Source organism: Mucilaginibacter galii (assembly GCF_014635825.1).
Taxonomy (GTDB): Bacteria; Bacteroidota; Bacteroidia; order Sphingobacteriales; family Sphingobacteriaceae; genus Mucilaginibacter; species Mucilaginibacter galii.
The window spans coordinates 1-44,038 of the sequence record NZ_BMDO01000018.1; the positions used below are offsets into that span (position 1 = coordinate 1).

General features: G+C 44.9%; 23 protein-coding genes. 13 read left to right on the forward strand and 10 right to left on the reverse strand.

Annotated features, from left to right (window positions below):
• Window positions 1-545 precede the first annotated feature (545 nt).
• On the reverse strand, window positions 546-1,421 hold the full coding sequence (gene galU / locus IEV61_RS20200; protein WP_188418908.1) for a UTP--glucose-1-phosphate uridylyltransferase GalU: 876 nt from the start codon (window positions 1,419-1,421) through the stop codon (window positions 546-548).
• 1 nt (window position 1,422) lies between these two features.
• On the reverse strand, window positions 1,423-2,418 hold the full coding sequence (locus IEV61_RS20205; protein ID WP_188418910.1) for a mevalonate kinase family protein: 996 nt from the start codon (window positions 2,416-2,418) through the stop codon (window positions 1,423-1,425).
• Between the two features lie 391 nt (window positions 2,419-2,809).
• Between IEV61_RS20205 and IEV61_RS20210 the strand changes: the two genes are divergently transcribed.
• The 12 genes from IEV61_RS20210 to IEV61_RS20265 all read left to right on the forward strand — a co-directional run bounded on the left by IEV61_RS20210 (window position 2,810) and on the right by IEV61_RS20265 (window position 29,334).
• Complete coding sequence (locus IEV61_RS20210; RefSeq protein ID WP_188418912.1) at window positions 2,810-3,886, forward strand: SGNH/GDSL hydrolase family protein; 1,077 nt, start codon at window positions 2,810-2,812, stop codon at window positions 3,884-3,886.
• A 136-nt stretch (window positions 3,887-4,022) separates the two neighbouring features.
• Window positions 4,023-4,292, forward strand: coding sequence for a hypothetical protein (locus IEV61_RS20215; protein ID WP_188418915.1), 270 nt, complete (start codon window positions 4,023-4,025; stop codon window positions 4,290-4,292).
• 172 nt (window positions 4,293-4,464) lie between these two features.
• The gene (locus IEV61_RS20220; protein WP_188418917.1) at window positions 4,465-7,854 is read left to right on the forward strand and encodes a DEAD/DEAH box helicase; all 3,390 of its coding nucleotides are present in this window, start codon (window positions 4,465-4,467) and stop codon (window positions 7,852-7,854) included.
• Between the two features lie 266 nt (window positions 7,855-8,120).
• Window positions 8,121-12,506, forward strand: coding sequence for a hybrid sensor histidine kinase/response regulator transcription factor (locus tag IEV61_RS20225; protein ID WP_188418919.1), 4,386 nt, complete (start codon window positions 8,121-8,123; stop codon window positions 12,504-12,506).
• Window positions 12,507-12,817: 311 nt separating this feature from the next.
• Window positions 12,818-15,010, forward strand: coding sequence for a fasciclin domain-containing protein (locus tag IEV61_RS20230; RefSeq protein WP_188418921.1), 2,193 nt, complete (start codon window positions 12,818-12,820; stop codon window positions 15,008-15,010).
• 89 nt (window positions 15,011-15,099) lie between these two features.
• Window positions 15,100-18,351 carry a SusC/RagA family TonB-linked outer membrane protein gene (locus IEV61_RS20235; protein WP_188418922.1) on the forward strand — a complete coding sequence of 1,084 codons (3,252 nt, stop codon included), beginning with the start codon at window positions 15,100-15,102 and terminating at the stop codon, window positions 18,349-18,351.
• 21 nt (window positions 18,352-18,372) lie between these two features.
• Entirely contained in the window at window positions 18,373-19,851 is a 1,479-nt protein-coding gene (locus IEV61_RS20240; protein ID WP_188418924.1) for a RagB/SusD family nutrient uptake outer membrane protein, read from the forward strand.
• A 21-nt stretch (window positions 19,852-19,872) separates the two neighbouring features.
• Window positions 19,873-21,627, forward strand: coding sequence for a fasciclin domain-containing protein (locus IEV61_RS20245; protein WP_188418926.1), 1,755 nt, complete (start codon window positions 19,873-19,875; stop codon window positions 21,625-21,627).
• A gap of 21 nt (window positions 21,628-21,648) precedes the next feature.
• Window positions 21,649-23,079 (forward strand): fasciclin domain-containing protein, encoded by a 1,431-nt coding sequence (locus tag IEV61_RS20250; protein ID WP_188418928.1) that lies wholly within the window; start codon window positions 21,649-21,651, stop codon window positions 23,077-23,079.
• A gap of 37 nt (window positions 23,080-23,116) precedes the next feature.
• Window positions 23,117-26,296 carry a SusC/RagA family TonB-linked outer membrane protein gene (locus IEV61_RS20255; protein WP_188418930.1) on the forward strand — a complete coding sequence of 1,060 codons (3,180 nt, stop codon included), beginning with the start codon at window positions 23,117-23,119 and terminating at the stop codon, window positions 26,294-26,296.
• Window positions 26,297-26,311: 15 nt separating this feature from the next.
• Window positions 26,312-28,003, forward strand: a complete 1,692-nt coding sequence (locus tag IEV61_RS20260) for a RagB/SusD family nutrient uptake outer membrane protein (protein ID WP_188418933.1) — start codon at window positions 26,312-26,314, stop codon at window positions 28,001-28,003.
• Window positions 28,004-28,041: 38 nt separating this feature from the next.
• Window positions 28,042-29,334 (forward strand): pectate lyase family protein, encoded by a 1,293-nt coding sequence (locus IEV61_RS20265; RefSeq protein WP_229747231.1) that lies wholly within the window; start codon window positions 28,042-28,044, stop codon window positions 29,332-29,334.
• Window positions 29,335-29,535: 201 nt separating this feature from the next.
• On the opposite strand, the gene IEV61_RS20270 is transcribed toward IEV61_RS20265, so the two are convergent.
• The 8 genes from IEV61_RS20270 to IEV61_RS20305 all read right to left on the reverse strand — a co-directional run bounded on the left by IEV61_RS20270 (window position 29,536) and on the right by IEV61_RS20305 (window position 40,676).
• A complete protein-coding gene (locus tag IEV61_RS20270) occupies window positions 29,536-31,287 on the reverse strand; it encodes a HAMP domain-containing sensor histidine kinase (RefSeq protein WP_188418935.1) in 1,752 nt (583 codons plus the stop codon).
• The gene (locus IEV61_RS20275; RefSeq protein WP_188418937.1) at window positions 31,284-32,417 is read right to left on the reverse strand and encodes a sensor protein KdpD; all 1,134 of its coding nucleotides are present in this window, start codon (window positions 32,415-32,417) and stop codon (window positions 31,284-31,286) included. The genes IEV61_RS20270 and IEV61_RS20275 overlap by 4 nt, the downstream gene beginning before the upstream one ends.
• Before the next feature lie 118 nt (window positions 32,418-32,535).
• Window positions 32,536-33,534, reverse strand: coding sequence for a porin (locus tag IEV61_RS20280; RefSeq protein WP_188418948.1), 999 nt, complete (start codon window positions 33,532-33,534; stop codon window positions 32,536-32,538).
• A 286-nt stretch (window positions 33,535-33,820) separates the two neighbouring features.
• Window positions 33,821-34,381 (reverse strand): K(+)-transporting ATPase subunit C, encoded by a 561-nt coding sequence (locus tag IEV61_RS20285; protein WP_188418938.1) that lies wholly within the window; start codon window positions 34,379-34,381, stop codon window positions 33,821-33,823.
• 192 nt (window positions 34,382-34,573) lie between these two features.
• Window positions 34,574-36,607 (reverse strand): potassium-transporting ATPase subunit KdpB, encoded by a 2,034-nt coding sequence (gene kdpB / locus IEV61_RS20290; RefSeq protein WP_188418940.1) that lies wholly within the window; start codon window positions 36,605-36,607, stop codon window positions 34,574-34,576.
• Window positions 36,608-36,718: 111 nt separating this feature from the next.
• Complete coding sequence (gene kdpA / locus IEV61_RS20295; RefSeq protein ID WP_188418942.1) at window positions 36,719-38,437, reverse strand: potassium-transporting ATPase subunit KdpA; 1,719 nt, start codon at window positions 38,435-38,437, stop codon at window positions 36,719-36,721.
• 12 nt (window positions 38,438-38,449) lie between these two features.
• Window positions 38,450-38,527 carry a potassium-transporting ATPase subunit F gene (locus IEV61_RS20830; RefSeq protein WP_188418949.1) on the reverse strand — a complete coding sequence of 26 codons (78 nt, stop codon included), beginning with the start codon at window positions 38,525-38,527 and terminating at the stop codon, window positions 38,450-38,452.
• A gap of 817 nt (window positions 38,528-39,344) precedes the next feature.
• Entirely contained in the window at window positions 39,345-40,676 is a 1,332-nt protein-coding gene (locus IEV61_RS20305; protein WP_188418943.1) for a sigma-54-dependent transcriptional regulator, read from the reverse strand.
• A 269-nt stretch (window positions 40,677-40,945) separates the two neighbouring features.
• Here IEV61_RS20305 and galA point away from each other — a divergent pair, with 269 nt between their 5' ends.
• Window positions 40,946-43,798, forward strand: a complete 2,853-nt coding sequence (galA, locus tag IEV61_RS20310) for a beta-galactosidase GalA (RefSeq protein ID WP_229747232.1) — start codon at window positions 40,946-40,948, stop codon at window positions 43,796-43,798.
• The last annotated feature ends 240 nt before the right edge of the window (window positions 43,799-44,038 follow it).

The window sequence follows — 44,038 nt, forward strand, 5'->3', positions numbered from 1 at the left end:
CTATTACAACTGGGAAAGGCCACATCAAGGTATAGGCGGTAAAAAACCTATCGAAATGACCACCCTAAACAACATATCTTAAATCATCTGTTTGTCCTCGAATTACTAAACCCTTACAATTGCGAGGAGCGATAGCGACGCGGCAATCTCTTTACGCTTAGTGACCGTGCGTCTGAGATTGCCACGCTATCGCTCGCAATGACATGTTGGTTGATAGACGCGCGGCAACGTCGCCGTTTAAAATTTAAGCAAGGCCGCTATACATAGAAAGAGAGCGTGGGAATGACAGAAAAGCGGGCCAAGCGGAGGCCTGGCGCGGGGAAGCTTTTTTCTGTCTTGATTTTTTTGTTACTTTTTGTATCAAGACAAAAAGTAATGGGCCTCTGCGGCCAAGAGCAGACGAAAAACGTTCATCAGCACATAACAAAGTTCAAAACGCACTGAAACTAATAGCTCGAACAGAATTTCTCACTATCGTTCGAAATGACATTTATTCTTAAAAAAGCGGCTGGTGTAATTCACCAGCCGCTTTGAAAAAGAAAGATCTAAAACTGATCCTTATGCGCTTCTACAATTTCCTTTAAAAAGGCGTAGAACGGCTTGGCAAATTCCTTACGGCGCAGGGCAAACTCTACGTTGGTTTTCAGAAAATCCAGCTTGTTGCCAATGTCGTAACGCTTACCTTCAATGGTGTGGGCATACATGCTTTCGCTTTTCAGCAGGTTAAGCATGGCATCGGTCAACTGTACTTCGTTGTTTTTACCCGGAGGGGTTTTTTCTAAGGCAGTGTAAATTTCGGGTGTTAAAATGTACCGACCGGCTATGGCCAGGTTAGAAGGGGCTTTGTCGATGTCGGGTTTTTCGATGAGGGTATTCAGGTTCATCAGCGTATCCGACAGCATATCGCCCCCAACAATGCCATAGCGCGACACTTTATCGTGCGGTACGGTTTCTACAGCTATAACCGTACTCTGGTATTGCTCGTAAATATCAATTAACTGCTGCGTAACCGGGATGACCGAGTTGATAATAGTATCGCCCAGTAAAACGGCAAAAGGCTCTTTCCCGGTATGGTGGCGGGCATAATAAATGGCATCGCCCAAACCATTGATCTCTTTTTGGCGGATGAAGTGGATATTGGCCATGTCAGACAGGTGCATGATCTCGTCATACATCTTGTCTTCTTTTTCCAGCAAACGCTCTTCCAGCTCGGGGTGGCGGTCAAAGTGATCTTCAATAGAGCGCTTGCCTTTGCCCGATATGATCAAAATATCTTCAATCCCCGAATCAACTGCTTCCTGTACCACGTACTGTATCGTAGGCGTGTCAATAATAGGGAGCATTTCTTTTGGAGAAGCCTTGGTGGCGGGCAAAAACCGGGTGCCTAAACCGGCGGCCGGTATTACTGCTTTTTTTACCATGTTATATAATGTAGGGTTTAATAACGCGTGCGTTAATTTTTTTCAAACTGTAAACTAATCTCTTCAGCATTTCATCATCCTGGTAAATGCCAATAATGGCACCACCCGAACCGGTAAACGATGCCGATGCACCGCAGTTGCGGGCCGTATTAACAAGTTCCATATTGCTATCGCTAATGCTCATGATCTTGCAACGGTTGTCGAAGTTGGCATTAATCAACTGACCTAATAGCTCGTGGTTGCCGGCTCTGATGGCCTCGGCACCCTGATCGGCCAGGTTGGCAATGGTTGTTAAGGTAGATATGGTGTGCTCGTCGCCTTTATCATACTTTGAACGGATCTCGTTAAGCACTTTGCCTGATACCTTACTTAAATTGGTTTTATAGGCCATGTAAAGCTTGGGCAGCAAGTTAGGGTCAAGCGGCGTATAAACACCGTAGCCGTGTTCATCCATCTGCGCTTTGTTAAAGTCCATATGCACACAGCCCTCGTAGCTTTGTATCACCCGGTCTTGCAAGCCGGCATTTATGCCCATTTCCTCAGTTTCTGCCCGCAGGGCAATGTTGGCTAAAATATGTTTAGGAATTTCGATGTCGTAAAATTGCATCAGCGCTTTCAGCGTAGCAATAATAATAGCGCTCGAACCCGCCAAACCCACCTGCCGCGGAATAGAGGAATGGTAGCGTATAGTGAAGTTTTTATTAGAAAGACGAATGCCGCTGGCATCGCAATGATCGCAAAACTTTTTAATAGCAGCCTTAATAATAGGAATACCGCCGTTGTAACCAATAAGACTCACGGTATCGCGAAGCTGGTAAATATTACGGAAAGTATTTAAATCGGCCTCCTGTTGTTCAATAACCAGTTCGGGCGATTGGTAAAGTAAAATGTGGGCACCAAAGTTTTTAATACTTAAGCTAAGGGTTTTTCCAAAATACCCATCGCTTGGGTTTCCTAATAATCCGGCTCGTGCATAAGCCCGCGAATCAATGATCATAAGCGCAAATGTGTTGCGCTAAAATGCATATAATATCAGATATTAAAAGCCTTCGTAACAAATATGTTTAAAAGTGGTAGCGTATGAATAAGTATTATAGCGATAAGCTATAACGGAGATATCCAACTACAATACAGGAATTTTTGGGTGGAGTTATTTGCAGATTAACTTTTAGGGCAGCTGCCGCAGCGTTTGCCTTTCTTATACTTTTTACAGCATTTTTTGTAAACACACTCCAGCTGAAAGCTAAAGTCTTTCATCGGCATTGATTGAATAGTGTTATATTCGGCTGGCTTATTTTGTGTTTCTTTATCCATGGCACTTATCTGCCCGCAAATATAGTTTATAATTAATCTAAATAAAATAGTTTCTCATTTTTATTAAAACCTGTATGCGTATACATCTCAGTAGCTTATTGCTAACGCTGCTTATTACCAGTAGTTGTTTTGCCCAGCAAGCCGTTAAAAATAATGATAGCCACATTCATTACATGGGCCGGGTAGATGTGCAGGCCAATAAAAGCATGCTATCGTGGCCGGGTACCAGTTTGAAAATTCATTTTAACGGCACCGGGGTTAAAGCCATACTGAAAGATGAGTATGGCCAAAACTTTTACAACATTATTATTGATGGTAAAGTAACTCAAAAGATTAACCTCGATACGGCAAAGCATGAGTACACCTTAGCGGCCAACCTGCCAGCAGGTGCACATAGCCTGGAGCTGTTTAAACTCACGGAGTGGGATAAGGGTAAAAGCTGGTTCTATGGCTTTGACCTCGACGCTAACACCCAGCTTTTGGCCGCCCCTGAAACCAAGAAGCGGAAGATCGAATTTTTTGGAAACTCCATTACCTGCGGTTACGCCGTGTTAGACACTACCGGTAAAGACCGCGGTACCGCTGAGTTTGAAGACAATTACCAAAGTTATGCCGCTATTACCTCAAGGTATTTTGACGCCGAGTATCATTGCACGGCCAAAAGCGGTATTGGTGTGTTGGTAAGCTGGTTCCCGCTAATTATGCCCGAAATGTATAACCGCCTGGATGCCACCGACCCGCGTAGCCGTTGGGATTTTAAAAAGTATACGCCCGATGTGGTGGTAGTTAACCTGTTTCAAAATGATTCGTGGATAGTAACACAACCGCAAAATGCCCAGTTCCAGGCGCGGTTTGGCACCACGGCACCAACCCCGCAAGATATAGTGAAAGCCTATGAAGCGTTCATTAAAACGTTGAGAAAAACCTACCCTAAAGCGCAGATCATTTGTGCACTGGGCAATATGGATGCTACCCGCAAAGGGTCGGCCTGGCCGGGTTATGTGGAGCAGGCGGTGAAGAACCTTAACGATAAGCAAATTTACACCCGCATGTTCCCCTACAAGAATACCTCCGGACACCCACGCGTTAAAGAGCAGCAGGCCATGGCCACCGACTTGATTGGCTTTATAGAAAAAACTGTTAAGTGGTAGGTTGATGCCAAAGAGATCATAATACACAATGGTCATCCTTTAATGATAGTGAAAGACCCTGGTAGTTAATAGCCTTAATAAAGTAAAATTCAACTTATTTATTATATTTAGCCACCTAACAAGTGGCTTTTTTAATGTGAAAAAATTTATCCCTCACCTACTTGGATTTATTCTTGTAACAACAATAATATTAGCTATTGTAGGCCATATTAGTCAATCAAATTATGAATTTAGTGGGCTCATTCAAAAAATAAAATTTGAAGAGCCTAAACATACGCCCATCATTACAGTTCATCAAATAAACTACAAATTTGTTTATAGAGGAACTGAATTTGATTCTATAAAAGTAGGTGATAGCATTATTAAGTTAAAGGGGGAAGAAAGTATTAGGATTATAAAAAAATGAATCCCAATACTTCATTTTTTGGTGTAAACTTATATATAGTTACCAAGATCCTGTTCTAATAGCACTTGAAAATATGCATGTACAAGGATGATTTACCGTTATCACCCGAAATCACAGGAAACTTTTATAATCTACACAGCTTCTCCTACTTTTGTTGTAATATACCGCCAGCATGACTCCGGCACCAACTAACGAGGCTAATCATTTTTCGCAAAGCGTTTACGTTATACCCAATACTACGGTGGGTACGCTTACGGCGTTAACCCTGGCCCAGCACAGCACGGGCTTTGATGATTTACCTGCCGAGTTGCTCTTGGCACAGGAGATGGACTTGAACCAGGGGGCATTCACCGGTAAATACTACGCAGGCTTCCCGGTGGTACAAGTAATGCAGCAATTGGGCCAGTTAATGCTCATTTGCCCATGCCATGAGCCTAAAAACAAGCTTTGCAGCCATCAAAGCCAGGTACTGGCGCAATTGCTGCAAAAAGAAGAGTTCCGGTTGTTCTATGATGATGGCCTGCGGCACGAAAAGCTGAAGAAGTTTGCCGTTGATTATGGCTTACAGAGCGAAGCTGATCTGGATAGTTACTTCAAGCTTCAGCATCAGGACGGTAAAACCGTTATTGTACCCCGGCGTGCTTCCCTGTTCCCGGTAACACCCGATAGTTTGGATGCCATAACCAAACTCATGCTGCCTTCATCAGAACTGGTTTTAAGGCAGTCGGGAGCTACGGAGAGCGGCGAGGTAAGGTGCATTGTATTGAAGCAGCATAAATACTACAAGCACCTGATCGTGGAGTTGCACGATGCGCCGGTGACCAAAGACGGCAAGATCAAGAACCCGCTGGTACCGGTCAACCCACTTGAACTGGTTTGGGAAAGTAACGACCCGCTCGAGCTTAAATTCTTTACCGCCGTATCGCGCTTTAAAAATAACGTGGACGGCAAGGTAACGGCGTCGGTGTTGGATAGTCTGCGCATGATCGTAAAAAATCCGCTGAATTTCAGTTGTTACATCCACCAAAGCCAGGTTTCTGAAAGGGTAACGGCCAGCGCTTTGCAACTGGTTAAGCTCGACCGCATTGTAAACGACATTGAACTATCGGTAAATGAAAAGGGACAGTTTTACGAGGTAGGAGGTAAGCTTAAAATTGGTAATGATGATTATAATTTAAGCGATGTAGACCTGCTGTTCAATTACTTTGTACAGGCAGATAACAACAACCTTTACCTGGTTAAAGACCTGCAAATGCTGGGCGTTATCCAATTCTTTAAACGCCGGAAGGAAGATTTGCTCATCCATCAATCACAATACGGCCGCTTTAAAGATAAGATACTTGATAAGCTGGAAGAGCGCAACAAGATCAATTACAATAACAGCAAGCCCGCCACGGCCCGTCAAATGGCCCAGTATGGGTTGGATAAGGATACGGAGAAGATCATCTACCTGTCCGACTTTGGTCCGCATGTCATGATCGTTCCGGTGATGCGTTATGGCGAAATAGAGATTCCTATCCGTACGCAAAAGCAGATTAACATCATGGATAGTAAAGGCAAGTACTTTACCATGGAACGTAACGAAGCTGCGGAACGCGATTTTACCGCTTTACTGCTCAAACAACACATCTATTTTGAAGAGCAGTTAACCGACGACCTGCAATACTTTTACCTGCATAAAGACCGCTTCTTGAGTGAGGACTGGTTCCTCAATGCTTTTGATGCATGGCAAGCAGCGGGTATTACCATTTTAGGCTTTAACGAGCTCACGGGTAATAAGCTGAATATGCACAAGGTGAAAATATCGGTGCAGGTTATAAGCGGTATCAACTGGTTTAACACCGTAATTGATGCCCGTTTTGGTAAACGCAAGGCATCGTTAAAGCATTTGCACAAGGCCATCCGTAACAAAACCAAGTTTGTGCAGTTAGACGATGGCACCCTGGGCATACTGCCTGCCGAATGGTTAGCACGCTTCACCGAGTATTTCAACGCCGCCGAAATTGCTGACGATGATACGCTGCGCACGCCTCGCATCAACTATGCCGCTATTACGCAGCTTTATGATGATGAAATGCTGGATATGGAGGTAAAAACCGAACTGTTGAATTACCAGCAAAAGTTAGTCAATTTTGAGACTGTAAAGGAGGTTAGTGTTCCGGCAGATTTAAACGGCGAACTGCGCCATTACCAACACCAGGGACTAAATTGGCTCAACTTTTTAGATGATTTTAATTTTGGCGGCTGCCTGGCCGATGATATGGGATTGGGTAAAACTATCCAGATCATTGCCTTTATTTTGTTGCAGCGCAGTAAGGTACGTCATAACACTAACTTGCTGGTGGTGCCCACATCGCTCATCTTCAACTGGCAGGCGGAAGTGGCCAAGTTTGCGCCCACCCTCAAGCTACACACCATTTACGGTGCGGACCGTATTAAAAGTATTAATGACTTTGACGCGTACGATATCATCCTTACCTCGTACGGCACGCTGCTGGCCGATGTAATGTTCCTAAAAGAGTATACATTCAACTATATTTTTTTGGACGAATCGCAAAATATTAAGAACCCCGATTCGCAGCGGTACAAAGCGGTAAGGTTATTGAAAGCGCGTAACCGCATTGCCATTACCGGTACACCTATCGAGAACAATACGTTCGATTTGTATAGTCAGCTTTCATTTGCCTGCCCCGGCCTGTTAGGCAGTAAGCAGTACTTTAAAGATATTTACTCGCAGCCCATTGATATGTTTAAGGTGAGTAAGCGCCGTGACGAATTGCAGCAAAAAATTAAACCTTTTGTGCTGCGCCGTACCAAGCAGGAGGTAGCCGGCGAACTGCCCGACAAAACCGAAATGGTGCTCTACTGCGAAATGCAGGCCGAACAACGCAAGTTATACGATGCCTATGAGCGGGAGTTTCGGGAGCTGATCTCCGCTACCACGCAGGAGCAGCTCGCCAAGAAATCGATGCACATCCTGAAAGGCATCACCAAACTACGGCAGATCTGCGATTCGCCCTTACTCCTGAGCGGCGATAAACTGCCCGGCAACGCCTCGGCTAAAATTGACGTATTGATGGAGCAAATCGAGAGCAAGGCACCAAATCATAAGATACTCGTGTTTTCGCAGTTTGTAACCATGCTCGACTTGATTCGCAAAGAACTGCAAGCCAAACAAATTGGCCATGCTTATTTAACCGGCAGTACCCGTAACCGCGAGGCGGTAGTTAACCAGTTTCAGCACAGTGCCGATACGCGGGTGTTCCTTATCAGCCTCAAAGCAGGTGGTACCGGCCTCAACCTCACCGCGGCCGATTACGTTTACCTGGTAGACCCCTGGTGGAACCCCGCCATTGAGAACCAGGCTATCGACCGCTCGTACCGCATAGGCCAGCACAAAAATGTAGTAGCGGTCAGGCTCATATGCCCCAACACGGTAGAAGAGAAAATGATGCAACTGCAGGAAACCAAAAAGGAACTGGCCGGCACGTTGATCTCGTCGGATGCGTCCGTTTTTAAATCGCTTAACAAAACCGATCTGTTAAGTTTGCTCGGTTCGTGATCCCATTTCTTCAATAATCGAAAAATGTAATTAAATGAGGAAATGTGAAGTTTTAAGCTCATAATTTGAGGAATAATGTACTTTACATTCAACGGTATTTTGATGTGGATATCATCCCAAAGAGATTGGAATTAGCCAAGAATTTTATTCCTCATTCGTTTAATATTCCCGATATTTACAGCAATAAACCAATTATAACCCCCTTTACTGTAAACACCTAAATGACTAACCGGAGTTTTTCCTGTTATAAGCGTTGGCGCCTTTTCGTGGGGTTGCTCATCGTGTCTTTCAGCGTGACTGCGCAGCCGAAATACAATCTAAAGCACTACTCTACCGAAGACGGACTCTCTCATGACCGCATTACCTGCATCATGAAAGACCATGAGGGTTTCATGTGGTTTGGTACCTGGGATGGCATTAACCGGTTCGACGGGCATAATTTTGTGCCTTACAAAGGTCGTCCGGGCGATAGTTCTAACCTCGAGAATAACAAGATCAGGATCATTGCCGAAGATAAGCAGGGTTATTTATGGGTAAAAACCTTTGATAATAAGATCTATAGGTTCGATAAAAATAAGGAGGCATTTCTTGCCATACAGAGCAATAAGGCCCCCGATCATGTTAAGGATGTAGTTGTTGACCGCATTGTGACGGTATCAAATGGTGATACGTGGTTGCTGAGCGCAAGGCAGGGTGCGCTATGCGCTTTTGGTAATAAAACAGGAACTACGCCAGTGATTAAGGCATTCAATAAAAAAGCAAAGCCCGAGTTTAATATAGGCGATGATGAGGTTTCATTTTTATTTGAGGATAAACAGCATCATATTTGGATAGGTACAAAGGCCGGTATCAGCTGTTTTACCAAGAACGTTGCTGGGGAATATGTTAATTTACCTATTGGTAATAATCAAACCACTTTAGGCGCTCAGTATAGCTTTACCGGCTATGCCGAAAATGGTAATGACCTGTATCTGTCCACCGCGCAGGGCTTGCTGTTTGTTTATAATATTGTAAATAAGTCGCTTAAAACTTTAGCTATTGCACCCGGTACGCCGTTGAATGACGTGTTGGTGGTTAATGATGTGGTTTATATAACTACGTCGGGTAAAGGACTTATTGCTTACAATACCTCAACTCAAACCAGTCAATCATACATCCCGGGTTTTAAATCGCTGAAAAAAATCTACCGCGATAAAAAAGGATTATTATGGCTGGAGCCTGGTAATGGAATTTTAAAGTTCGATCCTGCAAATGCAAGCTATAAGTTGTTCACTCAAAAAAAGGATGCAGAAGCGCTAACCATTCATACCACCTACCAGGTGTTTGAAGATGCTTACAATACTTTTTGGGCTTGTATGGAAGGCGGAGGCTTTGGGTATTATGACCGGGCGGCAGATCAGATCAACTACTTTCATAACGAGCCGGGCACACCAAAGCAGCAATTTTCTAACGTAGTAACCGCCATGTATGCCGACCCAACCGGGGTTTTGTGGTTTAGCGGCTACGACAGGGGTATTAACAAGGTCACCTTACAGCCCGATATATTTAAGCATTATATTATTGCCAAAGATGCCGAGGCAAAAACGGAGAACGAAGTAAGGGCCATTTGCGAAGATCATTTTGGCCGTTTATGGGTAGGTACCAAAGCGGGCAGAATTCTGGTTTATAAAAATGGACAGTTATCAGATAGTCCGTTCAGCAATATTCCAGATCGTCAGTTAGGTAAGGTGTACAGCATCTATGAAAGTAAAGATCATACCATCTGGATGGGGACCAAAGGTAAAGGCTTATTAGAAGCGGTACCGCTGGCTAACGATCCAACGCACTACCGTGTTAAAAGGCACGTAAATAACCCTCAAGATGCCAACAGCATCAGCAGTAATATGATCTACTCCATACTGGAAGACAGTAAGGGACGCATATGGATAGGTACTTTTGGCGGTGGGCTAAACTTGTTGGTGAGGCAAGGAAATACCACAGTGTTTAAGAATGCGAAAAATGCATTTAAAAATTATGCAGCTGCAAAAGCAGCAGGTGTAAGGCATTTACAGGAAGATAAAAAAGGCAATATCTGGATAGCCAGTACCAACGGTTTGGTGGTATTCAATCCGGAAGAGGGCACTAACGAGTTCCGCTTCCGTCGTTACAGGAAGGTAAGGGGTGATGAGACCTCTTTGGGGAGCAACGATGTGCAGTATATCCATCGCGATAAGCAAGGCACTATGTGGCTGGGCACCTTTGGCGGTGGCTTGCAAAAGGCCATTACCACTTACAACGTCAAAGATAAAATAAGCTTCAAAGTATACACCGCCGCCAACGGCTTGCCTAATGATATTATACTAAGCATAACCGGCGATAGTAAAGATAGACTTTGGATAGCAACCGAGAACGGCTTATCGGAGTTTAACCCCAAAACTGAAGCATTTAAAAATTACAATACCGACGATGGCTTACCCCAAACCCAGTTCTCCGAATCGGCTATGGTAAAGTCGGCCTCAGGGAAGCTGTATGTAGGTTGTGTAAATGGCTACATTGCTTTTGATCCCCTGCATGTGGGCAGTACGCGTTATCCCACCAATATAGCCTTGACCAATTTTCAGGTGTTTAATAAAAGCATTATTCCGGGTGCACCCGATTCTATTTTAAAATATGCCATAGATCAAACACAGGAAATTACGCTGAAATACAATCAAAACCTCATCAATATTGATTATACCACGCTCGATTATAAAACAGCGCAGAAAATATGGTATGCCTATATTTTGGAGGGTTTTGATAAACAATGGAACCAGGTAAAAACCGCACGGCAGGCTACCTATACTAATTTGCCGCCGGGTCATTATGTGTTCAAGGTGAAAAGTGTAAGTAATTACTTGTTTGAAAACGTTCCTTTCAAAAGCGTGAACATCACCATACTACCACCACCCTGGAAAACGTGGTGGGCCTACCTGGCTTATGTAGTAATGGCTGCCATTGTCATGGAAATTGCGCGCCGTATTATCATGACCATGATCAACCTGCGTAACCGTGTAGCGGTTGAGCAGCGTGTTGCCGAGTTGAAACTCGATTTCTTTACCAATATATCGCACGAGTTGCGTACGCCACTTACCTTAATTGTTAACCCATTAAAAGAGATCTCCCAACACGAACCGCTATCGGTAAAGGGGCGGGAATATATTAACCTTGCCAATAAAAATGCAAACCGCATGGTGCGGTTTGTTAACCAGCTGCTCGATTTCAGGAAGCTGCAAAGCGGCAAAACCCGTTTGAAGATTGGCGAGGCCGATTTGGTTGCGATCGTAAAAAATACAACCACTTACTTTACCGAATTGGCCCATGAAAAAAATATCACCTTTACTTTCAAGCCATTGGTGCCGTTCTTTTATGTATGGATAGACGATGAGAAAATTGATATTGTAATTTACAACTTATTGGCTAATGCGTTTAAATACACGCCATCCGGAAGGCACATTACCGTATCATTAGAACCTGTAACCACTACGGGGCATGTGAGTATTAAAGTAATTGATGAGGGTACTGGCGTGCCTGAAGATAAGCTGAAAGAGATATTTGAGTTATATTACGAAGCTTCTAACAATAAGGCTCACCACAACAAAGGCACCGGCATTGGTTTGGCGTTTTCCAAGGAATTGATGGCGGCTCACCATGGCACAATTATAGCAGAAAACAACCCGCATCAAGGGATGACGTTTACCGTGCAGCTCAAAACAGGAAAACATCATTTTACAGCGAATGAAGCAGATTTTGTTCCTTCACCGGCAAACGTTATTGATGTGCATGTGCCGGCCCCAATGGTGGCTGCAGAGCAAGAGGCAACTATTACAGCCGATGAGTTGCAAGAAACTAGCAAACCCCTGGTTTTGATCGTGGAGGATAATAACGAACTGCGTAAATTTCTTGGCGATCAGTTAAGCACTTATTACCGGGTTGATACCGCTGCCGATGGCGTTATTGGTTTGCAAAGAGCCATAGAGCTGGTGCCTGATCTTATCATAAGCGATGTAATGATGCCTAATATGGATGGCATTGCCATGCTGGATGCAGTGAAGCACAATGTAATTACCAGTCATATCCCGGTGGTATTGCTTACGGCAAAATCATCGGTAGAGCACCAGATAGAAGGTATGCGCTATGGTGCCGATTTTTATGTGACCAAGCCATTTAACACCGATTATGTATTGGTGCTTGTGCAAAACCTAATCAGGCAGCGTAAACAGTTATTCGAGAGCTTTTTAGGCAATAAGAACCTGGTGCAGCTTTCGCCCGGCGAAATACTCATTACCTCCAAAGATGAACAGCTTCTTAAACAGGTGATAGACACTGTTGAAAAAGGTATGGCCGACCCGTCATTTAACATTGATGATGTAGCCAGTGGTATAGGCCTTGGCCGTTCTACTTTCTATAAAAAGCTCAAGAGTTTAACCGGCCTGGCGCCTGTAGAATTTGTAAAAGAAATGCGCCTTAAACGCGCCAAGCAAATTATTGATGCCGGCGAATACACCATTGCCGAAATATCGTACATGGTTGGCTTCAGCAGCTCGGGATACTTCAGTACATGCTTTAAAGAAAAGTACAATCAATCGCCATCTCAGTATTTAAAATCTATTAAAGCGGTACATCCTGCCGGATAGATTTTTTCTTTATATGTCCATCTTTTTAATTCAGAAATCTTTGTTTTGGTGCTTTTTAAGCACTTTTATCAAATTTTAAAACTTATTTCCCAATTTTTAAAACCTCCTCGGCTGCCTTTCGGCCTATGTTTGCTTTACAATTATAAACAGCAACAGCTCGGTTACCAGTATTTGAAAGCATGCCTGCAACAGGTGTGAAACCAATTATAAACAGCTCAATATCTGACCAAGCCCGAGTGCTGAATTTTATGTAAACCAATGATGACGCCCTGCTTACCCATAGCATGTGCGTTTGAATATTTAGTGCATGTATGAGGAGAATTTTACAAGGTGCATCTGTATTATTATTTAGCCTGTTGGTTTTGGCCGGCTGTAGTAAGAAAGAGTTTAACGAGCGTTACGACAGGCCCGAAAACCTGGCCGATCCCATCTATCAGCAACTGCAGCAAAAAGGAAACTTTACCAGTTTATTAGTTTGTATTGAAAAGGCCGGCTATAAAGATATTTTGAGCAAGGCCGGCTATTGGACCATGTTTGCGCCCAACGATGCTGCATTTGCCCTGTATTTTAAAGAAAAGGGAATTAGCAGTGCTGCCGATATTGATGCCGCTACTGCACAAAAAATTGTAAAATACAGCCTGGTGTTCAATGCTTTTAAAACAGATCGCCTGCCCGATTTCCAGTCGGCCGCGGGGTGGATACCCAACATGGCTTTTAAACGCCGTACTGCTTATTACGATGGCAGCAGCGTGATCAACTACAACGGTAAAGATATTACCTACATTAACTCTAACCGTAATAACCGTGGCGGCACTTCATACTATACATCGAGCGATAACAACAATAAATACGTCCCATACTTTTTAGATCGCTTTTTTACGCCTAAAAACCTGAGCGCTTCCGACTATAATTACTTCTATGGTCAAAACCCATACACCGGCTTTAACGTGTCTGATGCGCAAGTACTTACCAGTAACATTATTGCCGAAAATGGTGTAATACACGAGATCAACCGCGTATTGCTTCCGTTGCCTTCTATAGATCAGTATCTGGGTGTAAATGATCAGTACAGCAAATTCAAATCGCTGTTTGACAAATACATGGTATCGTACCTCCTGAGTGCCGAAGCAAATGCAAAAAATCTGGAGAATACCGGCAAGCAGCAAGATATCTATATTAAAACTTATGATCCGGCTTTGGCCTATTCGCCCAATAACGAAAACTACTTAAAGGTAGATGATAACGATGGGCAGATGGAAGGCTATTCGATGTTTGCACCTACTAATGAGGCACTCAACAGCTACATCAATAGTACTTTATTAGAATACTATCCCTCACTTGACGCACTTCCTAAAGAAATATTGTTTGATTTTTTGAATGCGCATATGTTTAATACCACTGTGTGGCCAAGCAAGTTTGCTACCACGACCAACGGACAGGGGCAGGGTGCTTTATTTAATGCCGCTACCGATGTGGTGGATAAAAAGGTATTGAGCAACGGTGTATTTTACGGCACCAATAAAGTACAGAATGCCAACGTGTTCAGCACTGTGTTTGGCCGTGCATACTTAAACCCAAACTACTCATTAATGACCCGCGCGCTGAGTGCATCGCTCAAAGCAAGCATTATCAATACGAATTTAAAATATACGCTGTTCCTTACCTCTGATGCTACTTTTAAAGCTTTAGGCTTTAGCTATGATATTGATGCTACCACCTGGCGCTACACACCACCGGGCGGCGGTACTTCGCTATCAGGCTCATCCGCGCTGGATAAGTTGAACCGCATCATCAACACCCAAGTAGTGCGTGAGGATGTGAAGAGTTTAGCCGGCAATGGTATCCTGGAAACTTACGAGGGCGAATACATCAGGTACAACAACAATACAGTATACTCTGCCGGTAACCGTGATGCGGGCATCGTGCTTAATGCAACCACCCCGCGCGTAACCCAAAACGGAACGGTGTATTTTATAGATGGATTACTGTCCGAACCGTCTTTATCGGTAGGTAAGCACCTCGACGCTTTAGCCACACCCGCCGGTTCAGAATATAAAAAGTTTGTAGATTACGTAAAAGCATCGGCCATTTACAATACCTCTAATGGCGAGATCTTGGGTGTTACAGCCGGTTCGTTCTATACTGTTTTAGTGCCAACCAACGCCGCTATTGATGCCGCCATAGCCCAGGGGTATTTGCCGGCTACAACCACACCGGCCGATCAGGCGGGTAAAGACAAGGTGGCCAATTTTATCAGGTACCACATCATTCAAAAAGCTACGGTAGTGCCCGACGGTAAAAAAGCAGGCGGTTTTCTTACTCTCTTGCAAAAAACCAACGGCGACCCTACCTCGGTAGCAGTAACCAACACCGGTATAAACAATATGCAGGTAAAAGATATGCTGGGTAACACGGCAAATGTCATACCTGCACAAAGCAATAACCTGTCTAACCGAACGGTGATTCACCTTTTAGATACGTTTTTGAAATTCAGCACCAACTAAGAAAAGCTTAATAAACCCTTACCTATTACAATAATATGTACCGGCCGCCAAAGCCGGTACATTATTAAAACCGATTTAAAATCTTGTTGATGGAAAAAATATATACCCGTTTTATTTTCTTCTGCTTTATACTGATAACGGCGGCAGGCGGCAACACCGTATGGGCGCAATCGGCGGCACCTTTAACAACCGTGCGCGGTAAGGTTACCGACAAGAAAGACCGCGCACCGCTCATTGGCGTAACGGTAGTAGAAATTGATAAGGAAAAGCGTACGGTAGGCGGCGTATCAACCGATATCGACGGTAATTTTGCACTAAAACCCAAAAGCCGTCAAAATAAGATCTCGGTATCATTAATAGGTTATAAAACCGTAGTGGTTGATATTAACGACCGTACTACGTTCAATATTCAGTTAGAATCGAGTTCAAACTCACTGGCCGAAGTATCAATTACGGCCAATAAAACATCAAGCAACGGTTTAATGCAAATAGACGCGCGGAATTCGACCACCGCCGTAGCTAAACTCAACGCAAAAGATATTGAAGAACTGTCGGCAGCATCTATCGACCAGGCTATTCAGGGGCGTTTACCTGGGGTAGATATTGCTGCCAACTCGGGCGACCCTGGTGCGGGAATGCAAATCCGCATCAGGGGTACGTCTACCATCAACGGTTCTACCAACCCACTGATCGTGTTAGACGGTATGCCTTACGAAACCAGCATCCCATCCGATTTTAACTTCGGTACTGCCGATGAACAGGGCTACGCATCGTTGCTAAACATTGCCCCGGCCGATATTCAGGATATATCTATCCTGAAAGATGCGGCCGCCACAGCCGTATGGGGTTCAAGAGCTGCAAACGGCGTGTTGCTCATTAACACTAAGCGCGGTAGGGTAGGCACCCCCCAGGTTACTTATACCGCCAGGTTCACCGCTTCCAAACAACCAAACGCTATCCCTATGCTTACCGGCGACCAGTACTCGCAGCTCATCCCCGAAGAGGTGATGAACCGTACCGGTACCCCGCTGAATACGCAAACCATTAAAGAGTTTCTGTATGATCCGAGCGATAAATATTACTATAACAACTACAGCAATAATACAGATTGGATAGGTGCCATTACCCGTACCGGCTTAATGCAAGATCATAACCTGTCGTTGGCAGGTGGTGGCGAAAAGGCCCGCTATTTTGCATCAGTAAGTTATTTAGGCCAAAAAGGTACAACTTTAGGTACAGGCTTAAGCCGCGTAACCACCCGTATCAATTTAGATTATAACGTGTCTGACCGTATCCGTTTTCGTACCGATGTATCTTACACCCACTCCAATACCGATAAGGTTTATAATGATGATGCCAGGAGTGTAGCCTACCAGAAAATGCCCAACATGAGCATTTTCGAGATCAACTCGGCAGGGATGAACACCGGCAATTACTTATCGCCGCTGCAAAACATTCAAGGTAGTTACCCCGATACATTCAACCCGCTGGCCATGCTTGCCGCCGGAAAAAATAACGTTATCAGCGAGCGTATTGTGCCTCACTTTAACCTGCAGTACGACATTATTCCAAGTTTACTGCGGTCAACCGTTGATGTACAGTTCGATATTAATAATACGAAAAATAAAAGGTTCTTGCCGCAGATAGCTACCGGTCGCCCGGTTAGCGATGCTAACGTAAACCTCGCTTTTGATGGCGATGCCGATCAGTTTGGTATTCAAACCAAAACCAATTTCATTTATACGCCAAAGCTTAGCGAAAAGCACACCTTCATTGGCTTGGTGTCGTTTTTAACTAATGATAACCGGGTAACCTCGTTACAGGCCCAGTCCTCAAACTCGGCCTCAGTAAACCTTCAAGATCCATCCGTTGACGCGCGCGTGCAAGCGTTAAGCTCAGGCTTTACACAATCGCGCAGCGTAGCAGCTTTGGCTAATGCGCAATACAGTTATTTAGACAGGTACATTTTAAACTCAGCTATCAGGCTCGATGGTAACTCGCGCTTTGGCCCAGCCAACCGCTGGGGATTGTTTCCATCGGTATCTGCCCGCTGGCGTATATCTGGTGAGCCGTTCATGAAGAAAGCCACCTTTTTCGATGATTTAAGCTTAAGACTGAGCTATGGTAAGAGTGGTAACGAACCAAAAAACAATTATACGTTCTATAACATCTACGGTAACTACGCTTACGACTACCTCAACTCCTCTGCCGTTTACTCCCAAAACATTGAACTGCGTAATTTAAGATACGAAACCGTTACCGGGCAGGATATAGGTTTAACCTTGGCCCTATGGAAAAACCGTATTAACGTAGATATCGACGTTTACCGTAACCGTACAACGGATTTGTTCTTCAATGGCTTACAACTGCCGGGCATATCGGGTTTTAACAGCATCGATATGAACGTAGGGACCATGGATAATCAGGGCTGGGAAGTAAACCTGAATGCCGTTGCTGTAAAGACCAAAAAGGTGATGGTAGAATTTAACTTCAACATTGCCAACAACACCAACATTATCCGCGAGATATCAGAATATTACCCAAGCACTAAAGGCAACATTACCACCAACGGCAGTTACAAAACGCTGTTGCAGATTGATAATCCTTTCGGCTCATTCTACGGCTTCAAGTACAAAGGCGTTTACAAAGATGCGGCTGCCACGGTAGCCACTAATGCGCAAGGGCAGCCTATTGTAGGTTTGGATGGTATCCCGCTACAAATGCGCTTTAATTACCCCGCTACCGATTATGTTTTTAAACCCGGCGATGCCATTTATGAAGACATTAACCACGATGGTAATATTGATTATAAAGATGTGGTGTACCTGGGTAACGGTAACCCTAAGTTCATAGGTGGTTTTGGCCCTACCGTTACCATTAATGGCAACTTCAAGATCAATGCATTTTTCAGCTACCGTTATGGTAACCAGTTGGTAAACGGTACGCGTATGGTTACCAGCAATATGTACGGCTTTAACAACCAAAGCACCGAGGTGCTTAAGCGCTGGCGCAACGAAGGCGACGTAACCGATGTACCACGCGCTTTATGGAACGATGGTTACAATTGGTTGGGCAGCGACCGCTATGTGGAAGATGCCTCCTTCATCCGCTTGCGCTCCGTAACGGCGAGGTATAATTTAACCAAAAAAATGGTGAACAGGGTAGGCATACGTAGTGCAAGCATTTATGTAACGGCCGAGAACCTGGTAACGTTTACCAAATATACCGGTCAGGACCCTGAAGTATCTGTTAAGGGTGGCGATCCGTTCAGGGTGGCTACCGATAACTCCATGACGCCGCCTACGCGTAACATGGTATTGGGTGTAGTGGTAGGTTTTTAACATTAAAGTACAAGTACTGATATGAATATAAAAGTGAAATTTTCGGTGGTACTGTTGCTTATTACGCTGTGCGGAACATCGTGTAATAAGTACCTGTCGCTCGAGCCGCAGGACGGCATCATCAGGCAAAACTTCTGGAAAACCAAGGAGCAGTTGAAAGCCGCCGTAAATGGCTGCTACGCCTCTTTGCTGGCCGACCCATTGGTGGAGAACCTGTTTTTATGGGGCGAACTCCGCGGCGATATGCTATCGGCCGGTACGGGTGTTCGTAATAACGAACTCAATGTTATTAACGTCAACATTACTTCAACCAATACCATAACCGATTGGTCGGTTATTTATAAGACCATTAACAACTGTAACACTGTTATAGATTTCGGTCCCGACGTATTAAAGTCTGACAATACATTAACCCAAAGCGTTCTAAACGGTTACCTGGGCGAGGCCTATGCGCTACGTGCCTTGATGTATTTTTACCTGGCCCGTAGTTTTGGTGATGTACCTTTGAAGCTGAAATCGACCACCAGCGACGATGATAACCTACAGATCGCTAAAAGCACCCAGCAGCAGGTTTTTGCGCAAATAGTAGCTGACCTAAAACAGGCCGAGCAGTTTGCGGTGACCACCTATGGCGACCGCAATAACGATAAAGGCCGCATTACCCGCTACACCGTTAATGCCATTTTAGCCGATGTTTACCTGTGGCTGAACGATTATGACAACTGTATCAAAGCTTGCGATTATATCATTAATTCCAACCAGTTCACCCTGGTTCCGGGCGATAGCAACTGGTTCTCTACCGTGTTTTTCCAGGGCAACTCGGTAGAAAGTATTTTTGAGGTTCAGTTTAACCAAATTAAAACCAACCCTTTTTACAACATGCTGGCTATACCAAGCAAGCGCTTTAAGGCAGCGTTGAAGGTCGGTCCCGAACTCTACACCATTGATAATTTAGACATCACCAATATAGATATTCGTGGCGATGGAGCTTCGGTGAAATTTAATGATGGCAGCATTTACAAGTACCAGGGTATTAACTCAGGTTCTACCCGTACTTCGGCGACATCGTTTGCGCATTGGTTCGTATACCGCTACTCCGATATTTTGCTGATGAAAGCTGAAGCGTTAAACCAGCAGGGCAATGGTCAGGGTGCTTTGGATATTATTCAAACCATCAGGTTGCGTGCTAACGCTTTGCCGGGTTCCGAACGTATTTTACAGCCCAGCGATAAAAGCGGCATCACCGATTACCTGCTTGATGAACGTGCCCGAGAGTTTGCCTTTGAAGGCAAGCGCTGGTACGACCTGCTGCGCAATGCCCGCCGCGATAATTATGCCCGCTTAGACCTACTGCTAAACGTGGTAGCCACCACCGCAGCAGCCGAAAATCAGCAGGCAGCTATTGTGAAGTTACGCGATACACGCAGTCATTACTTCCCCATATACTTATACGAACTGCAAACCAATAAGGCATTGGTTCAAAATCCTTTTTATCAATAAGTACTACTAAAATAAGTGTTTATGAAAACATTAAAATTTATCAAGTGGCTTACTTCCATATCATTCATGGTGGTGTTGGTAGCAGCATTGGCAGGCTGTAAGCGGGAAGAGTTTGCCGTTAATACCACTACCGATGTAAACATAGTAGGGTATTTGAACAATAATGCTCAAAGTTTCTCCCTGTTGTCTAAGATCTTACAAATCACGGGCAGCGATAACTCTTTGAACGGTTATGGCACTTATACCTTGTTTGCACCTAATAATGATGCGATAACAAAGTACCTGGCCGAATTGGGTAAAACCTCGGTAGAGCAGGTCCCCGTAAATGATTTAAAAGACCTGGTGAAATTTCACCTCATCAGGGATACCATTACGTCTGACAAGTTTACCGATGGCAAGCTGCGCACGGTGAATATGTACGGGCAGTCTATTTTAACGGGTGCGCAAAACATTGGCGGCGTCACCACGCTCACCATCAATCGCCAGGCCACGTTGCTAAAAGCCGATATACGTACCGGGAACGGTATTATTCACATTATTGACCGTGTATTGAAACCGGCCAAACTTACGCTGGCGCAAGCCTTGGAGCAAAACCCGGCTTACGCCATCTTTACCGAGGCACTAAAAGCTACCAAGCTATATGACAGCCTGAACGTGCTGCCTGCTAACAACCCCGATACCACAAAGCGTTTCCTGACCGTACTGGCCGAATCGGATGCCGTGTTAAAGGCGGCCGGCATCAATTCGTTCGCGCAATTGAAAGCCAAGTATTCTAATACCGGCAATCCGCTGTTGGTAAATGATAGTTTGCATTTGTTCATGAACTACCACATTTTACCGGGGTTAAAGTATTTGCCTGATATTTTTAATGCTTCATCGCACACCACGCAGTCGCCGCTTGATGTGGTTACTTCCAAACTGATTAATCAAACTATCCTCATCAACGATGATACCTTCAACGGTATACACGAAGTAGGCGCACGTATTGACCGTGCCAGCAGCGACAATACCATGGCCAACGGCGTACTGCATTTCATGGCCGATCATTATGCCATTAAAGTGCGTTTCCCTATACCGGTGTATTGGGAAGTAACCGACCAGCCTGAGTTTAAAAAGTTAAACGGCATTTACCGGGTAACCAATAAAAGCAGCCCTAACTACGCCAACGGCGATTTGCAGGATATTACCTGGCAAACCGGATCGGTAAGCTATAAGGTAGCACCGGAGGCACGTCAGTTTTATGTATATAATAACGATTACCTGTTTGTAGCCGCTTTAAGAACAGCAGCTACTGCCAATAGCTTTATAGAGCTGAAAACACCATTACTGGTAAAAGGGCGCTACAAGGTTTGGGTAAGTTTTATAAGACGTGGTGGTGGCAAAGGTGTATCCGTGTTGTTTGATGGTCAGCCATTATCGAGGGTGTTAAACTTAACTGAAAGCTTGCCATCGCAGGTGTTGGTAGGCGATAAGTGGACTTATCCCGCAGGTACCAGCCCCGAGTCTTTAGAAGCTTTGGGTAAGAAAATCACCTTCGGCGGCAAAGTGCCTTACTACAACAATCCGGCGCAAACCATTGATTATTATAAAGACAGTTATGCCTTACTGGCGGGTACAATAGATGTGCAGAAAACCGACCGTCACTTCATCAGGTTTCAGGCCGTGGCCGATGCCTCGGGCGATGTACAGTTCGATATGATTCATTTTATTCCTGAAAACCAGGATCAGTTGTATCCGAAGTTTAATCCCGACGGCTCTATAGTTCAAAAGCCATAATTAGCATTGATTTAATACAGCATGATAAAAAGATATAGTATTTGGTTCGTAGTATTCGTTTGCTTGCTTGCAGCCTTAACGGGTTGCAGCAAGTACAATGATAAAACCGGCCCTACCGATGCAGCGCTGGGGCAAACGCTTGCGCAGTTAATTGCCGAAACGCCCAACCTGAGTAAGTTTAACGAGTACCTGGTAAAAACCGGGTATGATAAAGTACTTGCCTCCTCAAAAATGTATACGGTTTGGGCACCCGATAATCAAACCCTACAGGGGCTCGATCAGTCGCTGGTAAGCGATACTGCCCGTTTACGCCAGTATGTGGGTAATCATTTGGTCAACCTGGCCTATTATACCAATTCGCCCAGTCCCGAGTTGCGTATCAGGACCTTAAATGGCAAGTACATTAAATTTACGAAAACCCAGTTTGAGAACGCCGACATAACCCAGGGCAATAAGTTTGTAAGCAATGGCGTGCTGCACATCATCAATAAAGTGGTATTGCCTAAGCTGAATGTGTGGGAATATGTAAATGCTACTGCCTTCAAGCAAAAAACTTACATGCAAAGTCTTGATTACACTGCCATTGACTCAACCAAGGCCGAACAAACCGGTATAGACCCAGTAACCGGCAAGCCCGTTTACAAACCCGGCACTGGTTTAATTACAAGAAATTATTTGTACGACCGCGTAGGCGACCTGCGTAACGAGCAGCAGGAGTATACCTTTATTTTACTGACCGATGCTGCCATAGATGCCGAACGTTCTAAAATAAACCCATACGTACAAACCACCAACAGCGCCGAAACCGAGGTATTGAGTTCGCTGCATGTGATTAAAGACTTGGTAATTAAAGGAGCTTACACACAAGATAATCTTCCGGCCGAACTCATTTCTGCCGACGGCGTGAAAGTGCCCATTAACAAAAATGCCATCTTAGAAACCCATGTAACCAGCAACGGCATTGTTTACGTTATGAGCCAGGCCGATGTGAAATTGGTGGATAAGATACGGCCCATTAAACGGGAGGGCGAAACGCCTGACGGTTTTAGCCGCACCGATAAATCGGGCAATATAGCCTACCGCTTGCGCGTAAACCCAAACACCGGTCAGCAGTATAACGATATCTATATTTTTAACCATAAAATACCACTGTTTAACGTGCGCTACCGCATTGCCGAACTGTACAATGTGAAGTACAAGGTTTATTGGGTGGCACCTAACGATGTGCAAACCCTCACCTTTAAGCAGCGCTTTGCCGTAAACGATCCGCTTTCGGCCACTTTTGCCGAAACACAGGTTGACCTCAAAAACTACAACCAGATTTTTGTGGGCGATTATGTTCCTGCCAAGTTTGGAGGCGTAACCGCCTATGTGGTGGCTGCCAATAACGGGACCGACGGAACCAACTCCATCAATATAGATTATTTTACAATGGTGCCGCAGTTGCCCTGATTATTAACGTGATGAAGCTTATATACAATTCATAAACATGCGCATATTTACCCCAATTTCTATCATGGCTATGTGCGGAACCCTGAGTTTTGGTACGGCAGCGTATGCCCAGCAAAACATGACCCGCGATTCTGCCAGAGCCGAAACTACCATAAAGAACGGTTTCCGGGTAACCGGCCGCATTACCGATGCCAGTACAAAAAAGCCGGTATCGGGTGTTAACGTGGTGGTGCAGGATGTGGCTGCTGCCATTACCGATGATAAGGGTGGTTTCATAATCACCGTACCCTCGCGCACCAGTGTATTGCAAATATCGGGTCAGGGTTACCAGTATAAAGAAGTGGCGGTTAACAACCGGTCCGAAGTCAACGTTTCGCTTTACGAAGATGGCTTCAACTCTGTTTACGATTTAGTGACCTTGCCCTTCACGCAATCAAGCAAAGCGCAGATCAATTACTCCGTGGCTTCGGTAAATACCGAAGGTGGCTGGACCCGCCCTAAAGAAACTCCTGACAATTTTTTGCAGGGACAGGTAAGCGGGCTCAATGTGGTTCGCCGTTCGGGTACGCCCGGAGTAGGAGCAGAGGTGTTTTTACATGGCTTCAACTCGCTTAACGCCAGTAATCAACCCTTATATGTAGTGGATGGAATGATATACGATGCCCGCAGTTATGGCAGCTCCATTATCAGCAGCCATGTAACTAACACGCTGGCTAACATTGATATTAAAGACATTGATAACATCACCGTGATTAAAGACGGTGCCTCTTTTTACGGTAGCCGCGGTGCCAATGGCGTAATTCTTATCAATACCTCACATGCCAAAGAGTTGAGTACACGTATAGATTTTGCAGCCTATGGCGGCGTTAACATGACGCCTAAAAACATCCCGGTATTAAACAGTAACGATTACCGCCTTTACCTGTCAGATGTGCTTCGCACTTCGGGACTTACCGATGCGCAGATCCAGGCTAAGCCTTATATGAATGATAATCCTACATCTAACCCGGCCTATTACCAGTACCATAACAATACCGACTGGCAGAAAGAAGTGTTTAACAAAAGCTACAGCCAAAATTACTTTTTAAAAGTAACCGGCGGCGATAACATTGCCAAGTATGCTTTATCGGTAGGGTACCTTAAAAGCAATGGTATTATTGACAGCACCAACCTGCAACGTTATAACACCCGCTTTAACGCCGATTTGAATTTAACTAAAAAGCTAACTGCCAACACGAATCTTTCGTTCTCTTCTTCAGAGCAAACGCTTAGAGATCAGGGTATCAGCGCAGCCAACCCCATGTTAATTGGCTTAGTGAAGGCGCCATTTTTAGCGGTGAACCAAATTTCGGAAACCGGCGTACAATCGCCCAACCTGGCCGATGTAGATATTTTTAACGTGAGCAACCCGGTAGCGCTCATTAATAATGCACAGCAAACCAATAAATACTACCGTTTCTTTGGTTCGGTGAAATTCAACTACCAGTTTAATAACCGTCATAGCATCAGCTCATTAACCGGTTTAGTATATGATAAGGTGAGAGAGAATACCTTTATCCCGCGTTTGGGCGTAGCACCCGATACGTTGCGAAATGCAGTGGCTTACAGCCGCCTGGGAGCATCAATTCAGCGCTATAATTCATTCTATAACGATACCTACTATACCTACAAACGGTCGTTTACCGGTGAGCACGATTTGCAGGTAAACGTTGGTTTTCGTTACCACGACAGCGAAAGTGAGCAGGATTACGCACAGGGATTCAACTCGCCCACCGATGATTTTGTAACTATTGGCAATGGTGTAAGCAACCTGCGCCGCCTAATCGGCGATTACGGGCACTGGAAATGGTTAAACACTTATGCAGCTGCTAATTACAGTTTCAGGCACAAGTACTTCCTCTCGGCAAACCTATCTGCCGATGGTTCTTCACGCTTTGGGAAAGATATTCCTAATGCGTTGAATATAGCAGGCAACAAGTACGCCGTATTGCCATCGGTTTCAGCCGGATGGCTGGTTTCCTCAGAAGAGTTTCTTTCTAATATACGCGCTATAGACATGCTTAAAATACGCGCCAGCTATGGTTTAACCGGTAATGATGATATTGGCAACTTTAGTACACGTTCTTATTACGTATCGCAAAACTTGCTGGGCTCGCAAGGGCTGGTAGTAGGCAACATTGCCAACTCGCAATTACAGTGGGAGCTAAGCAAAAAAGCAAACATAGGCATTGATGTAGCTTTGTTTAACGAGCGTGTAACTTTCAGCATTGATGCTTACCACAACGTTACTTCTAAAATGATCACGTTCGATCCGGTTAGCAGTGCCGCCGGTATGCGTTATGTAATTGCCAACAGCGGTGCCATGCGTACAAACGGGATAGATTTTAGCCTGAACAGCCGTATTGTGAATAGTGCTGTGAAGTTTGATGTGGGCGTTAACCTGTCAACCTACAGTAATCGCATTACCGCTTTACCTGCCGATAATCAGATTACTAATTACGGCGGGGCAACAGTTATTACCAAAGTTGGCCAATCGGCCGCTATATTTTACGGTTATCAAACCAATGGCGTGTACACGTCTAACGCAGAGGCTGCCGGAGCCAACCTAAACATCCGCGGGACAGATGGTAGCCTTATCCCATTCAGGGGTGGAGATGTTCGCTTTGTTGATACCAACAAAGATGGTGTGATTGATGATAACGACCGGGTGAACATTGGTAACCCAAACCCCGATTTGGTGGGTAGCTTTAACGGAAGGCTAGCCTATAAAAATATATCGTTGAATGCCTTGTTTACCTTTAGTAGTGGCAACCAGTTATACAATCGTCCGCGCAATATACTGGAGTCTATGTCATCGCCGGCCAACCAGTTTGGCAACGTGGTAAACAGGTGGAGGTTTGACGGCCAGGTAACCGACGTGCCGAGGGCAGCCTACGGCGACCCAATGGGTAACGCCCGTTTCTCAGACCGTTTTATTGAAGATGGTTCGTACCTGCGTTTAAGAACACTTTCTATCAGTTACAACTTACCGGTAAAACCAAAGGCATTGAAATATGCCACCATTTATTTAACGGCCGATAACCTGTTCACTTTCACAAAATACCTGGGTTACGACCCGGAGTTTAGCGCAACAGGTAGTCCGCTAACACAAGGTATTGACACGGCTTTGGAGCCACAGTTCAGATCGGCACAGTTGGGTGTGCGTATTGGTTTATAATAATTGCAGAACAACATGAAATTTAAAATATCACCTGTTATAAAAACTGCTGCACTGGCTGTATTGCTATCCGGCTCGTTCTCGTGCAAAAATATGTACGATGTTGAGCCTCAAAATCAGGTAGAGTACAAAAACGTTTATCAGAATATATATGATGCGAATGCTGCGGTCATGGGCATTTATGGTAAGCTGTTAGGCCTCGCCCAGCAGTACGAAATTATGAACGAACTGCGTGCCGACCTGATGGAGGTAACGCCCAACGCCGGTGCCGAATTACAGCAGATCAACACGCACAACGTGCAGGCAGGCAATTCATTTGCCGATCCGCAGCCTTTTTACGCCGTTATATTGAATTGTAACGACGTGATGAAGAACCTGAAGATCATGTACGATACCCAAAAGCTAACCGCCAATGACTTTAACCAGCGTTGGAGCGATGTAGCTGCCCTACGTTCCTGGTTATACTTCCAGTTAGGCCTGCATTTTGGAGAAGTACCTTACGTAACCGAAAGCCTGACCAATGCTGCCGATGTAAGGGATGCCAGTAAATATCCGCGTTTAACGCTTGATGCATTGGTAAAAACGCTGATTACTTTTATGGAAGCACTGCCTTTTAAAGACCCTTACCCGGCAGCAAATTCATTAGTTACCCAAATAGATGGCTACCCCTCTAAAATTTTCTTCATCAACAAAAACTGTCTCCTGGGCGATTTGTACCTGTGGAACAATGACTACCATAATGCCGCGGTAGTTTACAAGCGTGTATTGGAAACCTCGACGCCGGTTGGGCCAAGCGATAGTTACAATTACTTTAATACCTACACGCTAAATAGCGGTACCGATAATGACGCCGTTACAGTAAGTAATTGGCAGGCATTATTCTCACGCTCGCCACAAGACCGCGAGTACCAAACCGAGTGGATCTGGTCTATGGTATTTGATAAGGCATTTACGCCAGAGAATCCATTTGTGAACCTGTTTGCCAATTCGGGAGGTAGCTATTTGGTTAAACCCTCGCAAACTGCCATAGACAACTGGAACGCGCAAGCGCAGAATGATGGCACGCCTTTCGATTATAGAGGGCCAAATACCTCCTACAAGATCATTAACGGCCAACCGGTAATTGTGAAGTTTTTGTATAATTACTTAAACACGTCCACCGGCCTGCCTATCAATCTCCTCGAAAAAAGCGGTAAATGGTTTTTGTATCGCACCGCAACCCTGCACCTGCGTTATGCTGAAGCTGCCAACCGCGACGGGCAAACCAAAATTGCCTGGGCGCTGGTAAACGCTGGTATAAAAAGCGCTTATGATGACCTTAACCAACCCGACCCAACGTTGCGCAGAATTACCCTACAACCCACACCTTACGATTTTGATGCCCGCAAACTGGATGCACCCTCTATTAGAGGAAAGTATCACCGTAACCTGGGCATCCGCGCTAGGGTAGGCACCACCTTGTTGCCGGTAACTTTCCAACAAGACATGCTGGGTATGGAAAACAAGATCATAGATGAGGCCGCGCTGGAACTGGCCTTTGAAGGTAACCGCTGGCAAGACCTCATGCGTATTGCCAACCGCCGCAACGACCCTGCATTTTTGGCTGATAAGGTTTATAACAAACTCCTGAAAGATGGCAATCCGGCAGCGGCAACCGTCCGCGCAAAGCTCATGAACAAGGCCAATTGGTTTCTGCCATTCAAATAGTAAGAAAACCTATTTTAATAAGGATTTTATCAATAAATATGTATTTTAATCAACTTTTAAAGCACAAAGCGAAGGCATTTCATGCCATTTGCTTTGTTGCTGCAACCTTAGGTTTGTCATCTACTCAAGTTAATGCGCAGCAATTAGCATTTCCAGGGGCCGAGGGTTTTGGCCGTTTTGCCACCGGGGGCAGGGGAGGTTCGGTATACCATGTTACCAATTTAAATGATAAAGGCGACGGTTCTTTCCGCGATGCAGTAAGTCAACCCAACCGCATCATTGTTTTCGATGTAACCGGTGTAATTCGCATCAAAGATAAAATAGCGGCCTCACCCAAAATTACTATAGCGGGGCAAACCTCACCGGGTCAGGGCATTGTGATATACGGCAATGGCGTTTCCTTTGCCGATAGCAGCATTATACGTTATATGCGCTTCCGGGGAAGCATTAATATGCCTCGTGGTGCCTGTACGGTTGTGGCAGATAATTGTAAGGATGTTATATTCGACCATGTAAGCGTAGAGTGGGGCAGGTGGGATAACTTGCACATTAAAGAGTCTAAAAACATTACCTTACAGTATTGCCTTATCGGTGAGCCTGTTGATCCTCAGCGCTTTGGGGCTTTGTTCGAGAATCCTACCAATATTACCGTACATCATACGCTTTGGATTGATAATCAAAGCCGCAATCCTAAAGCTAAGGCCGGTATCGAATACATTAATAATGTGGTTTATAACTGGGGCGTTAACGGTTTCGTAGGTGGACATTCAGGTGCGCCACATTACCAGGACGTTATTAATAATTACTTCATAGCCGGACCTAACTCGGGACATGCCTTTATAGGGATGTTTACCGCCACAGACCATGTGTATCATCAAGGTAATTATGTAGATATGAATAAAGATGGCAGGTTAAATGGCCGCCTTACCGTTGATTCGGACTTTGTGAAGCGTGGCCTTACCATGCTCAGCAAGCCTAATTTTCTAACGGGAGTTAAAATTGAAAGTGCAACGCAAGCTTACCAGAAGGTTTTAGCCGAGGCGGGTGCTTCACTTCAGCGCGATGCGGTTGACAACCGTATTATAGGCTACCTCTCAAGCTTGGGCAAAGAAGGCGTGATCTTCAAATCGGAAGTTGATGCCGGTGGACAGGGCGAATTGCCCTCCGCAAAAACACTGGCCGATAATAACCGTAACGGTATTCCTGATACCTGGGAGAGTACGCATAAGCTTAGTGTTCAGAGCAATGCCGACACCAATAAGGTTGACAAAGACGGTTATACACGCCTCGAGAAATACTTAAACGATTTGGTTTCTTCCAAAACAAGATAGTTCTGATTAGTTGGTTTTAGGATGGCACAAGCCTCTTGAGCGCAAGTTTAAGGGGTTTTGTGCTTTTTAGCCCTTCAATAATATGAACAACCCTTATTTTCTTTTATATTTAAGAGGGTCAAATTGAGCATTATGTACAATAAACAATTATTGCCATAACACAAAGTGATTAAATGAATGCATTATAGTTTTGTATAACATTTAACTGCTTGCCGGAAGTACAAAAGCAAATTTGCTGCCTTCGCCAATAGCACTTTCTACCCAAATTTTACCTTGCTGTGCTTCAATAAAGTCTTTAGATATGGCGAGACCCAAGCCTGAGCCCGACTTGTTTTGCCCATCGGTTGGTACTTGGAAATACCTGTCGAACAGGCGTTTCTGATATTGCTCGTCGATGCCTTTCCCAAAATCTTTTACAGAAAACTCTACATGCCCGTTGCGAGCTTTTAGGCTGATAACAATCTTAGATTTCTCCGAACTGTAGCGCAGCGCGTTGGATAAAAAGTTGACCAGTACCCAAGCGGTCTTCTCAACATCTGCCTGTACGTTTGGCAGGTTATCTTCTTTAACTACTTCTAAATATACATTCTTTTGATCTGCCTGAAATTTGACCGACTGCAAGGCATATTCCAAAATTTGGGTTGGCTCTACCGGGATGAAATTAAGCTGAATGTTGCCGGTTTCAACTTGCGATAGTTCCAGTAATTCGCTGGTGATCTTGAGCAAGCGGGTGCTATCGTCCTGAATATGTGCAATTAACTGCTGCTGCTCGGTGTTCATGTTTCCTACACGTTCATCGTTTAAGAGTTTCAAACTCATTTTAATAGAAGATATAGGCGTTTTCAACTCATGCGATATCGTAGCGATAAAATTAGTCTTCGCTTCATCGCGCTCCTTAAACTCGGTAATATTACGCAATACATAAACCTTACCGGCAGATTTTGTAGCTATCTTGACAGCTTCGCCCTGCTTATCTAAATTAGGCACAAGTATATCCCTGCTTTGCAACTGGAAGTGCAGCTCTTTGCCATCCAGCACAATTTTTAGTGGCTTAATGGCCGAACTGTTAGCGATCATAGACCTGAACAGGTCGTTGTTTTGCACCAGTTTCTGTGTGTTTTGTCCTACTATTTTGTCTTCGGTTATGTTGAGTACCTTGCGTGCAGCATCGTTCATAAACAGCACTTCCTCATTTTCGTTGATTCCCAAAATAGCATCCTGCATTTGTTCAATAATGGTTTCAATGCGGCGCTTTTCGGAGAGTACGGTAGCCAGATTGCTGTTTTCCCACTCGTTCAATCTTGATGCCATGTTGTTAAAGGCACCGGCTACCTCGGCAAACTCATCGCCCTGGTCAAAATGCAGGCGCTTACTATAATTTTTCTCGCTGATCTCCTTAATACCTTCCAATAATGCGCGTAAGGGATTAGCTATAAAGCCTGGAAAGTTTACACTGAAGCTGAAAAGTACCAAAAATGTGAACGTGCCCGCAAAGCCAAGGATAAGGCTGGCTTTGTTCACTGATGCCCTGGCCGTATCATTTTTACGTACAATGGCCTGCATATTTAATAGCTCAATTTGCCTCAAATGCGAGCGTATCTCGCGTTCGGCCAACTTTTGATTTGCTATGGCGGTTGGTTGTTGCTGAAGCTTGTTAAAAGCTTTTCTTAGGAGTGCAACGGCCTCATGCTCACCTTTTTCAGTGATATTCCGTTCTTCTTTTTGCAGCTGTCCGTTAAACTTTGCTGCTACGGATGGTGTAAGCGGCAAGTCGTTTTCATCGAGCAGGGTACGCATTTCGCGGGTGTAGCTCAGGGTTTCGTAATTGTCTTTCAGGATAACTTTGGCATTTTCGGAAATCTCCTGAATGTAGTAGATGGCTATAGCGCCAAAAAACAGAACGACAACGAATAAAAAGCCGAATCCTAATCGGAGCTTGGTTTTAATTTTCATGAGAGTATCACTAAGTCGGTATCTGTAGCTGCCAGTTTTCGGAGCAACTCGTTAAATACCGCGGTTCTTAAAATTACCTGGAATAAGCTCAGGTGGGGCTTACCAATGCATATGGTGGTTATTTCCCGCTCTTCGGCCACCTGCATAATGGCTTGGGTTATTTGGTCGCTCTTCAATTTTACCACCTCGGCACCCAGTTCGGTTGCGAGTTTAAAGTTATTAATTAAATGCCGCTGTTTATCCAGCTTTATCTTATCAAGGCTTTCACTGCTGCTTTGTATATATAAAACCACCCAGGGCGACCGGTAATAGGATGCCAGTCGAGCCGTTTTACGAATTACGATCTTTGCTGTTTCTGAGTTAGAAGATATGCAGGCCAGGAACTTTTCGGGTCGCAGTTTGATTTGTTTGGGAACCTCAATATCAATCTTTCTTTCCAGGTGATGGGCTACTTCTTTTAACGCCATTTCCCTCAACTGCAATATCTTATCGCTTTGAAAAAAATTTTGTAAGGCAAGTGCCACTTTGCTTTTGTCGTAAATTTTACCATCGCGCAGGCGGTCTATCAACTCATCGGCGGTGAGGTCAATGTTTACAATTTCGTCGGCCAGTTGCAGTATTTTATCTGGAATGCGCTCCGTAATGGCAATACCAGTAATATCTTCTACTTCTTCGTTCAGGCTTTCGAGATGCTGGATGTTCACAGCACTAATAACGCTTATACCGGCCTCTAAAATGTCAAATACGTCTTGCCAGCGCTTGTTGTTCTTGCTGCCCTCAATGTTAGTATGGGCCAGTTCATCTACAATAACTACCTCGGGGTGTCGGTTTAAGATGCCTTGTAAGTCCATCTCTTCCAGTTCCTTACCTTTGTAGAAGGTTTTGCGGCGGGCAATTATGGGTAAGCCGGCAAGTAGGGCATGGGTTTCGGCACGGTTATGGGTTTCAATATAGCCAATCTGAATGTTGATGCCATTACGCTGCAAGGCATGTGCCTCCTGCAACATACGGTAGCTTTTGCCCACACCGGCACTCATGCCAATGTAGATCTTCAGCTTTCCGCGCCTGGATTTCTTAACCAGTTCTATGAAGGTTTTAACCGAATTATCTTTATGTTCTTCTTCAGGCATCTTCAAAAACTTTATCTAATTCTTCATAAAATTACATTTTTCCTCAATTTTTTCAGGAGGCTCATGAAGCTGGTGGATTAATCTGCCAAAACACCATGAACCACCTGAAAAAACGCTCTTAAAATGATACTGCCATGCTGGCCGTGATGAGCGGATTAGTATTAACCGGATTACCCAAACGTGTGAACACCGCATCTTTACTATCGTAAACTTTACCTTCTAAACGCAGCAGGGCATTAGGTATGGGGGCATAGTCGAGGTTAAGGGAATAGCCTGTGGTTTTAAAACCGTTTGGTGTACCGGTGGCTATTAATACGCCGTTCTTATCCTTGTAGTATTCTACCCGTCCGGCTACTGCCCACTTGCTGGCAAACTGGTAGCGGGCTATGGCCACCGGCGATATTACATTGTAGTAATCGCTACTACCCTTGGCTTGTTGCTGTATGCCATAGTCGAAACCTGCAGTAATTCCAAAGCTATTGGTTAACTGGAATATGCCGTAAAAGTTATTGTAGAAACGGCGTAGCCTCACCGTATCGGCGCCTTCGGTGCCCAGGTAGTTGCTGTAGTTCAGGGTAATCTTATCGGTAGGTTTGTAGTACACCTGCAAACCACCGGCAGGTTTGCTGTTGGCATTTTGACGATTGATACGCTGCCAGCCGTTCAAGTACAAACCGGTAAGGGTAAGTTTACCATCGGTAGTGGTGTAGGTTAACTTGGCTCCCGATTCATAGTAGGGCGTGTTTTCTGACGCAATGTTGCGTGTGAGTACCCAGCAGTCTTTGGAGATGGCGCTTTCAAAACCTATGTGAGAGGAGAAGATACCGGCATCTAACCACAGGTTGGCTGTTTTTGATACCTTGATGCCCGCATTAGCTTCAAATACATTTTTTAAAACGCCGGGCTCGGCAGCTAAATTGGCGTTGGCATAAGTGCCGGCCATTAGGGCCAGGTTGGCACGCAGCATGCCATTATCATAATTGGCTTTAATAAAGCCTAAATTAAGATTTACCTCGTTATGGCGGTTGTGCGAGTATACAAAACCGGGACGGTTATTATCTGCAGGGCGGTTAAAATCGAACCCGTAGTAAAGTTCGGCGTAGCCGGTAATAGTCAGCTTGCCTGTTTTAGTGCTGTCTTAGGTTTGTGCTTGAGTAAATATAGCGGTGCAGCTAAGGGCGGCTGCGAGTAGTAGAGTTTTCATGGAATGTAATAGTCAGCCCCTCCCAACCCTCCCCGGGAGGGAGGGCTTTAAGAAGCATGTTGTATAAAGTGTTTGTTTTTTTGTTTGTCATACTGAGCTTGTCGAAGCAATCGCCGCTTTGCTAAGTCTTCGACAGGCTCAAACTGACAGGTGGTAAATTTTCAATCTCCCTCCCTCCCGGGGAGGGCCGGGGTGGGGCTTACTTTAACTTATCAAGTGCTATATTCAGTTCTAACACATTTACGGTTGATGGGCCGAATAAGCCTAACAATGGTTTTTGTGTGTTGACGGCTACCAGGTCGGCTACTTGTTTTTCGTCGATTTTGCGGATGGCGGCAATGCGTTTAATTTGTATGGCGGCGCCCTGTGGTGAAATAGCCGGATCTAAACCACTACCCGATGAAGTAACCATATCGGCGGGAATATCGCTTTTTTTGATGCCGGGGTTGTATTTCAACAGGGTATCTATGCGGCTTTGCACATCTTTTAAATAATCGGGGTTGCTTGGGCCTTTGTTAGAACCCGCCGAACCGGCAGCATTATAACCAACAGCCGACGGACGGCTCCAGAAATATTGCGGCTTGTCAAATTTTTGACCCAGCAAGGCGTAGCCTACTGTTTTTCCGTTCAGGGTTACTTTTTCACCGTCGCCTTGTCCTTTAGAGAGCTTGCCTGCAAAGGAAATTAGCACGGGATATATTACGCATAAAAGTACAAGGAGTACGAGGGTTAGTCTTATTGACTGTGTTAATGTTTTCATGATTAAAAGTCGCCCCTCCCAAACCCTCCCCGGGAGGGAGGGCTTTAAAGAAGCATTTGTTTTTAAGTGTTTATTTTTTTGTTTGTCATGCTGAGCTTGTCGAAGCATTCTACGCTTTGCTAAGTCTTCGACAGGCTCAGACTGACATGCTGTGGCTTAAAGCCCTCCCTCCCGGGGAGGGTTGGGAGAGGCTTACACCATTAACCCTACCACTAAATCAATCAATTTAATACCAATAAACGGGGCTACTACACCACCTACGCCATATAGCAGCAGGTTGCGGCGTAGCAGGGCGGTGGCGCCTATGGGTTTGTATTCTACACCTTTCAAGGCCAGTGGTATCAGCATCGGGATAATGATGGCGTTAAAGATCACGGCCGATAGGATAGCGCTTTCGGGGCTATGCAGGCGCATAATGTTCATACTTTGCAGCGCCGGGATAGAGGCAATAAACAAGGCAGGTACAATGGCAAAATACTTGGCCACATCGTTAGCAATACTAAAGGTGGTTAGTGTACCGCGGGTAATCAACAACTGCTTGCCTATCTCCACAATCTCAATGAGCTTGGTAGGGTCGTTATCCAAATCCACCATGTTACCGGCTTCTTTAGCGGCCTGGGTACCACTGTTCATAGCCACGCCAACATCGGCCTGGGCCAGGGCAGGGGCATCGTTGGTACCGTCGCCCATCATGGCTACCAGTTTACCGCTGGCTTGTTCCTGTTTAATGTAGTTCATTTTATCTTCGGGCTTTGCCTCGGCTATAAAATCGTCCACACCGGCCTTTTCGGCAATAAACTTGGCTGTTAAAGGGTTATCGCCGGTTACCATTACGGTTTTAACACCCATTTTACGCAGGCGCTCAAAACGTTCGGCAATGCCGGGTTTAATAATATCCTGTAATTCAACGGTACCTAAAATCTCCTCGTTTTGAGTAACCACCAATGGGGTACCACCGTTTGAGGATATGGCTTCTACACGTTCTTTAACCGCAGCCTGCATGGTATGGCCGGCATTAAGCGCCAGTTTACGCATAGAATCGTATGCTCCTTTACGTATACGCATCCCATCAGGGGTATCAATACCGCTTGAGCGGGTTTCGGCGGTAAATTTAATGGCCAGCGAACCTTGCGGTGCTTGTAAAGAAATGCGGTTGTTGCCATGCTGCGCCAGTTCAATAATTGATTTTCCTTCGGGCGTTTCATCACTTAAAGATGCCAGTACACAGGCTTTAACCAAATCTTCGGGCGATACACCCGGTGCAGGCCAAAACTGCGTAGCTTTACGGTTACCTATAGTAATGGTACCGGTTTTATCTAACAGCAATACGTCAATATCTCCTGCGGTTTCAACGGCTTTACCACTTTTGGTAATTACGTTGGCACGTAAGGCCCTGTCCATACCGGCAATACCAATGGCCGAAAGTAAACCGCCTATGGTGGTGGGAATTAAACATACGAACAACGATATTAATGCGGCTACTGTAATAGGGGTGTGGGCATAATCTGCAAATGGCTTCAGGGTTACACATACTATAATAAACACGATAGTAAAGCTGGCAAGCAAAATGGTTAAAGCTACTTCGTTAGGTGTTTTCTGGCGTGACGCACCTTCAACCAGGGCAATCATCTTGTCCAAAAAACTTTCGCCCGGTTGTGTGGTCACCATTACTTTGATACGGTCAGACAGTACTTTGGTACCACCTGTAACGGATGATTTATCACCACCCGATTCGCGGATAACCGGAGCCGATTCGCCTGTAATGGCCGATTCATCAATCGTTGCTAAACCTTCCACAATTTCACCATCGGTAGGGATGGTTTCACCAGCTTCACAAACAAACATATCACCCTTTTTTAATTGGTTTGATGATACTATAGTTATGTTGCCATCACTGTCAATCACATTGGCAGGTGTGTCTTCGCGGGTTTTACGTAAACTGTCGGCTTGTGCTTTACCACGAGCCTCGGCTATAGCTTCGGCAAAGTTGGCAAACAGTAAGGTGAGCAGCAGTATTAAAAAGATGAAGAAGTTATATACAAAAGTACCCTGGCCTGTATGTGTTAAGCTATAAATAGTTACATACAGCATAATGGCGGTGCCTATTTCCACGGTAAACATTACCGGGTTGCGCATCATCACTTTAGGGTTAAGTTTAATGAACGACTGTTTTAAGGCAGATTGTACCAGCGCAGGTTCAAATAATTTATTAGATTGAGATTTCATTGTTACCCCTCCCAACCCTCCCCAAAGGGGAGGACATTATAAGGAGGTATTTTTAAAGAGTTAATGAAAGTTTTTCTTAAGTCTCCCCTTTTGGGGGAGACTTAGAGGGGGTTATTTAATCATTGAAAAATATTCGGCAATTGGGCCAAGTACCAGTGCAGGGAAATAAGACAATGCGTTTAACACCAGTATAATTGCAAAGGTCATGAGGCCAAAGGTTACAGTATCTACACGCAATGTGCCTGCACTTTCGGGTACGTATTTCTTTTGTGCCAGCAAGCCTGCTATGGCTATCGGTCCAAAAATTGGTAGGAACCTGCCCAATATCAATATGATACCTGTGCTTACGTTCCAAAATATGTTATTATCGCCCAGGCCTTCAAATCCCGAACCGTTGTTGGCATTAGCAGAGGTCATTTCATAAAGCATTTCGCTAAAACCATGGTAACCGGGGTTATTTAACCAGTTGGCCGGTTTAACCGCCCAGTCGGCATTGCCATGGGCCATAAATACATAACTGGCTATAGCGGTGCCTGCCATAATTAACAGCGGACTTAGCAACGTTATAATTGCAGCAATCTTTACTTCGCGGGCCTCTACCTTGTGGCCCAAAAACTCGGGGGTACGACCTACCATTAAACCCGATATAAATACGGCTATAATGAGGTATATAAAGTAGTTAAGAATACCCACACCACAACCACCAAAGAATCCGTTGATCATCATGCCCAGCAGTTGCCATAAGCCCGTAAGCGGCATGGTGCTATCGTGCATACCGTTAACCGATCCGGTGGATACGATGGTAGTCAGCGTGCTCCAGTACGCGGTAGCCGTAGGGCCAAAGCGTACCTCTTTGCCTTCCATGGCGCCGGTAGCTTGTGTTATTCCCATTTTGGCAATGGCAGGGTTGCCGCCTAATTCGCTGGTTATGGTAGGAATCATGAGCATGAACATACCCACCGTCATTACACCGAATATGACCAAGCCTAATTTTTTACGTCTGATGAAAATGCCGAAAGCCAATATCATAGCCATAGGGACGATCATTTGCGATACGATCTCGACCATGTTGGTCAAATAGTTAGGGTTTTCGAGCGGGTGGGCCGAGTTGGCACCAAACCAGCCGCCACCGTTAGTACCTAAGTGTTTAATGGCAATCATTTGGGCAGCCGGTCCGCGCGATACATTTACGATATCGCCCTGCATAGAAATAAACTGGTCTTTACCGGCGTAACTTGATGGTGTGCCGTTGAAAGTAAGTATTAGGGCTATTACGATAGATAAGGGTAATAACAAGCGGGTAATGCTTTTTACAAAGAAATCCCAAAAGTTACCCAAATCGGTAGTGGTTTTGTCGCGGAATGCTTTAAACAAGGCCACAGCAGCTGCAATACCTGTAGCGGCACTGGTAAACTGCAAAAACATGACGATGAAATGCTGCGTTAAATATGTAAGGCCGCTTTCGCCCGAGTAATGCTGTAAGTTACAGTTCACCACAAAGCTAATAATGGTGTTAAAAGCCAGGTCGGCCGTCATGCCGGGGTTACCATCAGGGTTCAGGGGTAATTTATCCTGATAGATCAATACAAAAAAGCCATAAGCCAGCCATAAAATATTGATCACCATCATCGCCTTCAAAAACTGTTTCCAGTTCATCGGCTCTTTAGGGTTAATACCGGCTAATTTAAAAATGCCTCTTTCGAGCGGCTTCATAAAATCTGTCCATACGTGCTCACCGGCAAACATTTTGGCCAGGTACTTACCCAGCGGAATGGCGATGATCAGCGTAATGGCAAAAGATGCAATGATGCCTAATAGTTCAGTGTTCATTGTTTGAGAAGGTTAAAATTTTTCGGGTTTAAGCAGTACATACACCATGTATGCAAAAACTGCCAGAGAGATGATAAATAGCGCTAACATAGTTTTTAGATTTTTTCGAACCAGTCGATGGTTTTAAAGATGAGCCAGCAGAGCAAAAGCAAAGCGGCAAAAAGCATAAGGGTAAGCATAGTATTTGTTTTTAACCCTATTGCCAATTTGGATGCCGTTCTTGGTTATTTGTTGTTAAATATTTGATAATTAACTGGTTGTGTATATTTTATTTTTTTGTAGAATTGAAAACCCTTCCATTTTGGTAGGGTTGGTTTCCATTTTGGAAAGGGGAGGTGTGCTGATTGGACTTATTTAGCTCTAATGGTCTTACTCACCTGCAATGGCCGCAACCGCTTTACTTATTTCATGATGAAAACACCGATAACCAAGCTGCTTCCGCTATGCTAATTGCTTTTTTATAATTCCCTCCTTAGGGAGGTGTGCGGCTGGAAGGTGTTATGGGAGGGAGGGGTTTAATACGCTTGCATAGTGAAAAGCTTTATTAAACCCTTCATGAGTTTGACAAGTATTGTTGGTGAACCGCTTCATTAAACCCCTCCCTGCCCTCCCGAGGGAGGGAATGAAATACGCATTAACACAAAAATCTTTACTAAGTAACGCTACCGTTCAGAAGAAGTGAGGGCCCGTCGGCGCACCCGGCCGGGTGCGCCGACGGGCAAAGGCAGGGATTGCGCTGGATAGGCCTTTTGGTTACTTTGTGGCTATGACAGAGTAACAGCCGTTGCGGCAATTGAGTAGACGAAATTTGTTTATTAGCACAAAACAAGGTTCAAAACGTACTAACCTCCCGAACAGGATTTCTCACCATCTAAAGGAAATAACAATGGAAGCCGCAAAGGGACGATTAACCTAACTTATACTCATCTAACTTCCTATACAACGTAGTTAATCCAATGCCCAACAACCGGGCAGTTTCGGTTTTGTTGCCACGGGTGTGGGATAGTACCTTTTGAATATGCTGGCGCTCTACCGTTTCCAGGTCTAAAGCGTTGGTATTTGTGCTAACGTAGTTAAATTCGGGCGGGAGCAGGTCGGGGGTAAGGGTGTCATCGTCGGCCAAGATCACGATGCGTTCCATTACGTTCTTTAGTTCGCGGATGTTACCTTTCCATTGGTGCTGGTTGAGCAGCCGTATAAAATCGGGCGTTAGTTTCATTGGGCGCCTGCCTGCCTTGGTGGCAAATTGATCTAAATAATACTGTGCCAGTGCTTCAATATCGCCTTTACGCTCATTTAACGAAGGCAGGCTGATAGTAAATACCGATAAACGGTAAAACAGATCTAACCGGAAGCGGCCAGCCTCGGCTTCTTTCTGCAAGTCGCGGTTGGTGGCGGCCAGGATACGCAGGTTTACCTTGGTGGTTTGTGTGTCGCCCACCTTGATGAAAGTTTTACTTTCCAAAACGCGCAGCAATTTGGCTTGCAGTTCCATGCTTACCTCACCAATTTCATCTAAAAATACGGTGCCGTGCTGCGCTTCTTCCAAAAGGCCTTTCTTGTCTTTCACCGCACCGGTGAAAGCTCCGGCTTTGTAGCCGAAGAGTTCGCTTTCCAATAATTCTGCCGTAAAACTGCTGCAATTAATAGCCACAAAGGGCATCAACCTGCGCTGGCTTTCATAGTGGATAGCAGAGGCAAATACTTCTTTGCCTGTACCTGTTTCGCCCAGGAGCAAAACGGTGGTATCGGTAGCGGCTACTTTGCGGGCAAGGCTTACTGCATCGGTAACCGGCTTGGAAGTGCCAATGATCTGCGCAAAGCTGTATTTGTTCTGCACTTTCTTCTCCAGGTCATAAACGCGTTTTTGTAGTTGAGCCTTATCAACTGCCTGGTATATTAAGGGGATAATCTTATCGTTATCGTCGCCTTTGGTAATATAATTAAAGGCACCGTTTTGCATAGCTTTCACGCCATCGGCAATGGTGCCGTAGGCAGTTAAATTAATTACCTCTACATAAGGCTTCTTAGCTTTAATGTCTTTAACCAGCTCTATGCCGTTAACATCGGGGAGTTTGACGTCGCTTAGTACCACCAGCACATCCTCCTGCATAAGTAGCTTTATACCTTCTTTTCCGGTAGCAGCCTGGTGCACCTGAAATCCTTCCAGTTCTATAATGCGCGAAAGCAAACCGCTTAATTTTTTTTCATCGTCAATTATTAAAATGGAAGTAGTCATACTGGTTTGAGGATAAAACGCTGCAAAGGTAATTTATAATTGTATTTACGCTTATAGCCGGTGATGTATATATTGAAGTATGACCGGTGGAAGCAAAAAAACATCAGGATATGATATAAAGATACCATTAAGTTGAGGTCATATCACTTATTATTGTATATCAATTAGTAAACAGTTCTTACCTGTTACCTTATTCTATCTTAGTCTTCATTGCTACTGCTTTACCTATGTTAACACCATACCTACGAACAATATTTATTGGTTTACTTGTGCTTGTTGCATTCAAAGTTTCTGCGCAAACCAAGGTGCCACCACGCGAGCATTTACTCATGGATTTTGGCTGGCGTTTTGCCTTTGGTCATCCGTTTGATACGAATAAGGATTTTGGTAATGCCACTGGCTACTTTTCTTACCTGGCTAAAACCGGTTATGGCGACGGTGCCGCCGCTGCCGACTTCGACGACCGTTCGTGGCGCAAGCTAAACCTGCCCCACGACTGGGCCGTTGAGCAACCATTTAGCGAAAAGGCCAGTTATAGCCACGGCTTTAAAGCCATAGGCCGCAATTTCCCTGATGCCAGTATAGGCTGGTACCGCAAAACATTCACCATACCGGCTTCAGACGAGGGCCGGCAAATCAGTGTAGCTTTTGATGGCGTGTACCGTAATGCCATAGTTTGGATTAACGGGCATTATTTGGGCACCAATGCCAGCGGCTACCTTGGTTTTGAATATAACATCAGCAGTTACCTTAACTATGGCGGCGAAAATGTGATCGCCGTACGCGCCGATGCTACTATGGAAGAAGGTTGGTTTTACGAAGGTGCAGGCATATACCGCCATGTATGGCTCAACAAAACCAATTTACTGCATGTGGCCACGGAGGGCACATTTGTAACTGCAACGGTTAGGCCCGGTGTGGCTGTTGTAAAAATTAAGGCTGATGTTATCAATGAGGGTAATGCCCGGCAATCGATTATCATTAAACAAACCGTTGTTAATGCTGAGGGTAAAGCAGTGGCCAGCAGTACGGGTAAGTCCGTATATTTATCATCACTCCAAAACAAGGAAGTTGCAGATTCAATTGTTATTCCTAACCCTCAACTATGGTCTATTGAAAAACCCTATCTATATAAGGTATTAACGGAAGTGAGCAGCGGCGGAATTATTGAGGATAAATATGAAACTACGTTCGGCATTCGCACCATAAGGTTCGATGCTAACGAGGGGTTCTTTTTAAATGGTAAGCACATCAAAATAAAAGGCACCAATAACCACCAGGATCACGCGGGAGTAGGCTCGGCCATGCCCGATGCTTTGCAGGATTTCAGGATTAAAGCGCTAAAATCTATGGGTGCCAACGCTTACCGCTGCTCTCACAACCCGCCCACGCCGGAGTTATTAGAGGCTTGCGATCGCTTAGGAATGTTGGTTATTGACGAAAACCGCTTAATGGGCACAGCCTCAACCGAGTTGGGCGATATGAAACGCCTCATGATGCGCGACAGGAACCATCCGAGTGTAATAAGCTGGTCGATAGGTAACGAAGAGTGGGGGATAGAGGGCAACATAACCGGTGCACGTATTGCGGCCACTATGCAGCAGTATGTAAAAAGCCTCGATACAACCCGTTTTGTTACTGCGGCTGTGAGTGGGGGCTGGGGTAATGGCATATCAACCACTATTGATGTTATGGGGTACAATTACATAACCCACGGCAGCACCGATGAGCAACATCACAAGTTTCCGTCACAGCGGAGCTGGGGCACCGAAGAAGGATCTACCCATGCATCGCGAGGTATATATTTTACCGATAAAGCTAAACAACAAATTGCAGCGTACGACCGCCGGCCTAACCAGGATTTTGTAAGCATAGAAGACGGCTGGAAACACTATGCCCAACGCCCATACTTAGCCGGTATGTTTATATGGACGGGTTTCGATTATAGAGGCGAACCCACGCCTTACCAATGGCCCTCCACGGGTTCGTACTTTGGCATGCTCGATCAGTGCGGTTTTCCAAAAGATAATGTATACTATCTGCGTTCCTGGTGGACATACTTACCCACGCTACACCTTTTACCTCACTGGAATTGGATGGGTAAAGAAGGACAAATGATACCGGTTTGGGCCTATAGTAATTGCACCGAGGTAGAACTCTTCTTAAATAAGAGAAGTCTGGGCAAAAAGTCCATGCCGGTGAACGGTCACTTAGAGTGGCAGGTAGCCTATCAACCGGGGCAACTGGAAGCCGTAGGCTATAGAGATGGTAAAATATTTCTTCGTGATGTTGTAAAATCTACAGGTAGTGCAACACAGGTTGATTTGCAAAGTGATAAAACATCGTTGATTGCAAATAATCGGGATGTAGCTATACTTACTGTAGATGTAAAAGATAAAAATAAGCTGCATGTTCCTGATGCTGATAACGAAGTGCGTTTCTCTGTAACCGGTCCGGGTAAGATCATAGGCGTAGGTAACGGCGATCCTACCAGTCATGAGCCTGATCAGTATATCGAAACTATCCGTACAGCCAGTATCAATAATTTGCGCGAACGTAACATTGAAAGTATAGATATTCCTGCTGCAACTATAGCTGCATATCCTGAAACAGATTTTAGTCCCGCGTTTCAACAGGACAGGAACAAAGAGTTTGCCGCCAGCGTGAAAGCTCTTGCCTACCGCGGAAGTTTTGAATTGCCGCAAAATTTAGATCAGGCCACTATCCGGTTTTTTTACAGAAGCATTGGCAAGCAGCAAACCATATATATTAATGGTAAACAAATTACTGCTAATACAGCCTATAGCAAAAAAGGGAACACGTTCGTATTAGATAAGACGGTAATTAAGCCTGGAAAAAACACGATCACTATTATAGCAGTGCCATTAACCAAGCAAAATAGTTGGGACATTATTAACATGGATCCGGGTTTGATACAGTTAGTCAACCCCGCACCGGTATGGAAACGTAAATTGTTCAGCGGTTTGGCACAAGTAATAGTACAATCCACCGGCACCAGTGGAGATATCATCTTTACCGCTGCTGCAAATGGTTTAAAATCCAAGTCTTTCATTATAAAATCAGCACCGCCGAAGCTTCTGCGTGCTCATGTTGAGGAATAGGAGGACGTTATTGAGGGGTGGATATGCAAATTTTCATTACTAATTGAAGTTGTTGCAGATGCTTTAAAGTTTTAAATGCTCTTCACGAGCAGATTCGTCTCAAGAGACAGTAACTTCATTAAAACAATTCTCCTTGACAATAAGGCAGTTGCGTTGCCGTAAACAGAAAATCGCATAAGATGTTTGCGAGGGCAAAAAATAAACCTACTTTTGCACTCCCAAATCGAAGGAAAAGGGGTA

Coding starts and splice junctions, on each gene's coding strand:
- galU (WP_188418908.1), bottom strand. CDS start 1,421: ATGGTAAAAAAAGCAGTAATACCGGCCGCCGGTTTAGGCACCCGGTTT.
- IEV61_RS20205 (WP_188418910.1), bottom strand. CDS start 2,418: ATGATCATTGATTCGCGGGCTTATGCACGAGCCGGATTATTAGGAAAC.
- IEV61_RS20210 (WP_188418912.1), top strand. CDS start 2,810: ATGCGTATACATCTCAGTAGCTTATTGCTAACGCTGCTTATTACCAGT.
- IEV61_RS20220 (WP_188418917.1), top strand. CDS start 4,465: ATGACTCCGGCACCAACTAACGAGGCTAATCATTTTTCGCAAAGCGTT.
- IEV61_RS20230 (WP_188418921.1), top strand. CDS start 12,818: ATGAGGAGAATTTTACAAGGTGCATCTGTATTATTATTTAGCCTGTTG.
- IEV61_RS20235 (WP_188418922.1), top strand. CDS start 15,100: ATGGAAAAAATATATACCCGTTTTATTTTCTTCTGCTTTATACTGATA.
- IEV61_RS20240 (WP_188418924.1), top strand. CDS start 18,373: ATGAATATAAAAGTGAAATTTTCGGTGGTACTGTTGCTTATTACGCTG.
- IEV61_RS20245 (WP_188418926.1), top strand. CDS start 19,873: ATGAAAACATTAAAATTTATCAAGTGGCTTACTTCCATATCATTCATG.
- IEV61_RS20250 (WP_188418928.1), top strand. CDS start 21,649: ATGATAAAAAGATATAGTATTTGGTTCGTAGTATTCGTTTGCTTGCTT.
- IEV61_RS20255 (WP_188418930.1), top strand. CDS start 23,117: ATGCGCATATTTACCCCAATTTCTATCATGGCTATGTGCGGAACCCTG.
- IEV61_RS20260 (WP_188418933.1), top strand. CDS start 26,312: ATGAAATTTAAAATATCACCTGTTATAAAAACTGCTGCACTGGCTGTA.
- IEV61_RS20265 (WP_229747231.1), top strand. CDS start 28,042: ATGTATTTTAATCAACTTTTAAAGCACAAAGCGAAGGCATTTCATGCC.
- IEV61_RS20270 (WP_188418935.1), bottom strand. CDS start 31,287: ATGAAAATTAAAACCAAGCTCCGATTAGGATTCGGCTTTTTATTCGTT.
- IEV61_RS20275 (WP_188418937.1), bottom strand. CDS start 32,417: ATGCCTGAAGAAGAACATAAAGATAATTCGGTTAAAACCTTCATAGAA.
- IEV61_RS20285 (WP_188418938.1), bottom strand. CDS start 34,381: ATGAAAACATTAACACAGTCAATAAGACTAACCCTCGTACTCCTTGTA.
- kdpB (WP_188418940.1), bottom strand. CDS start 36,607: ATGAAATCTCAATCTAATAAATTATTTGAACCTGCGCTGGTACAATCT.
- kdpA (WP_188418942.1), bottom strand. CDS start 38,437: ATGAACACTGAACTATTAGGCATCATTGCATCTTTTGCCATTACGCTG.
- IEV61_RS20830 (WP_188418949.1), bottom strand. CDS start 38,527: ATGTTAGCGCTATTTATCATCTCTCTGGCAGTTTTTGCATACATGGTG.
- IEV61_RS20305 (WP_188418943.1), bottom strand. CDS start 40,676: ATGACTACTTCCATTTTAATAATTGACGATGAAAAAAAATTAAGCGGT.